The sequence below is a fragment of the Sulfitobacter pontiacus genome (assembly GCF_040790665.1).
GTDB classification, from domain to species: domain Bacteria; phylum Pseudomonadota; class Alphaproteobacteria; order Rhodobacterales; family Rhodobacteraceae; genus Sulfitobacter; species Sulfitobacter pontiacus.
Window position 1 is genome coordinate 172,284 of the sequence record NZ_CP160849.1, and the last position, 57,671, is coordinate 229,954.

The window sequence follows — 57,671 nt, forward strand, 5'->3', positions numbered from 1 at the left end:
GCAAACGGCTGTAGCGGTGGGGCTGGTGGACCGCGATCACGCGCCCTTCGGTGGCCTGACGTGCGGCTTTCAGCACGGCGGTAATCTCGACCGGGTGATGACCGTAGTCGTCGATGATCGTCACGCCATCCACTTCGCCCACTTTGGTAAAGCGACGGTTCACGCCGCCGAACCCGGCAAGAGCGGCACGGATTTCTTCAGTTTTCATGCCAAGGTGGCGCGACACGGCGACCGCCGCCATCGCGTTTGACACGTTGTGATCTCCGGGCATCGGCAGGCTGCAATCCTTGATCGTGATGCCTTCGGTCTGGAACATGATATCGAAATGCGCCACGCCCGCCTTGTAGTGCAGGTTGACTGCGCGCACGTCGGCCTGGGTGTTAAAGCCATAGGTCATGACACGGCGATCGGTGATCTTGCCGACCAAGGCCTGCACCTCGGGGTGGTCGATGCAGCAGACCGCCAGCCCGTAGAAAGGAATGTTCGAGACGAAATCCAGAAACCCTTTGCGCAGGGTATCGAAGTCGCCCCAATGCTCCATATGCTCGGGGTCGATATTGGTCACGATGGCAATGGTCGCGGGCAGACGGTTGAAGGTGCCGTCGGATTCATCCGCCTCGACCACCATCCATTCGCCCTGCCCCATCCGTGCGTTCGACCCGTAAGCATGGATGATCCCGCCGTTCACAACCGTCGGATCTATCCCGCCGTTGACCAGCAGTTCGGCCACCATCGTCGTTGTGGTGGTCTTGCCGTGGGTTCCGGCCACCGCGATGTTGGATTTCAGGCGCATCAGCTCTGCCAGCATCTCGGCGCGGCGCACGATGGGAAGGCCCGCCACCCGTGCGGCATCCAGTTCAGGGTTGCCCGGCTTGATCGCGGAAGAGATCACGACCACCGCGGCCCCTTCGATATTCGCGGCCTCCTGCCCTTCGAACACCGTCGCGCCAAGGTCCACCAGACGGTCGGTGATCTTGGTCGATTTCAGGTCCGACCCCTGCACGCGGTAGCCGTGGTTCAACAACACCTCGGCAATGCCGGACATGCCGATACCGCCAATACCCACGAAATGGATCGGGCCCACATCGGTGGGGAGTTTCGTGGCTGCGTTCATCGTTTTTTTCCTTCGGTTGCCAGGGTTTCCACCATCTGGGCGAGTTCTTCTGCGGCGTCCGGCTTGGCGACCGACAGGGCGGCGCGCGCCATCTGCTGCGCGCCCTCTGCGTGGGTCAGCACCATTTCGATCTGGGCCCGCAGACTGTCGGGGTTGGCCATGTTTTCGGGCACCATGATCGCGGCACCGGCGTCCACCAATCCACGGGCATTGGCCGTCTGATGATCGCCTGTCGCCGCGGCAAAGGGGATCAGGATCGACGGCCGCCCGATGATAGAGATATCGGCAACGCTGGACGCGCCAGCGCGGCTGATCACCAGTTGAGCTTCGGACATGCGCCGCGGCACGTCATGGAAAAACGGTTGCACATCGGCATTGATCCCGTTTTCGGCGTAAAAGGTAGCGACACGTTGGCCATCCTCGTCCCGCGCCTGATGGCTGACACGGATATTGCGCAGCAGTTCCATCGGCAGATCGGCGATGGCGGGGGGGATCACCTCGCTCAAGATGCGCGCGCCCTGGCTGCCGCCCATCACCAACAGCTCCATCGGGTAATCGCCCGGCGCGATATAGCCCGCGCCCGCACGCTCCAGCACCGCGGCACGCACCGGATTGCCGGTGTGCTCGGCGCTGACACCATCGGGCAATGTGGTCGGCCATGTGCCGCAAGCCACGGCATCAACATGTTTGGAAAACAGATCATTGACCCGACCGAGCACGCCATTCTGTTCATGGATCATCCGGGGCTTGCGCAGCACCCAGGCCGCTGTCAGCGCGGGGATCGACGGATACCCGCCAAAGCCGACAACCACATCGGGCTTGTCGCGCAGCATACCAAAGACACCGCCAAGCACACCGCCCAGAATACGAAACGGTGCGATGGCCTTGGCCACCAGACCGCCGCGCGCGAAGGTGGCGCTGCTGACCTGTTGAATCTCGACCGCCTCGGGGAAACCGCCGGTATAGCGCGCACCCCGCGCGTCGGTGGACAGCTTTACCCGCCAGCCCCGCGCCAGCATGACCTCGGCAAGCGCTTGGGCGGGAAACATATGCCCGCCCGTCCCCCCTGCGGCGATGACCAGCAGCGGCGCCGTCATCGGGCACGGCTCCGGCCCAATAGATCAGAGATCTGGCCCTGTGGTCGGGTCCGGGTAAACGCCAGCAACATGCCCACGGCGATGCCAGAGGCAATCACCGACGACCCGCCGTAGCTGACGAAAGGCAGCGTCATACCCTTGGCGGGCAGCAGCCGCACGGCCACGCCCATGTTGATCATCGCCTGCACGCCGAACATGCAGGCCAGACCGGTGCCGGCCAGACGAATAAAGGGATCCCGCTCGCGCACCAGACGCAGCAGCGACCGCACAACGATTACGGCATAAAGCGCGATCACACACATCACGAGGATCAGGCCGTATTCTTCGGCAGCAACGGCGATGATGAAATCGGTATGCGCATCGGGCAGCGACCATTTCACCTGCCCCTCGCCCACGCCGACCCCGAACAGACCGCCTTCGCGGATCGCATCGGTGGCATAGCCAAGCTGCGTGCGCGGATCGATGTCGGGCGACAGGAACCCATCAATCCGGCGGGCAAAGTGTTCAGAGTTGGAATAGGCAAAAGTCCCCGCCAAGACGACCAGCCCGGCCATGCCCACCAGCAGCACCAGCGGCGCACCGGCTACGAAATACATGACCCCCCAGCCGAACAGGACCAGACAGGCCTGACCAAAGTCGGGCTGCAATGCCAGCATCAGGACGATGGAAATACACAGCGCAAAGGACCACGTTTTGCCCGGAGGGCCGTTGATCTCGAGCGCGGCGGCCATCATCCACGCCGCCACAACGACAAAACCGGGCTTGAGGAACTCTGACGGCTGGAAGGACGCAAAGCCCATGGAATACCAGCGCACAGCGCCTTTGCCAAAGTCGGTGCCAAAGAACGGCAGCAAGGCCAGCGCCACAAAGGACACCAGAAAGCCGACGATCGCCAGACGCCGCACCATCACGGGCGTCATCATCGACGTCAGCACCATGGCAATCACGGCAAGCACACCGAAAACAGCCTGTCGCTGCACATAGTGAAAAGAGTCAAAGCCGTTTTTCGCGGCCAACGGCGGAGAGGCCGCCAGCCCCAGCAACATGCCCACGGCAAACAGCAGGAGGATGCAGGACATCGCCCATTTGTCGATCGTACGCCACCATTTGGGAAGAATCGGTTCGCCATCCCGAACGGGAACCGCGCCATAGACCATTTCTGTCATGGGACCTGCCTTACACTGCCTCGTTCCGCCCCTTTTCGGGGTCTAGCTTGCAGTGTAGCGCGAAAGGTCACGCGGGGCTAGTCTGTTTTAACCAGCCCCGCGCAAAGCTGCCTATGCCCCGGCGTGCGTGCCGCGGATCGGATAGTCGTTGTCACGCACAAACTTGATCCCGTTCAGCAGCCCCTCCAGATCAGGCCGCGCGAAGGGCGCGTTCGAGATGTCGAGGATCTGGATATTGCCGTCGCCGTTCACCACGAAGACGCCGGGCTCTGCGAAGGGCTGATCGGTTTCTTGCGGGCTGCGCGGGTCAGAGACATAGAGCCCCAGTTCGCGCATCTGTGCGATGCTCATGTCATAGCCGATGGTCAGGGATAGATCCTGCTCTTGCGCCATCTCGCGCGCCTTGTCTTTCGGATCACCCGATACGGCAACAACGTCCACACCTGCCTTGTTGAAATCCGCGACCAGCCCGTCCAGCGTCGACAGGTATTTCTTGCAGATCGGGCAATGCAGACCGCGATAGACGACCACCAGTTGCCAGTCATTGGCGCCCCGCGGGGTGCCAAGGGTCAACATGCCGCCTTGCAGCTCTGCCACGGTCAGTTTCGGAAATGCGTTGCCTGCGTCCAATACGTTCATCGGGTCTCTCCTTTAGTTGCTTCGTCACTCACGAAATTAGTGTTCATGCGCCGGGTTACCACCCCGCTCACGGCCACTTGACCGGCTTGCGTGGCGGGGGCTATGGCGGGGCCATGCAATATGACACGGTAATTTTAGGCGCAGGGGCCGCAGGCATGATGTGCGCGGCCCACGCGGGCGGATCGGTGCTGGTCGTGGATCACGCCAAAGCACCGGGCGAGAAAATCCGCATTTCGGGCGGCGGGCGCTGCAATTTCACCAATATGCACTGCACGCCTGATGCCTTCATCTGCGCCAACCCCCATTTCGCCAAATCGGCGCTGGCGCGTTATACTCAGTGGGATTTCATCGAACTGGTAGACGCACATGGGATCGCGTGGCACGAAAAGACCCTCGGCCAGCTCTTCTGCGACACCTCCGCCAAAGAGATCGTCGCCATGCTGCGCGGCCTGATGCAAAAAGCCGGTGTTGACCTGCGGTTGCACAGCACGCTGACAGATATCGCCGCGCGTGATGCCGGATATAGCATGACCTTGCACACGCCCGACGGCACCACGCCGATCACCACGCGCAACTTTGTCGTTGCCTCTGGCGGGAAATCCATCCCCAAGATGGGGGCGACGGGGCGCGCCTACGAGATCGCCGCGCAGATGGGCATCCCCGTCACCGACACACGGGCGGGGCTGGTGCCCTTCACCTTTACCGACGCCCGTTTCGCGCCCATATCCGGCACCGCAACGCCCGCGCGGGTGACTGCTCAAGGCCCCGCCTTTGACGAAGCCTTGCTGTTCACCCACCGTGGCCTCTCCGGCCCTGCCGTGCTGCAAGCTTCAAGCTACTGGACCGAAGGCGCGCCGATCACAGTGAACCTGCTGCCCGACAGTGATCTGCTGGCCAAGCTGCGCAGCCAACGCCAGACCTATGGCCGCCGCAACCTGACGACAGAGCTTTCCCACCACCTGCCCGCGCGGCTGGTGGATCATCTGTCGGGGATCATGGACCTTGGCGGCAACCTCGCCGATTGGTCGGATGCAAAACTCGGCACCCTGATCGACAGGCTGTCGCATTGGGTCATGACCCCTTCTGGCACCGAAGGCTACCGCACCGCCGAAGTCACCCTCGGCGGGATCGACACCGACGCACTGTCCTCCAAAACACTAGAGGCCAAGACACGCCCCGGTCTCTACTTCATTGGCGAGGCCGTCGACGTGACCGGATGGCTGGGCGGCTATAACTTCCAATGGGCCTGGTCCTCCGCCATGGCCTGCGCCGCAGATATCGCACAGAAACAGTAATTTCCAAATGGCCCTAAATCCCGGGGGAGCCGCCATAGGCGGCGGGGGCAGCGCCCCTAGCCCGACACCAACGACCCAAAGCTGTCATCGACAGCATGGAAGCGACCCCGCAATGCAGCTTCCCCAATGCAGACATGCGCCACACTATCGGTAAATTCAGAAAGGAAGACCATGCGTGATCCAGAAACCGACAAGGCCAACGTCATCGCCTTTTACGAAATGATGTTCAATGATTGCCGCCCCGCCGACGCCATCGCGCGCTACGCCGGAGCGCAGTACATTCAGCACAATCCCCATGTGGCGGACGGCAAGGCGGCCTTCGTTGACTATTTCGAACGTATGGCCCGCGAACATCCGGGCAAACATGTCGAGGTCAAGCGGTCATTCGTGGACGGCAATCATGTGATCCTGCATTGCCATCAGCTATGGCCCAACGGTCCCGATTATGCAGGGATGGACATTTTCCGTCTCGATGATCAAGGCAAAATCGTCGAGCATTGGGACGTGCTTCAGGAAATGCCTGTACAAAGTAACAACGACAACGGGATGTTTTGATGCAATGAATGCCGTGCGAGCACAGCATTGAAAGGTCAAAGCTATGCGTTGGCATTTTTCCCAAGAACCGAGCCGCAAGCCCTTTAACAGCGTCGACAATCAACGTGCCGCCAACCCCAACAAGCGTCGCAGTTATAAGAACTTGCACATTAGGCATGTTACGTAGGCATGTTACGTTCTTCCTTGAGGTTGGCGGTACGTTGCCAGTTTTTGAGACAGTATTGGCACCGCCCTATACGCGCCGCGCCGCTTGCCAGACCAAGGGCGCAAGCACGATGGCGATGAAGGGGAACATCATGAGATTGATGAGATGCCATCCCGACGCCTGCATCAACGCGCCAGAAAAGAACGAAAGAGCCGCGACTGTGCCGAAAACGGCGAAATCATTCAGCCCTTGGGCACGCCCGCGCTCGGCCTCTGTATGCGCGGCAGCTACCATCGCAGTCGCTCCGATAAAGCCAAAGTTCCACCCGATCCCAAGAAGGATGAGAGAGATGAAGAAATGCCTCAGATCCAAACCGGTCAGCGCAACAGCACCTGAAATGCCGATGATGATCAGGCCAGCGGCGGTGACCTTTTCCTTGCCGAACCGGGCGATCAGCTTGCCCGTCACAAGGCTTGGCGCGAACATCGCCAGCACATGCCACTGAATACCCCATGCCGCATGGTCAATCGAATGCCCGCATCCGACCATCGCCAGCGGTGCGGCCGTCATGACGAATGACATAAGCCCGTAAGACACCACGCCAGCGGCGACCCCAAGCATGTATTTAGGCGACGCCAGAAGTTGGAGCACGGTGCGCCCCCCGTCGTCGGAAGACGTTTGCGCTGTGGCTGCGGGTTGGCGGCCCCTTAATCGGGTCAGAACAAAAAACGCGATGAGCGCCAGCGCCGCTTGGCTCAGGAAACTGCCCGCAAAGGGCACGCCCGGCACAGCGTCGCGCGTGGCAATGACCAGTTGCGGGCCGATAATGGCAGCGATCAGCCCGCCGACCATGACCCATGAAATGGCCCGCCCCCCGTCTGCCCTTTCGCGCCCGTCGGCAGCTGCGAAACGGTAAGACTGTACATAGGACGCATAGAGCCCCGCCAGAAACGTTCCCAAACAGAAGAATATGAACGCCCCAAAGGATATCGCACCAGCGGCGACCAATCCCGAGAACACGCCGATCATCGCGCCCAGAAGATATCCGCTGCGCCGCCCGTATTGTCGCATGATCCAAGCGGCAGGCACCGTTCCAAGGGCAAGCCCGAGATTATAGATGCTGACCGGCAGGGTCGCCAAAGCAGGGTCAGTCGCGAGATCCTGACCAACCAATCCCCCCAGCGAGATTACAATCGGTCCGCTGGCAGCCCCAAGGATTGGGCGAGGATCAGCACCGTCAGGTTGCGCCGGAACCCGGCGGTTTCAGTCGCGTCTATTGTCCGAGTCATCATATATCATCCGTATGGCCACCATGCCCGTTGGATTGGCTTGGCGCGGCGTGTTTTCATTTTTCTATTGGATGCCCAAACCCATGCGGGCGGGTGGTGATCAGGTCTGCATGGGGTCGTGCAGCGCCAGCGTGCTGGCCGCATGTTCGGCCGCCTCTAATGCGCCCTCCAGAAAGCCTCCGAATTCCGGGGCGGTTTCGGTCGACGCAAATATCATCCCGCGTGCCGAAAGGGCACGCAGGTTGGTCGGCAAACCATAGCGGGGATGGCTTCGGACCGGCTGCCGATCCTGTGGCCGCGCGATGTGGGGAATGGTCGCCCAGTCTTGCAAAACAAGGTGCATCGGGTTGGCCATTTCCGGTCCGAACATCGCCGTCAGCTGCGTCACCGCAAGGCGCATCATCTCATCTTTGTGCTGGGCACGCGCATCCGCAGGAACCCCGACAAAACCGAAGAGCGCATAGGGACCGCCCTGCCTTGGCGAAGCATCATGGATTTCGACCATCGGCCCCTGCTGGCTCATGGCGTCGCCGGACAGCCCGGCATGTCGCCAATGAGGCTGATCGTAAACCGCAACGATCTTGGCCTGACCGGCCATCCAAGTTGGCACATCTTGCAATGCCTGCATTTGGCCCGCATCCAGCGCGGGCTCAAAGGAAACGGTATCGGCGATCACCCGAGGCGGCATGGCCATCACGATCCAGTTGGCCGTGATGATCTGCGCTGTGCCGTTTTGATCAACCTGCGCCGAGATGTTGTCTGCCGAATGGTCGATCGACGTCAGCCGCGTGCCGGTCATGATCTTCACCGGATCCAACCCTTTGGCCAAAGCATGCACCACAGAGCCGATCCCACCGGCCAAGCGGTACGACCCCTCCATAGAGGCGTAGCCGCGTCCGCGCTGCACGGCGCCGTTTTGCTCTTGATAGACCAAGTCACCGGTCGAGAACTGCCCAAACACCGGGATCTGAAAGCGTTCCGCGAGGGCCGCCATGCGCGGCTGCCCCGGCCAGAACCACGCAGGCCCAAGGTCGAAGGCACCGCCCGAAAACTCCTGAGTAAGGATACGCCCGCCGAGGCGGTCCTGCGCTTCAACCAGCAAGAAATCGCGGCCTTGGCGGGCCAGATGGTCGGCAAGCGCAAGTCCCGACAGACCACCGCCCACAATCAGAACATCGGTCTGCATCAGAACGCCTCTCCCATCGGCCCGAGGTGCAGCTCATGGGTCCAGGTGGACCGTGGTTGATCCGCCAGCGCCAGATAGGTGCGGGCAATATCGGCTGACTTCATCATCCGTATAGGGTCCATTCTGTGTAGGGCGCGGTTAGCAAGACCGGCACCCGCCCCTCCAATGATTGCAAGTGGATCTGACATCTCAACCTACGGCATTGGGGGCTGTCGGCGTTTCCGAAAGATGGCCGGATTTGACCCAAAGCCGCGCGCCCTCGGGCCCGGAAACGGCGTTCAGCGGCGTGTGGGGCGGTAGGCGCAGCCAGGAATTGACCCCGAAGACCTCATCCCCTTCGATAAAGCTTCCTTCGACCACAAGGGCTTCGAACCCGTTGTGGCCGGCCTGTGTCACTGCCACGTTGGGCTCCCAAAGCTCGATCCGCACCCGTTCGTGCGCATCCTCGAACAGCGGGATTTCTGAAACACCCTCACGCACCGGCTGCGGGGTCTGGGTGGTGGTGTCTATGGTGATCTGCTGACGGTCATCCATGTCGAACTGCCACAGCTTGACGAAGATCGTCGCCCCCTCGGCTGAGCTTGGCGTGTGCGAAGACGTCGGCGGGTTGCGCACGTAGGTGCCGACAGGAAAGTCACCGTGTTCATCCTGAAACACGCCCTCAAGCACCAGAAACTCTTCGCCGCCGGTATGGGTATGGGCCGAAAACGCGCTGCCCGGCGCATAGCGGACGATGGTCGTCGCCCGCGCGACTTCGTCCCCGATCCGATCCAGCATCCGCCGGTCCACGCCCTTCATCGGGGATGCAACCCACGGCTGCCGATCCGAATGTACAACGGCACGTTCATCGAAATTTGCGTTCAGGTTCATGGTACATCCCTCCGGTTCAGCGCGCAGCGGCGCTACATAGCTACCTATCAGTTGATAGGCTATCAGTTAGATATTGCCCTCCTCGCTGTCAACACCTATCTACCACATGATAGACAGGAGCCCCAAATGCCGCAGACAATGAAAGATAAAATCCTTGATGCCGCTGAAAAACGTGTCCGTGGTGCCGGTTTCTCGGCGATGAGCTTTCGCGACCTGGCAAGCGATGTCGGCATCAAGAGCGCAAGCGTTCACTATCACTTCCCGACCAAACCCGATCTGGGCGAAGCTTTGGTGGATCGCTACACCAGCCAGTTCAAAGAGCACCTTGAACAGATCGATACGGCCAGCTTGCAAACGGCGTTGGACAGCTATGTCGCGCTCTATTCTCAGGCGCTTGTCTTGGACGAAACCATCTGTCTTTGCGCAATTATGGGCGCAGAAGCGATCGGGCTGCCCAAGAATGTTAACCAGAAAACAAAGGCATTCTTCAAAATGAACAGGCTGTGGCTGCTTGACCTGTTCCACCGCAATGGCGTCGAAAACCCCGAGGACACGTCCTGCCTCATCGTCGCGGCGCTGGAAGGCGGCATGATCGTTGCGTCATCCTCCGACGATCGTGCGATGTTCGACCAGATCGCCAAGGCCGCGATCCGAAGTATCGCCAAGATTTGACGTCGATATGGCAGCGCTCGGAAAATTCTAGGGCGCTATATTTCTGTTGAATAAGAACGACGGAAAGTTGGCACGTGTCCGTTTAAGGCCTAGCTTCGGCTTAGCAGCGCTTCGACCCGAAGTTGGAAGTAAAGATACCGACATCTCATGGGAGATCAGAAAATCATGTCCAAGAAAACTCTCTATGGGACAGCCGCCGCATCGGTTGTGCTGGCCGCCGCATCCCTAATCTATTCGCCTTCATCGGCTCAGAATGCGCAACAGTCGAATGACACTGCGACGGTCGTCGAAGCGGCAAATTGGGCAGGTCATGTCAAGATCACGGTCGATGCTGACGCAAAGACATTCCGCTTTCAATCCAACGGCATCCCGGACCACGGTTTCGCGGAACAATATCTGATTCCAAGCGATCCAAACGATCAACCTTTTGCCGACAAGCCGCTGGAGTTCTTTGACGTGCAGAACTCTGCCGACTACTTCAAAGAGACCGAGATCGACGCGAAAATCACAACGCAGCCGGTCTATTCGGATACATCAACGGACACCTCGCTGGGGAGAATTGGCGTGGCCTTGAGTGGCGCACAGATTTTCAACGACTATGAGAACCCCGACCGCTCCGTCGTTGCGATTGACGATCAGGTTGTTCATGATCACGTGGCATTTCTGGACAACTGCAACGGGCACACGCTCGTGGACGGGACGAATTACCACTATCATGGCATCCCTGTCTGTATCGCAGAGGCCGCGGCGCAGGCCGGGCAACATTCGCGGATGATCGGTGTTTTGGCCGACGGCTTTCCGGTCTATGGCAACAATGATGTCGGTGGTATTGTCGTGGTGAATGACGATCTGGATGCGTGCAGCGGCCACTCCGGCCCGACACCTGAATTCCCGGAAGGGATTTACCACTACCATCTCACGGCAGATGAAGCGCCCTATATGATCGACTGCTACCATGGTGAGGTCGACGTGGCCGCGAACAATGGCCCCGGTGGCGGTGGTGCCGCACCGGATTTTGCCGCAGTTGCCGATCAACTGGGCATCACAGAGGCTGAATTGGTCGGGGCACTTGGTGACACGCGCCCGCCGGACTTTGCCGCGGCAGCTCTGGCACTTGGCGTCAGCGAAGCCGACCTGCGCGCAGCTATGCCCGCACCCGGCCAGTAAAGACCGGATCTGGTGGAAAAACTCGCCTATGCCATAATCGGGGCGTCGATGGCTGTCGTGGTCATGACGCTTTTTCCGATGTCGCGCGCCCCCATGTCACCTGACATCGGCAAGGCAACGATGGATATGGCTAGCGCGCCCGGCGCGGTGCCAGCGCACCGGCATCCTCCGCGCGACGTCTCTGCCGAACTGCCACAGCCAAGCGTCACGCATCTGGTATTTCCTGACGTGATGGGCGGGTATAATGTTCAGATCCTGCCCGTTCATTTCAAGTTCACACCCGCAGCGATCAATCACGCACCGAAAGACAACGAAGGTCATGCCCATATCTATGTGAATGGCGTGAAAATAGCGCGGGTCTATTCCAACTGGTATCATCTGTCGGGCACCTCACTGGTGCCGGGCGAGAATGAAGTCAGAGTGACATTGAACGCAAATGATCACAGCGCGTGGTCGGTGAACGGCGTTCCAATTTCATCAACCGTCAAGGTTTTCATCCCCGAGGCCACCCCATAGGTCGCCCCTTCAACAAAACGCCGAGCCTCTTGTTGCGCATGCCCGATATTCCGCAGGTAGATCTCGTCGGTTCGCGGCCGCATACGATTAGGATCAAGCCCTTTTTCTTCGATAGCCGGCCTCGAAACCTGCATTCCTGAACAAGCCGTCAATTATCCGATGGCCCCGATCAAACAATCAGTCACGCGCCACAATCTGGACCAGAGCAGACTGAAACACCGCAATCATTACCCATGCGGCGCTCCTTCCCCATAAACGCAGTTACGTGTCCGTCAGATGCTTCTGGACCTGCGCGACAAAATCCTCTCCGCGGCGCTCGAAACTGTCGTATTGGTCAAAGCTCGCCGCCGCAGGGGCCAGCAGAACAACGTCCCCCGCCTCTGCATCCTCGACCGCGCGTGCAACCGCGACGTCCATCGTGCCACAGACCTCGGCCTCGACCCCCAGTTTCATGGCAAACTGCGCCGCCTCGCGCCCGATCACATAGGCTTTGCGCACTGTCTCCAGCGGTTCTGACAAACTGCCCAAACCGCCCTCTTTCTCAAGCCCGCCGCAGATCCAGCGGATGTTCCTGAACGCCGCCAGTGCCTTGACCGCACTGTCTACATTGGTCGCCTTGCTGTCGTTGACGAAGCGCACGCCGCCCGCCTCGCCCACGGTCTGGCTGCGGTGCGGCAGGCCGCCAAAGGAATGGAACGCCGCTTCGATGATCTTGGGCGCGAACCCCAGTGTGCGACAGGCGGCATAGGCGGCACAGGCGTTCTGGTGGTTATGCGCCCCGGGCAAGCCGGTAATGCTGCGCAGATCGATGGACCCGATCTGCTTGCCGCCGCGATATTCCGACAAGAAGCCTTTGCGCGCGAAGACCTGCCAACCAAGACCCGTGAGCTTGCGGTCCACCGACACGCGGATCACCCGGTCGTCGGCCGCCCCTTCGCTGAGCTGTCCCGCCAGAAAACGCCCTTCGGGTTCATCCACGCCAATGACGGCACGATCCGGCCCGCCTTCAGCAAAGAGCCGCCGTTTGGCCGCGAAGTAGCCCCCCATGCCCGCATGACGATCCAGATGATCGGGGCTAAGGTTGGTGAAGACGGCGACATCCGGCGTCAAGTTGCGCGCCAGATCGGTCTGGTAGCTCGACAGCTCCAGCACCACGACCTCGCCGTCAATGGCGGGCTCTATGTCCAGCACACCGCGACCGATGTTTCCCGCCAGCTGCGTCGGACGACCCGCGTGTTTGAGAATGTGATGCACCAACGCCGAGGTGGTGGATTTCCCGTTCGACCCGGTGATCGCGATGATCTTGGGCACCACGTCAAAATTATCCCAGGCCAGCGTCGCGAAGCTTTGAAAGAACAGCCCGATGTCATTGTCCACCGGCACACCTGCGTCCTGCGCGGCGACAATCACCGGGTTCGGTGCCGGATAAAGATGCGGAATGCCGGGCGATACGATCAGCCGCGCGATGTCATCAAAGACGCCGGCCTTGCCCAGATCCACACAATCGAACCCTTCGGCCTGCGCGGCGGCGCGGGCGGCGGGGTTGTCATCCCAACAGATAGGCACAGCACCCCCGGCGGCCAGCGCACGGGCCGCCGACAGCCCCGACCGCCCGAGCCCCAGAATGGCGACCTTTGCGCCGGTCAAACCTTGAACTGGTATCATGCCTGCTCTCCTGTTAGCGATGACCCTGAAACTTTCGGAGCCCCTTATGCCCCCTCTGCCAGAGATTTTAGCCCAGCTCAACGCCGACATGCGCGCCACGGATGACTGGGGAGACGTGGCAGCCTATATCCCGCAGCTGGCCTCTGTCGATCCTGCGCAATTCGGTATCGCGATCACCACCGCGGACGGCGAGGTCTTTACCGCCGGGGATGCCGATACGCCATTTTCCGTGCAATCCATCACCAAGGTCTTCACCCTTGCCATCGCCCTTGGACGGTCAGGCGACCAGCTGTGGAAGCGCGTGGGCCGCGAGCCATCGGGGCGTGCATTCAATTCCATTGTGCAGCTTGAGGCCGAACAGGGCCGCCCGCGCAACCCCTTCATCAACGCCGGTGCCATTGTCACCACGGACGAGGTGCTCACGGGCCGCGAACCGCGCGAGACCTTGGCCGAAATCCTGCAATTCGTGCGCGCCGCCGCCAGTGACGACGACATCCACATCAACGAAACCGTCGCGGCCTCTGAAACCGCCCATGGCCACCGCAACTTTGCCCTGGCGCATTTTCTGGCCTCCTGCGGAAATCTGAACAATCCGCCGGAGAAGACGCTCGGCACGTATTTCCACCACTGCGCCATCGACATGTCCGCGCGGCAACTGGCCATGGCCGGACGGTTCCTGATCGAAACCGACAAGCTGCCCCGCATGATCCTGCCGCCCCGCATCCGGCGTCTCAATGCGCTGATGCTGACCTGCGGGCATTATGACGGGTCGGGCGATTTTGCCTACCGCGTAGGGCTTCCGGCGAAATCCGGTGTGGGCGGCGGTATCCTTGCCATTGTCCCCGGCCGCGCCAGCATCGCCGTCTGGTCGCCGGGTCTGAACCGCTATGGCAACTCGAAAAAAGGCACCCAGGCCATGGCCCGCCTCGCGCGCGAAATGGGCTGGTCGATCTTCTGACGCCACCACCTCTTCCTGCCTCCCCCGCCCTTCATTTTGCCAAATAAACTCCGGGGGACGCGGCCCCTTGGCCGCGCGGGGGCTGGCCCCCGTCCGCCATAAAAAAAGCGCGCCACATCCCTGCAGCGCGCCCTCTTGTTTCTTACCGCCTTGATAAACTGCTCAGCGGACCTTCAGTGTCGCCAGCCCGATCATCGCGAGGATCAAAGAGATGATCCAGAAGCGGATGACGATCTGCGGCTCGGCCCAGCCTTTCTTTTCATAGTGATGGTGGATCGGTGCCATCAGGAAAACACGTTTGCCCGTGCGTTTGAAATAAAGCACCTGAATGATAACCGACAGCGCCTCGACCACAAACAGGCCGCCGACGATGGCCAGCACCAATTCGTGCTTGGTGGCAACCGCGATGGCCCCCAATGCGCCGCCAAGGGCCAGCGATCCGGTGTCGCCCATAAAGACCGCGGCGGGGGGCGCGTTATACCACAAAAAGCCCAGACCACCGCCAAAGATACCAGCGGTAAAGACCAGAATCTCGCCCGTCCCCGGCACATAGTGCACGTCCAGATATTCGGTGAAATCGACGCGGCCGACGGCATAGGCGATCACGCCAAGCGCTCCGGCGGCGATCATCACGGGCATGATCGCCAGCCCGTCCAGCCCGTCCGTCAGGTTCACCGCATTCGCCGCCCCCACGATCACGATGATCGAGAAGGGCACGAACAGATATCCAAGGTTGATCAGCGTGTTCTTGAACACGGGCAGTGCCAGTTGGTTCTGCAACTCTGCAGGGTGGAACTGCGCCGCCCAATAGGCCGCGCTGCCCGCGATGATAAAGCCCAGCAACAGACGCATTCTGCTGGAAACACCAGCGGTCGTCTGCTTGCTGACCTTGGCGTAGTCATCGGCAAACCCGATGGCGGCAAATGCCATTGTCACCAGCAGCACCATCCACACAAACGGGTTGTCCAGCCGCGCCCACAGCAGGGTAGAGGTCAGCAAGGCCCCCACAATCAGCAGCCCACCCATGGTCGGCGTCCCCGCCTTGACGAAATGCCCCTCGGGACCGTCATCCCGGATCGGCTGGCCCTTGCCCTGCCGCTTGCGCAGCACGGCGATCAGCGGCTTGCCGAACAGAAAGCCAAACACCAGCGCTGTCAGGAAGGCCCCACCGGCGCGGAAGGTGATGTAGCGGAAAAGGTTAAAGAAATCGCCGCCATCTGACAGGAGGGTCAACCAATAGAGCATCGTACGCGTCCTAACTCAAAATCTTGTGGGCTTAGCCCTGTCGTTCATTCTGGACCGGATGGCCCATTTTGCGGATCGCGTCAACGATCAGCCCTAGTTTCATGGACAAGGAGCCTTTGGCGAGCACAACATCGCCACTGTCCAGATGCGACGAAAGCGCGGGCAGCAGGTCGGCGGCAGTTTCGGCCCATTCCCCGCGTTGATGCGCCGGCAGCAGGTCATAGAGCGACTTCATCAGCGGGCCAACACAGTGGATCACATCCAGCTTTTTGGTGGCGTCGAGATGCGCGAGCCCTGCGTGCAGGGCGATCTCGTCCGGTCCCAGCTCCTTCATGTCCCCCAGATAGGCGATGCGCCGCCCCTTGCTGACGCGGCCGATATCATGGGTCACCTCGGCGGCGGCCAGCACCTCTAGGGCGGCGGCCATCGACGTGGGGTTCGCGTTATAGCTGTCATCAATCAGGTTCAACGTCAGATGGGTGTCGACCACGTCGAGATGGATAACCTCTCGCACGCCGCGCCCTTTATAGGGTGTCCAGCGTCCCAGCGAGGCCGCAGCCAGCGCCAGATCCGCGCCCATGGCCTGTGCAGACGCCAAGGCTCCTAAGGCGTTCATCGCGAAATGCCGCCCCGGCGTTCCGATCTTGAACAGCAGCGGCGTGCCGTCGGCGTCGGCGCGCACGACGGTGGTATCGCCCTGCACCTGCACGTCCAGCAGTTTGTACTGATAGCCATGCTCGCCAAATTCGACCTCGCGCAGGCGGCGATCCACGGCCTTGGCCATCAGGATCGCGGCGTGTTCGATGTCAGCGTTGATCACCGCTACGCCCCCCGGTTGCAGCCCATCAAAAACGGCGGCTTTCTCGACCGCGATTTCCGCGACATTGGCAAAGGCTTCCAGATGCACGGCGGCGACGGTGGTGACCATCGCGACATCCGGCTTGGCCATCTGCGCCAGCGGAGAAATCTCTCCGGGGTGGTTCATGCCGATCTCGATCACGGCATATTCTGTATCCGCAGGCATCCGCGCCAGCGTCAGCGGCACCCCCCAGTGGTTGTTATAGCTGTCGACCGAGGCATGCGCCCGCCCCTGGTCGGCAAAGATCGCAAGCAGCATTTCCTTGGTCGAGGTCTTGCCGACGCTGCCCGTCACCGCGACGACCTTGGCCTGCGTTCGGGCCCGCGCGGCGGCACCAAGCGCCTCAAGGCCCTTGAGCACATCCTCGACGATCAGCAGCGGTGCATCCTCGGCCACGCCCTCGGGGACATGGGTGACCAGCGCGGCCCCCGCCCCTTTTTCCAGCGCCATGGCGACAAAATCATGCCCGTCGCGCACGTCTTTCAGCGCGACGAACAGATCCCCCGGTGCAAGGGTACGGGTATCAATCGACACGCCGTCACAGGCCCAGTCCCCGATGGCGCGGCCGCCGGTGGCGCTTTCGGCCTCTTTTGCTGTCCACAAGCTCATGCCAATCTCCCATCCAGCGCCGCGACGGCGACGCTGGCCTGTTCCACATCATCAAAGGGTAGCACATCGTCACCGATGGTCTGTCCGGTTTCATGGCCTTTGCCCGCGATCAGCAGCGCGTCGCCCGTGCCGATGGCGTCGATGCCCCGCAGGATCGCCTCGGCACGGTCGCCCACCTCGGTCGCTTCTGGCGCGCCCTCCATGACGGCGGCACGGATGGTCGCCGGATCTTCGGAGCGCGGGTTGTCATCGGTCACGAACACCAGATCCGCATGGGCCGCCGCCGCCTGCCCCATCAGCGGGCGTTTGGCGCGGTCACGGTCGCCGCCTGCGCCCACGATAGCGACCAACCGGCCCATGACATGGGGGCGCATCGCTTGCAGGGCGGTGGCGATGGCGTCGGGGGTATGGGCGTAATCCACAAACACCGCCCCGCCATTGTCCCGCGTGGCGGCAAGCTGCATGCGGCCGCGCACGGTGGTCAGATGAGGCAGCGTGTCGAACACATGGGCGGGGTCCGCCCCGCAGGCAATTACCAGCCCCGCCGCGAGCAACACGTTGTCCGCCTGAAACCCGCCAATGAGGTTCAGGCGTTTCTGGTAGGTCTTGCCACGATAGCTGAACCGCAGGTCCTGCCCCGTCGCATCAAAGCGCTGGCCGGTCAGATGCAGATCGCCCCCGTCGCGCCCTACGGTAATCACCTCGCAGCCACGGGCGCGTGCGATAGCGACCATATCGACCCCCTTGGGATCATCGATATTGATCACCGCCGTGCCGTCCTCGGGCAGCACCCGCGAGAACAGTCCGGCCTTGGCGTCGAAATAGGCGTCGAAGGTCTCGTGGTAGTCGAGATGGTCTTGGGTAAAATTCGTGAACCCCGCCGCCTTGAGCGTCACGCCATCCAGCCGTCGCTGGTCCAGCCCGTGGCTCGACGCTTCCATCGCGGCATGGGTGATACCGTTGGTAGAGGCCTCGGCAAGGGTGCGGTGCAGGGTGATGGGCTCGGGCGTGGTATGAGCCAGCGGTGCGGTCCATGCGCCTTCGACGCCAGTGGTGCCAAGGTTGACAGCCGCCAGCCCCATCTCGATCCAGATTTGCCGCACGAATGTGCTTACAGAGGTTTTGCCATTGGTGCCGGTGACCGCAATCATCGTCTGCGGCTGCGCGCCGTACCACAGGGCTGCCGCGCGCGACAGCGCCTCGCGGGGGGCATCGGTGACGACAAGGGCCACGTCAGCCTGTGCCAACGCGTCAGCCGCCAGCGTGGCCCCCTCGGCGTCGGTCAACACCGCCACCGCGCCCATGCGCAGCGCATATTGGATAAACTCGGCCCCATGGACCTTGCTGCCGGGCATGGCGGCGAAGAGGGTGCCGGGCTGGACCTGACGGCTGTCGACGCTGATACCTGCAATGGGCGGGTTGCCCCCCCCTTTCGCGGTCAGACCAAGGGAGGATAACGGGACGGCCTGTGTGCCCATGGGGACGCTCTTTATATTAGTTGCTGCTGGAGAGCGTTATATCAGCGAGGCTGTCCGGTTCAACAGTCGGTCGCAGACCCAGCAGAGGCGCGACGCGACGGACCATTTCCGCGGCCACGGGCACGGCTGTCCAACCGGCCGTGCGGCGCGGTTTGTCGCCCGAGGTCTCGACAGGTTCGTCCAGCGTGACGATCAGTACGTATTTGGGATCATGCGCCGGGAACATGCTGGCAAAGGTCGCGATGACCTTATCCTCAAGATAGCCACCTCGGGGGCCGGGTTTATCCGCCGTACCGGTCTTGCCGCCGATCTGGTAGCCGGGCACTTCGGCAAAGCTGGCCGTGCCTTCGGTCACCACCGCACGCAGCATTGCGCGGGCATCCGCCGCCGCGCGTTCAGACATCACACGCGGGCCGACCACGGGGCCGGATTGCTTGCGCAACGTCGGGGTGACCTTGTGCCCGCCATTGGCAATGGCAGAATAGCCCGCCGCCAGATGCATCGGGCTGGAGGACAGACCGTGGCCATAAGAGACGGTTACGGTGCTCAACTCTTGCCAGCGCTGCGGCAGCAAGGGCTTGCCGCCAGAGGCTTCGATGATCTCGAAGGGGGTTGGTTCAAAGAACCCGAGGTTTTTCAGGAATTCCTGCTGACGCTCCGCGCCGATCTCAAGCGCAAGCCGCCCTGTCCCGCGGTTGGAGCTGTGCACGATGATCCCCGTCACCGTCTGCTTGCCATAGTTCTTGCCGTGGAATTCGCCGATGCGGAAGCCGCCGACCTTCATCGGGCCAGAGGTGTCGATCACCGTATCCGCGGTGGCAATGCCAAGGTCGATCGCCTGTGCCGCGGTGAAAATCTTGAAGACAGAGCCAAGCTCGTAGACGCCTTGCACCGACCGGTTGAACAGCGGGCTGTCGGACGCATCGCCTGTGACGGCGGCACGGGGCCGGTCGTTAGGGTCGAAAGAGGGCAATGATACGGCGCTGATCACCTCGCCCGTGTGCACATCCATCAGGACCGAGGTCGCCCCCTTGGCGTTCATCAGCTTCATGCCGCCATAAAGAATACGCTCGGACGCGGCCTGTACGGTCATGTCGATCGAGAGTTCCAGCGGCTTGTTCCCATTGGCCGGATCGCGCAGATAGTCGTCAAAGTATTTCTCTGCTCCCGCGACGCCGATCACCTCGGCGGCATGGACACCCTCGCGGCCATAGCTGGCCCCTCCCATGATATGCGCGGCAAGCGACCCGTTGGGGTAAAGACGCATATCACGCGGCGCAAACAGCAAGCCCGGCTCGCCGATATCATGCACGGCCTGCATCTGCTCGGGGCTGATTTTCTTCTTGATCCACAAGAACTTGCGCTTACCGGTAAAGTCGCGCAGCAGGCGTTCCTCGTTCAGGTCGGGGAACACGGCCATCAACTTTTTCACTGCCCCCTGCGGGTCGATCATGTGGTGCGGCTGCGCATAAAGCGCATGTGTCTCAAAGTTGGTCGCCAGCAGATTGCCATTGCGATCCACAATATCGGCGCGGGTGGCCGAGATCACGGAACCGGGGGCCGCCGCGCGCGGCTCTGTCGGGTCGGTGGTCGCCATGACCCCCATACGCGCGCCCACAACGGTGAAGGCGCAGAAGAAGAAGACCCCCAGAACCAGCAAACGCCCCTCGGCGCGCTGCCGAGAGGCGTCGCGCATCTGCTCGTGGCGGATACGCTTGTTCTCGCGCTCGATCGCATCGGGGTTTTCGCCCTTTTGACGGGCTTCAAGAATACGGGCCAGCGGGCGCAGCGGGGTGCGGATCATTCGGGGGCCTCCATCGAGGATACGTCAACGCCGTCGGTGATCTCGAACAGCGGCAGTTCTGGCAGCGGCGGGTAGCTCACCTGATCGATAGATCCGAACTGGTCGGGATGCAGCGGCAAAAGGTTCAGCCGGTCAAAGTTGAGCTCTGCCAGATCGCGCAGACGGTCGGGGCGGTTCTGATAGGCCCATTCCGCCTTGAGCACGGCCAGACGGCTGTAGGCTTCGCGGATTTCATAGCGCAGGTCATCGGCATCACTCAGGGCTTGCTGGGTCGCGTAATTCTCGCGGTAGGCCCAGAAGGCCAGCCCGATCACCGAAAAGGTGGTTAGGATGTAAAGCACGGTTCTCATACGGTTAATCCCCTGACCATAGGCATGCCGAGTGCCTTGGCATCGATGCTGCCCGCAGGCGCATCAGTGCGAATTGCGACGCGCAGCTTGGCCGAGCGGCTGCGCGGGTTCTCTTCCAGCTCTTGCGCATCCGGCCCGATGGCCTTGCGCTTGAGGATCTTGAATTGCGGCGCTTCTGTTTCAATTTCGGGCGCAAAGCGATTGGCGTTGCCCCCTGCCCCCGCACGCGCCGTCAGGAAGCGTTTGACCATACGGTCTTCGACCGAGTGGAAGGTCACAACGGCAAGCTGGCCACCGGGTTTCAACGCACGTTCCGCCGCCATCAACCCGTTGAACAGCTCGCCATATTCATTGTTCACCGCAATGCGCAGCGCCTGAAAGCTGCGGGTCGCGGGATGCGACTGGCCGGGTTTCGAGCGCGGCAAACAGCTTTCGACCAAGCCTGCAAGCGCCAGCGTTGTGGTGATCGGGGCCTCTTCGCGGGCGCGCACGATCGCTTTGGCGATGCGGCGGCTGGCACGTTCTTCACCGTATTGGAACAGGATATTGGCAATCACCTCTTCCTCGGCCTCGTTGACGATATCCGCCGCCGAGGGGCCGTCCTGGCTCATCCGCATATCAAGCGGCCCGTCACGCATGAAAGAGAACCCGCGCTCTGCCAGATCAAGCTGCATGGAGGACACGCCCAGATCTAGCACGATCCCGTCCAGATCCTGTGCATAGTCGTCCATTTTGGAGAACACGCCGCGCTGCATGATGATCCGGTCGCCATAGTCACCGGCCCAAGCCTGCGCCATTTCAAACGCGAGCGGATCACGGTCCACGGCCACCACCTGCGCAGCACCTGCGTCCAGCAGGCCACGGGTATAGCCGCCCGCGCCGAAGGTGCCATCCAGCCAACGCCCCGACACAGGGGCCACCGCCGCCAGCAAGGGGCGCAGCAGAACCGGTGTGTGCGGGGCGGAGGGGGTATCACTGGGTCCGCTCATATCGATCAAGCCTCCGGCTTGCCGTCCAGGAAGGCCATCGGATCAAAGTCTTCTGGCAGATCGTCCAGCCATTCCTCTTCGCGGGCCTTTTCCTCGGTCTCGTAGGTTTCGGGCTTCCAGATCTGGAAGGTATCACCGGCGGCGATAAAGAATGCTTCGTTTTCCAAGTCGATCTTGTTGCGCAGCTTGGCGGGCAGAACCAGGCGGCCCGTTTCATCGACCGATGTGGGAAAAGACTGACCGTGGAACAGGCGCTGCAGCATCTTGCGTTCCATCGACCCGCGCGGCAGCGCGTCGATCTTGTCGTCCACCTCTTCGATGGCCTGCATGGTATAGCATTCAAGATAGCTGCGGCGGCTGTCGCCATAGACGATCACCAGCTCGGGCGTGCCACCGTTTTGCCAATTCGGATCACCGGCTTCCAACACACGACGAAAAGAGGCTGGGATAGACACCCGCCCCTTCGTATCGACCTTGTGTTGGCTTTCGCCTCTGAACCTGCGGCTCACGTGTTTTTCCCTGCCTGCGGCGCTTATGCGCCCTAAAATCATGCCCCCGGCGGTAGATGTAGAAACGGCGGGCTGATCTGCTGCCACTGATCAACCCGCCGCCCGTCCCGCCTTGGCGGGGAAGTCCGACTGCGCGCGCCACCTGGGGGGATGTCTGCTCGCTCGCGCGCCGGATCTCTTGGTCTGATGAAAGCGAGGTGCCTGTATGAACCTGCTAGAGTTTTATTTGGTCGTTGGGGTCGTTTGGTGCCCCGTGTCTCGTTCTCATCCGATGCACTAGGGATGCCATGGGAATTGATGGGCGTCTATAAGTTTTTTGGGAAATACATACCAAATTTGGTTTTGCACAGGGTTGTAAATCAACATGTGGGAAAGAAATATCAGCGATATTTAGCCTATATCGAATAAATGTGAAATTTAGACACAACATATTGAGGTTAAAAACGCGTGCTGAAATTTCCCACAATTTCCCAACAATTTTAGACCACAGAGTTATCCACAACCTGTGTTCGCGGCTTGTTCCCCGATCGCAACACCAATTGCAACTGTTTTATCGCGCAAACTGAGGATTCCGCGCCTCAGACAGCCATTTTCCGCCGAATCACCTTGCCAATCCGGCAGGGTCCAGCCGGCGATCTCCCATGTTTTCCCATGAGGTTTTCCCATGCGATCCCATACGCACGTCCACACGACGCCGATGAACGCGAAACGCCGCGCAGGGGGCTGCGCGGCGTTGAGTACAGATAGGACCGTGAAGGAGGTTGCCCCTTAGGCCATCCCACCCTTGATCAAACCTTCGGCGATGCGGGCATAGGCCTGGGCCATCGGCCCATCCCCCGCTGCCACCGGCGTGCCACCATCGCCGGAAAGCCGGGTATCAAGATCGATGGGCAAACTGCCGAGCAAAGGCACCTCCATCTTCGCGGCTTCGGCTGCAACCCCGCCATGGCCAAAGATTTCATGTTCGGACCCACAATCAGGACAAACAAACAGCGACATATTCTCGATCAATCCCAATACAGGCGTCTTCAACGTATTGAACATATCAATCGCCTTGCGTGCATCGATCAGCGCCACGTCCTGCGGCGTTGACACCACGATCGCGCCAGACAATTCGGATTTGGTACATAGTGTCAGCTGCACATCGCCCGTGCCCGGCGGCAGATCGACAAGCAACACGTCCAGCTCGCCCCACTCTACCTGCCCCAGCATCTGCTGCAGCGCGCCCATCAACATCGGGCCACGCCAGACCACAGCCTTCCCCTCCTCCATCATAAAACCGATGGACATCAGGGTCACACCATGGGCGTGCAGAGGGATGATCGTCTTCCCATCCGGCGAGGCGGGCCGCTTGTTCACCCCCATCATACGCGGCTGACTGGGACCATATATATCGGCATCCAGCAAACCGACCTTGCGACCTGCCCGCGCCAAAGCCACGGCGAGGTTCGAGCTCACGGTCGATTTGCCCACGCCCCCCTTGCCCGACCCAATGGCGAGAATGCGCTGCACGCCAGCCGGTTTCATCGGGCCATCCTGCGCCTTCGGGTGCCCGCCAATCTTTAGGCTTGGGGCCGATTGCTTTGGCGCGGGGCCATGGGCCGTCAGGGCGACTGTTACGCTGGCAACGCCATCAACCTCGCGCACCACGGCCTCTGCCGCGTCGCGCAGCGGGGCCATCTGCGCGGCGACCTGCGCATTGGGGGCTTCTATAACAAAGCGCACCACATCGCCCTCGACCGTCAAAGCGCGGATCAGATCGTGATCAAGGATAGATTTCCCATCCGGCAGCATCACCCGGGCCAGAGCAGATTCGACGTCGGATTTAGAGAGCGGCATGACATATTCCTTTCGAGACTGCTTTTGACATGGCAGTTTCTGGCCAAATCGCAACCCTACGTTCGCATGCCGCACAGCACCAAGGCAAAACGAACATTTAGCGCCCAAAAATTACGCAAAACCCTATGTTTTCGCTGCATGGCAGCAATGCACAATTTGAGAATTGTGCAACCGCAGCAAATAGGTCAAAAAGGTTTCAGGAACGCAGACACTGCGAGCCAAGAATAAGACCAAACTCATCCATCCTCCTCCCGGATGTGTTTGTTTTCGGCGGCGATACCCTCCTCCTCCCTGGTATCGTCGCCATTTTTTTTCATACAACTCCTCCTGACTGCTAAAGCGTTTGCGCTAGGGTTATTTTGTTCCCGATCAAGACGTTACGTCACCTTTTGCCCATGCATTTTCTGCATAGCAGCATTGACGATCTGACTATTGTGCAGATGCAGCATTTTACTACATAACCAACACAAGACGAATGATAACGAACACAGACGAAACAAGACGAGGTATCCGATGGCCTACTTGAACGCTACAACCGCACCGACCCTGGCAGACCGCTTTGCCGCGCTGATGTCCACACTCGAGACTCGCCGCAAGCAACGCCGCGTATACCGCTCCACTTTCAACGAGCTGAGCTCCTTGTCCAACCGCGAGCTGAACGACCTGGGCATGGGCCGCTCGCAAATCCGCGGCATCGCGCTGGAAACAGCACGCAACGCTGCATAAATCATACTGGATCGGGCACACGCACCCTCCCTGTTGTGTGCCTGTAGAAAGCTTCGGGTCTCCTCCTCCTCCCTGAGACCGGCGGCTTTCATAAACGTCCCCTTCCCCCTTTCCTCCCGATTGGATTGGGGACGTAGATAAAGACGGCGGTGCTTTCCTCCCAAAGCACCGCCGTTCTTGCATCTAATTCTTGATATTTCGTAAAACTCATGACGCCAGTTCAGAACGGAACGTCATCCGATGCGCTCAGATAGCGCGACACGACCTTCTTGACCCCGGCCTTGTCAAAGCTGATCTCAAGCTTATCCCCTTCGATTCCAACGACTTCGCCATAGCCAAATTTCTGGTGGAACACCCGCTCCCCCATCGCAAAACTGCTGACGGCGGACATGTCGATCGTCACATTTCGGGCTTCCGAAGGCTGGCTCACGCTGCGCGCTTGGCTGCGCGTCTGCAACCTTCGCCACCCCGGAGAATTATATACATTCGCTTCAGCGGCTTTTTCATGCAGATTCGATTTGGGCATCGCAGCGCCATACCCGCCACCATACAGCCCCGGCGGGGTCAGCACATCCACATGGGCTTCGGGAAGTTCGTCGATAAACCGTGACGGCATCGCGCTTTGCCACTGACCAAACACGCGGCGATTGGCCGCAAAAGAGATCGTGCAAAGCTGCTCGGCCCGGGTGATTCCGACATAGGCAAGCCGCCGCTCTTCCTCCAGCCCCTTCAGGCCGGATTCGTCCATCGATCGCTGCGACGGAAACAGCCCATCCTCCCAGCCGGGAAGAAACACCGCCGGAAACTCAAGCCCCTTGGCCGCGTGCAACGTCATGATCGACACTTTGGCGCCGCCATCGTCGCTTTCATTATCCATGATCAAGCTGACGTGTTCCAGAAAACCTTGAAGATTCTCGAACTGCTCCAACGCTTTAACCAGCTCCTTCAGGTTCTCAAGCCGCCCCGGAGCTTCCGGCGTTTTGTCGTTCTGCCAAAAACCAGTATATCCGCTTTCATCCAAAATAATCTGCGCCAATTCCACATGGCTGACCTCGGGCGGGCCATATTCCTCGTGAAACAGCGGCGCACCTTCGTCGATGACGCTATCGTCATCAACCACAGTCTGTAGGCGCGGGCCCCGGGCCAGTTCGGACCAGCGCTGAATCCCGTCGATAAGCAGACGCAACTGCGCCGCACCACGACCGCCAATCCCGCCATTCGCCAACAGGATCCGCGCCCCCTCCACGAGGTTCACACCGTTTTCCCGCGCGGTTTTCTGTATATTTTGTTGTGCTTTATCGCCTAAACCACGCTTGGGCGTGTTCACGATTCTCTCAAAAGCAAGATCGTCATCAGGCGAGGTAACCACCCTGAAATAGGCCATGGCGTCGCGAATTTCTAACCGTTCATAGAAACGCGGGCCACCGATCACGCGGTACGGTAGGCCAATGGTCAGGAATCGATCTTCAAACGCGCGCATCTGGTGTGATGCCCGTACAAGAATCGCCATATCGTCCAATGTGTATGGATCAAGCTCGCGTGTGCCGCGCTGCAACGCTTCGATTTCGTCGCCGATCCAACGCGCCTCTTCCTCGCCATCCCAATGGCCGATGAGACGCAGCTTTTCACCCTCACGGGATTCCGTCCACAAGGTCTTGCCCAAACGCCCCTCGTTTCCTGCGATCACGCCCGAAGCGGCCGCCAGAATGTGCGGTGTTGACCGGTAGTTCTGTTCCAACCGCACCACATGAGCACCGGGGAAATCTTTTTCGAACCGCAGGATGTTGCCCACCTCGGCCCCTCGCCATCCATAGATCGACTGGTCGTCATCCCCGACACAGCAGATATTCTTGTGGCCAGAGGCCAGCAGACGGAGCCACAAATACTGTGCCACGTTGGTATCCTGATACTCATCCACCAGAATATATTTGAACCACCGCTGATATTGCCCCAGCACGTCTTCATGCTGCTGGAAAATGGTGACCATATGCAGCAGCAAATCACCGAAGTCGCAGGCGTTCAGATCTTTAAGCCGCGCTTGATACTGCGCATAAAGCTCCGCCCCGCGGTGGTTATATGCCCCCGCATCGGCCGTAGGAATTTTCTCGGGCGTCAATGCGCGGTTTTTCCAGCCATCAATAACGCCTGACAGCAAACGCGCGGGCCAACGTTTGTCATCAATCCCTTCCGCTTTGATCAACTGCTTGAGCAGACGCAGCTGGTCATCCGTGTCCAGAATGGTGAAGTTCGACTTTAGCCCGACCAATTCAGCATGGCGGCGCAACAGCTTGACGCAAATCGCATGAAACGTACCCAGCCAAGGCATCCCTTCAATGCTCTGCCCCAGCATATGCCCCACACGGTTTTTCATCTCGCGCGCGGCCTTATTGGTGAAGGTTACCGCGAGAATCTCGTTCGGGCGGGCGCGCCCGGTGTTCATCAGATGCACGATCCGCGCCGTCAGAGCCTTGGTCTTGCCCGTGCCTGCCCCCGCGAGCATCAAGACAGGGCCATCCATCTGCTCCACCGCGGCACGCTGGGCCGGATTCAGCCCATCAAGATAGGGTTGCGGACGCGCAGCCATAGCGCGCGATGATAGGGAAGCGCCCTCAAAGGCGGCCATTTCGTCAAAATCACTCATGCGGCCAATCTATCCTGCGCACGCACCAAATAAAAGACACGTTCGCAAAATGTTCCCGCCGCATTTTCTATAATGCAGCGGCGGTTTGCTAGCCGTCTAGCGTCAAAGCCGCAGGAATTATTGTTATCTGTTTCTCCTTATTACTGATGTCTTTGCATAGTTACGATCGCGCCCTCGACTCGGCGTAGCACCCCATCTCTTTCCAAATGGTTAAAAATCCCCCGCGGAGCGCAAAAAAACTTCTACTTGCACACCGCGTCAAACAGACGCAACAATGCCGCAGCGCAGCGTTAGCGCGTGCTCTAGACGCTTGAAAATTAAGATTTCTCGCCAGCAGGAAGGCCTAGCTATGACCGACTTTAAGAAAATTCTAATCGCAAACCGCGGCGAGATCGCCATTCGAATTATGCGCGCGGCCAACGAGATGGGAAAAAAGACGGTCGCCGTTTTCGCCGAGGAAGATAAGCTGGGCTTACACCGTTTCAAGGCCGATGAAGCCTATCGGATCGGGGCCGGTTTGGGGCCTGTCGCCGCCTATTTGAGCATCGATGAAATCATCCGCGTGGCCAAAGCCTCGGGCGCGGATGCGATCCACCCGGGCTATGGGCTACTGTCAGAAAATCCCGATTTTGTAGATGCTTGCGCGCAGAACGGTATTACTTTTATCGGGCCGCGTGCGGAAACAATGCGCGCCTTGGGCGACAAGGCCAGCGCGCGACGCGTGGCGATGGAGGCCGGCGTGCCGGTCGTCCCCGCCACAGACGTTCTAGGCGATGATATGGAGGTCGTCCGCAAGCAGGCGGCAGAGGTTGGCTACCCGCTGATGCTCAAGGCGTCCTGGGGTGGCGGGGGTCGTGGCATGCGCCCCATCGCGAATGAAGAAGAACTTAAAGAAAAAGTGATGGAAGGCCGGCGCGAGGCAGAAGCGGCCTTTGGCAATGGCGAAGGCTATCTGGAAAAGATGATCCTGAAGGCGCGCCATGTCGAGGTGCAGATTTTGGGCGACAGTCACGGCGAAATCTACCATCTATTTGAAAGAGATTGTTCCGTTCAGCGTCGCAACCAAAAGGTCGTCGAACGCGCGCCTGCCCCCTATCTTACCGAAGAACAACGCGCCGAGATTTGCGAATTGGGCCGCAAAATCTGTGCACATGTTAACTATGAATGTGCCGGTACGGTCGAATTCCTGATGGATATGGACGACGGCAAGTTTTATTTTATCGAGGTAAATCCAAGGGTTCAGGTCGAACACACGGTCACCGAAGAGGTCACCGGCATCGATATCGTCCAGGCGCAAATCTTAATTGCCGAAGGCAAGACCATCGCCGAGGCGACGGGCAAGGCCTCGCAGGCAGATGTGCAGCTGAACGGCCATGCGTTGCAAACTCGGATTACCACCGAAGACCCCCAAAACAACTTCATTCCTGATTATGGCCGCATCACCGCCTTTCGTGAGGCCACCGGCATGGGCATCCGCTTGGACGGCGGTACCGCCTATTCAGGTGGGGTGATCACGCGCTATTATGACAGTCTTTTGGTCAAGGTGACGGCGAAAGCTCAAACGCCCGAGCAAGCGATCGCCCGCATGGACCGCGCCCTGCGCGAGTTCCGCATCCGGGGCGTGTCGACAAACATCGCCTTTGTCGAAAATCTGCTGAAACACCCGACCTTCCTCGATAATAGCTACCACACCAAATTTATCGACCAGACACCCGAGCTTTTTACCTTTGAAAAGCGCCGCGATCGGGCGACCAAAGTATTAACATATATCGCTGATATTACGGTGAACGGGCACCCTGAAACCAAGGGGTTCGAACGCCCTGCGGCGGCCGTCCGCGCGCCGCAGCCGCCCGCCGCCCGAGCCGAGCCGATGATGGGCACCCGTAACTTGCTTGAACAAAAAGGGCCGCAGGCTGTTGCCGATTGGATGGGGCAGCAGCGGCAGCTGTTGATCACCGACACCACCATGCGCGACGGTCACCAGTCATTGCTTGCGACGCGGATGCGCAGCCATGACATGATCAAGGTTGCACCCGCCTATGCCGCTAATCTTCCACAGCTTTTCTCGATGGAGTGCTGGGGCGGTGCGACCTTTGATGTGGCCTACCGGTTCTTGCAAGAATGTCCGTGGCAACGCCTGCGCGACCTACGCGCTGCCCTGCCAAACGTGATGACGCAAATGCTGCTGCGCGGGTCGAATGGCGTGGGCTATACCAATTATTCGGACAATGTGGTGCAAGAATTCGTCCGCGTGGCCGCGACCGAGGGTGTCGATGTTTTCCGCGTGTTTGATAGCCTGAACTGGGTTGAAAACATGCGTGTCGCGATGGATGCGGTGATTGAGAACGGTAAGATTTGCGAAGGTACCGTTTGCTATACCGGCGACATTTTTGATCCGGACCGATCGAAGTACGACCTGAAATACTATGTTGCTATGGGCAAGGAGCTGAAAGCGGCCGGTGCCCATGTTCTGGGCCTGAAAGACATGGCCGGCGTGCTCAAGCCGAATGCAGCCAAAGTATTGATCAAAGCGCTGAAATCCGAAGTCGGCCTGCCGATCCATTTCCACACGCATGATACCGCAGGCACGGCGACCGCGACGATCATGGCAGCCTCCGAGGCAGGCGTGGACGCGGTAGATTGCGCCATGGACGCGCTATCGGGCAACACGTCTCAGGCGACGCTCGGGTCCGTGGTCGAAGCGCTGAAACACACGGATCGCGACACGGGCCTGTCGATGGACGCGGTGCGCGAAATCTCTAACTACTGGGAAGACGTGCGTGGCGAATATGCCGCGTTCGAGACCGGCATGCAGGCCCCTTCCTCCGAAGTCTATCTGCACGAGATGCCCGGCGGGCAGTTCACCAACCTCAAGGCGCAGGCCGCGTCGATGGGGCTGGATGATCGTTGGCCCGAGGTCGCCAAAACCTATGCCGAGGTGAACCAGATGTTTGGTGATATCGTCAAGGTGACGCCGTCGTCCAAAGTGGTCGGCGACATGGCTCTGATGATGGTATCCCAAGGGTTAACCCGCGCGCAGGTCGAAGACCCGAAGGTGGAAATGTCCTTTCCTGACAGCGTGATCGACATGATGCGCGGCAATCTGGGCCAGCCTCCGGGCGGGTTCCCTGACGCAATCGTCGACAAAATCCTCAAAGGCGACAAACCGAACACGGAACGCCCCGGTGCGCATCTGCCCCCTGCCGATCTTGAAGCGACACGCAAAGAATTGCGCGACCTTCTGGAAGGGGCTCAGGTTGAAGACGATGACCTGTCGGGGTACCTCATGTATCCCAAGGTTTTCCTGGATTACATGGGCCGTCACCGGACCTATGGCCCTGTCCGCGTATTGCCGACCCGCACCTTTTTCTACGGGATGGAGCCGGGCGAAGAGATCACCGCGGAAATCGACCCGGGCAAGACGCTGGAAATTCGTCTGCAAGCCTTGAGCGAGACCAATGAAGACGGCGACGTTAAGGTCTTTTTTGAACTGAATGGCCAGCCGCGCGTCGTGCGCGTGCCCAACCGGATGGTCAAAGCGACGACTGCACAGCGTCCCAAGGCCGAGATTGGTAACGTCAATCACATCGGAGCGCCGATGCCGGGTGTTGTTGCCTCGGTCGGGGCGACGGTGGGTCAAAAGGTCAAATCCGGCGACCTGCTTCTGACCATCGAGGCGATGAAAATGGAAACCGGTATCCACGCGGACCGCGATGCTGTCGTCAAAGCGGTGCATGTCACGCCCGGGGGCCAGATCGACGCCAAGGATCTGCTGGTCGAGTTGGAGTGATCCCATGCGCCTTTCTGCCCTGACCTTGATCGTTCCCAGCTACGACGAAGGAATATCCTTTTACTGTGGCACGATGGGGTTCGACCTGACACAGGACGAGGACCAGGGGCATAAACGCTGGGTGCGCGTCACCCCTTCGGGTGGCGGCACCGGCTTTATCCTCGCCGAACCCGGCGACGATGTTCAGCGTGCCGCGATTGGGAACCAAGGTGCGGGGCGTGTCTGGTTGTTTCTAGAGACCGAGGATTTTGCCCGCGACCATGCCCGACTTTTGGCTGGGGGCGTGACATTCGAAGAAGCCCCTCGCCATGAACCCTATGGCACTGTCGCCGTGTTCCGCGACGTTTTCGGCCATCGCTGGGATCTGATTGAACCGCGCACGACCGCGTAAAGACAGCATCGGCCCTGACACTTGGGGCCGGATGCATTCTGCCGCATTGATCAGGCCCGTTCTGCTGCTACGTTCAGGCTTGGCACGACAGATGGACACCTCCCATGCCCTATGAATGGAAAACACGACCCGAGGCCTCGACGCAGGTTCTTTGCCTGCGGCCGCACCAATCCCTGCCGGCAAAGGGATTCGCAAGTTTTATCCTTGTCACGTTTGTCCTAATTCTGATCCCCGTTCTGCCACTGTTGGGGACTGTTCTGCTGTGGGGGCTTCTTCCTTTCATGCTGGCCGCCGTCGCGGCGATGTATTGGGCGCTACAGCGCAACCATAAGGCCAGACAGATTGAAGAAGTGTTTACGCTCGACCACAATACAGCACATTTATCCCATCGCACCGCGCGCGGAGAGGTCAAGGAATGGCAGTGCAACCGGCATTGGGCCGTCGTGACGAAATATGAAAAAGACGGCCCCGTACCCCATTACGTGACCCTCCGCGGCATGGGCCGCGAGGTCGAAATCGGGACCTTCCTGAGCGAAGAGGAACGGATCGCCCTGTATGACGAGCTGAACCGTTCGCTGATGCGCTGAGACCTAGCTCAGCCGCTCTTTCACTTTGGGACCAACCGCGCCAAAATCCATTTGCCCCGTGTACTTACCTTTAAGCAGGCCGATCACCTTGCCCATGTCACGGATCGATGTCGCGCCCACTTCCGCAATGGCGGCATCGACGGCCTTGGCGGTTTCTTCTTCGGTCAGCTGACGGGGCAGAAACTCTTCGATCACGGCGATCTCTTCACGCTCGCGATCCGCAAGATCAAGCCGCCCGCCCTCTTCATAAGCGCGTACGGATTCCATACGTTGTTTCGCCATTTTACCTAAAATCGCGAGCACTTCAGCATCGCCAACACCCGTGTCGCCCTCATCAGCACGCGCCGCGATGTCTTTATCCTTGATCGCCGCATTGATCAGCCGCAGGGTCGACAGCCGGTCCGCCGCCTTGTCTTTCATTGCCTGTTTCAGTGCATCCGAGATGCGAGTGCGCAGTACCATTACCATCGTCCTTTTGACCCTAGGGGGTATTAAGCCGTGCAACATAGAGATATTGCGCGGCGCAGGCAATGCCACAAGCCTCGCGCAACCCATTGAATAACAACGATATTTCATTTTCAACCTACTATTGACCCCGACGAACTGCGGCTTTAGGTTGCCACCGTTTAGCTCCATATACCTGCCGCTGGAGGCCCCCGACATGACCGCGACCACATCACCTCGTCCGACTGCCTGCCTGGCGCTAGCGGACGGATCGATTTTCTACGGCATGGGCTTTGGCGCAACGGGAGAGACCGTGGCCGAGCTTTGCTTTAATACAGCGATGACGGGCTATCAGGAAATCATGACCGACCCGTCCTACGCGGGGCAGATCGTGACCTTTACCTTCCCCCACATCGGTAACACCGGCACGAACCCCGAAGATGACGAAACCGGCGATCCGGTCGCAGCGGGGATGGTTGTCAAATGGATGCCCACCGACCCGAGCAACTGGCGTTCGGTCCAGCCGTTGTCCGAATGGCTGGCTTCGCGCGGGCGCATCGCGATTGGTGGTATTGATACCCGCCGCCTGACCCGCGCCATCCGGCAGCAAGGGGCCCCACACGCGGCATTGGCGCATAATCCTGACGGCGTTTTCGACGTCGAAGCGCTGGTCGCTGCGGCACGAGGTTTCGCGGGCCTGGAAGGCATGGATCTGGCGAAAGATGTCAGCTGCAAACAATCCTATCGCTGGAATGAAATGCGGTGGGCTTGGCCCGACGGCTATACTGCGCAGGAAAACGCACCTCATAAAGTGGTCGCGATCGACTACGGTGCCAAGCGCAACATCCTGCGCTGCCTTGCCTCGGCCGGCTGCGACGTCACGGTGCTGCCCGCCTCTGCCACGTATGAAGATGTGATGGCGCATAATCCTGACGGGGTTTTCTTGTCGAACGGCCCCGGCGATCCGGCGGCGACCGGCGTGTATGCTGTGCCGATGATCAAGGATGTCATCGAAAAGACAGAGCTTCCGGTTTTCGGCATTTGCCTTGGCCACCAGATGCTTGCGCTGGCTCTTGGCGGGCAGACGGTCAAAATGGGTCACGGTCACCACGGCGCGAACCACCCCGTTAAGGACATTGATACCGGCAAGGTCGAAATCACCTCGATGAACCATGGGTTTGCCGTCGATGCGCAAAGCCTGCCAAGCGGAGTGGTTGAAACCCATCAGTCGTTGTTTGACGGCTCCAACTGCGGCATCCGGATGGAGGGGCGGCCCGTCTGGTCCGTTCAGCACCACCCCGAAGCGAGCCCCGGCCCGCAAGACAGTTTCTATCTGTTTGAACGCTTTGCCGCGGCGATGGCAGAGCGGGCCAGCTAAACCTGACAGTTGCGGGCGTTCTCTTCATCCGCAATTAACGCCCCATTAAGGCATCTCTCCCAAGGTGGTCCTATTCCGACAGGAAGGGATTCGCCCGTTGAGCAACCTTGGATTAGAGCTGAAAGCACCCAGTCCCGCGCGTGCGCGCGGGCGCTATCGTCCCTTGGGGCGCATATTGGTCGACGCAGGGTTGATCGATCAGGCCGATCTGGTTCACGCACTTGAAGCGCAGCGCGATCTGGATGCACCGCTTGGGGAAATCCTTGTGGCTCAAGGGCTTGTCTCGCGCAGTGAGGTGACCAAAGCACTGGCGCTGCAACATCAGATCCAGCAGGTCGATCTTGACGCAGACCCGCCCAAACCGATGCTTGCGCGCCATCTGTCTGCCGAAGCCAGCTTGCACCATAAGATTGTGCCGTGGCGGCGGATGGGCCAAACGCTGTTTGTCGCGACCAGCCGGCCGGATACCCTTCATACCCTTACCCGCGACGCCTTCGGCAACAGCGATCGGGACATCGTACCGGTGCTGGCAGAACCCGCGCAGATCAACCGTCAGATCACCGCGCTTTACGGGACCGAACTTGCCAAACGCGCGGCAGAGCGTGTGCCCCCTCATGAAAGCTGCCGAACATGGCGGGTTGCCGGGCCGCGCCGGCGTATTTGGGCCGCCGGTGTCATTTTTGTCGCGAGCATGCTGTTCGCGTTACTCCCCGCGGTGACGTTTACGGCGTTTGTTCTATGGGCGTTGTTCTGCAGTACTATGATCATGACGCTACGATTATCGGCCTTTCTGGCGCGCTGCCTGTGGGGGAACACACCACTGCCTTCAGACCCCACCGCGCCATCGCTCCCGACACGATGGCCAAAGGTATCGGTTCTTGTCCCGCTTCTTCATGAGGAGGAGATTGCCAGCGCCTTGATCGCACGCCTGTCGCAGCTCAGCTATCCCAAGGCGCTGCTGCAGGTCGTGCTGGTGCTGGAGGAAGGCGATCAAATGACCCGCGACACCATCGCGCGAACCGAACTGCCCTTCTGGTTCGACGTGATCGAAGTGCCCCAAGCAGGCAAACTGCGCACCAAACCCCGTGCCCTGAACTACGCGCTGGAATTTTGTAGTGGCAGTATTATCGGCGTGTGGGATGCCGAGGACGCGCCGGAGGCCGAGCAGATCAACCGCGTTGTACAACACTTCGATACGGCGCATAAAAACGTCGCTTGTGTACAGGGCGTTCTGGATTTTTACAATGCGCGCACCAACTGGATCTCGCGCTGTTTCACCCTGGAATATGCGACTTGGTGGCGCGTGATCCTACCCGGTGTCGCGCATCTGGGGCTGATCATTCCCCTTGGGGGCACCACATTATTTTTCCGCCGCGCCGCTTTGGAGAAACTGCGGGGCTGGGATTCCCATAACGTCACCGAAGATGCAGATCTTGGCGTCCGCCTCGCACGGCATGGCTATAAAACCGACCTGCTGCCGACTGTCACTTACGAAGAGGCCAATTTTCGTGCGTGGCCGTGGATCAAACAAAGGTCACGATGGCTGAAAGGCTTCTTGATCACATGGGTCGTGCACAGCCGTGCCCCCCTCCAACTGATCCGTGATGTCGGGCTCATTCGGTTTTTGGGCGTGCAGGTACTGTTCCTCGCGACGTTCTGCCAGTTCATCTTTGCCCCCCTGCTCTGGTCCTTTTGCCTACCGCTGTTCGGCGCGGCGCATCCTGTCCAGACAACACTGGGCGCTGATGTGTTCTACGGGCTTTTCGGATATTTCCTCTTCGCGGAAATCCTCAATATATCTGTCGCGATGACCGCGGTTTCGGGTCCGCAGCATCGCCACCTTATACCCTGGGCAATCACCCTGCCATTTTACTTTATACTCGGCTCTTTCGCTGCCTATAAGGCGCTATACGAATTCGTGGTCACGCCGTTCTATTGGGACAAGACCGAACATGGCGTACCACATAAATCCAGCCCCATCGGTTCTAAGGTGCCACCACTTCGTCCACCCTAGCCTTCGTCTTTGCGCTGTGCCGCTTCTTGCTTGAGCCGCGTCATGAAGGCGACAGAAATATGCGTGCGCAATGCTTCATCCGCACCATCTTCGTCACGCTGTTCGATCATCTGAACAATGCGGTCATGTTCATCCTGCGCGATCGCACCGCGCCCATCCACGGCCAGTGACGATGTCGCCATCAGCGCCATGGACCGGTGTACAAGATCAAGTTGCTGCACCAAATACCGGTTGTGCGACGCGAGATGAATTTGTTTGTGAAATCGGCGGTTCGCACGCGCCAGCGCCGCTGGATTGTCGCGAAAAGCGTCGTCTTCCTCGACCATTTCGCGCAATACACGGACTTCTTCAGCGGTGGCGTGACGGGCGGCAAGCCGCGCGGCCAACCCCTCCAACTCGCCGCGTACGACGTAAAGTTCGGCCACCTGATTGTGGTCCAACGATGCAACGATCAGGCTCCGCCCGTCCCGCGCGAGCAAGGATTGCGTCTCAAGCCGTTGTAATGCTTCACGAACCGGCGTTCTCGAGACACCGAAGCGTTCGGCCAATTCGCTTTCCACCAACCGATCACCGGGGCGATAGGTGCCCACGTCAATCGCGTCCAGGATCATGGAATAGGCGTCTGTGGGTCCGGAGCGTGGCGTCGTCATTGGTTCTCTTTCAAAAGGCTCCGGCACCTTAGCCCCCGCGTCCAATTGCGCAACCCCGTGATCTTGCGCAGATCATCTGGTCAGCGTAGCAAGTCCCCATGCCACACGCCTCTTTCTCTCATGTGAATACGTGGGTCTTTGACCTTGATAACACATTATACCCGCCATCCGCCCGCCTGTTTGACCAGATTGAACAGCGGATGACGCATTGGGTGATGACCGCCTTGAACGTCGATGAGCAGCGCGCGGATTATCTGCGCAGACATTATTGGCACACCTACGGCACCACGCTGGCCGGGCTGATGCGCGAACACGACCTTGATCCCGGCCCCTATCTGCACGAGGTGCACGAGATCTCCTTTGACGCGCTGATCCCGGATCCTTTGCTTGCAGCGCGGATCGCCGCCCTGCCGGGGCGCCGGATCATCTATACCAACGGCACTGCCCCCTACGCCGAAAAAGTCATTGCCGCACGGGGGCTGTCGGGCCTGTTCGATGCTATCTACGGCGTTGAGCACGCGTCATTTTTACCCAAACCCGAACGCGCCGCCTACGACCTGATATTTGCCGCCGACGCATTGACCCCAACCACCGCCGTGATGTTCGAGGACGACCCCCGCAACCTGATCGCCCCGCATGACATGGGGATGGGTACCGTCCATGTGGCCGAACACCCCGCCCCCGCGCCGCATATCCATTTCCACACCGATGATCTTTCGGCTTTTCTTGCACAGATCACGGGCTAACTGACGGGCATGACCATGGCATGTGATATCTTGATTTCGGGCGGCGGCATTGCCGGTTTGACGGCGGCAGCGGCTTTCGGCACCGCGGGTTTCAACGTGGTCTGCGTCGACCCCACGCCCCCCGTCACCGATGGTGCGGCGAAGGGGGCCGACATGCGCTCTACCGCGATGCTGCAACCGGCGCGCCGCGTGCTTGAGGCAGCGGGCATCTGGGCCCATCTGGAAGAACACGCGGCACCGTTGCAGGTGATGCGTATTGTGGATGCGGGCGGTGACGGCGTGGCCCCGCTGACCAGCCGCGCCTTTGATGCTGCCGATATCTCGGACCAACCTTTCGGCTGGAACTTCCCGAACTGGCTGTTAAGGCGCGCGCTTCTGGAGCGGTTAGAGGCTTTGCCGAACGTGGATTTCCGCTCCGGCACCGCAACCACAAGCTTGTTCACCCGCACCACCGGCGCACGCGTAAGCCTCAGCGATGGCACGAAAATTTCGACAAAGCTCGTGATTGCCGCAGACGGGCGCGACAGCCCCATGCGCGACGCCGCCGGCATTGAAGTGACCCGCCAAAGCTATGGCCAAAAGGCGCTTGCCTTTGCCGTGACACACCGGATCCCCCATGAAAACGTGTCGACCGAGGTGCACCGCAGCGGGGGCCCCTTCACCCTTGTACCCCTGCCCGATCGCGACGGTCTGCCCTGCTCTGCCGTGGTGTGGATGGATGACGGCGCGTCCTGCCTTGCGCGGATGGCGCTTGACGCAGGTGCGTTTTCCCAAGCCGCGACCGACCGCAGTGCCCACGTGCTTGGCCCGTTGACGCTGGCCTCCGAACGGGCGATCTGGCCGATCATCAGCCAGCATGCCGCGCGCCTCGCGGCTGAACGCGTCGCCCTGATTGCAGAAGCCGCCCATGTGATGCCCCCCATCGGCGCGCAGGGGTTGAACATGTCGCTGCAAGACATCGCAACGCTGCTGGAACTGGCGCAAAAGCATGACGCTGATCTGGGCAGCCAGCACATGCTGGATGCCTATCACAAGGCGCGTTTTGGCGATATTCAACTGCGCTTGCGCGGCATCGACCTCTTGAACCGCGCCAGTCAGGCGACAACGCCGCTGGCCTGCGATGCCCGCGCCAAAGGGCTCAGCGCGCTATATGCCCTGCCCCCCGTACGGCGCATGTTAATGGAGATGGGCTTGGGCATGCGGCAGGGCTGACCTGCCGCATGCCTTTATTTACAGTACCTTATCGACCACGGCTGCCAACCGCGCAAGCGTGGCATCCACGTCGTAAAGCTTGTCCAATCCGAAGAGCCCCAGACGGAAGGTCTGGAAATCCTCCGGCTCGTCACACATCAAGGGCACACCAGCGGCGATCTGCATCCCTTCGGCAGCAAAGGCCTTGCCGTTTTGCACGGAGGGATCCGCAGTATAGCTCACCACCACCCCCGGCGCGCCAAAACCTTCCGCCGCGACAGAGGTAACGCCCCTCTCCGCCAGCATCTTGCGCACGGAATCCCCCAGACGCCACTGCGCCTCTTTCAGACGGTCAAACCCGTAGGATTTCGTCTCAAGCATGGTATCGCGGAATTGCCGTAGCGCATCGGTCGGCATGGTCGCGTGATAGGCGTGGCCACCATTTTCATAGGCTTTCATAATGCTATGCCACTTGGCCAGATCGATGGCAAAACTGTCCGATGTGGTCTCTCCCATGCGTGCAACAGCGCGCTCCGACATCATGACCAGCCCGGCAGAGGGTGACGCGCTCCAGCCCTTTTGCGGCGCAGAGAGCAATACGTCGACGCCAAGCGCCTTCATATCCACCCATGCGCAGCCCGACGCGATGCAATCCAGCACCACCAGCGCGCCGACGGCATGGGCCGCTTCTGCCATCTGCTTGATATAGTCATCGGGCAGGATCACCCCCGCACTGGTCTCCACATGAGGTGCGAAAACCACCTGCGGCTTATGCGTCTCGATGGCTTTGACAACGTCATCAATCGGGCTTGGGGCGAAGGGCGCGGGCGTGCTGTTGCCCTGCATCTGCGCCTTCATGACGGTGGCATTGCCGGTCAGATCGCCGCTCTCGATGATCTGGCTCCACCGATAGGAAAACCAGCCGTTGCGCACGACCAGCACCTCGGCCCCCCGTGCAAATTGACGGGCGACCGCCTCCATCCCGTAGGTGCCGCCCCCGGGGACGACAGCCACGGCATCGGCCTTGTATACGTCCTTGAGCAAAGCGCTGATGTCGCGCATGACCTCTTGGAACACGGCGCTCATATGGTTCAAGGACCGGTCGGTGAACACGACCGAAAACTCTTCAAGCCCTTCCGGGTCAACTGAATTTAGCAAAGCGGGCATGATATCCTCCTGATGGTTTCGCGCGAACATAGCCGCTTGCGTGGTAAAGTCACAGGCCCAAAGGTCCGGTCAGTCGTTCCTCGCTTAGAAGCACATTTGCCTCGACCGCCCCCGCCCCCGGCAGGGTCATGATCCGCCGCCGCAGTACCCGTTCGAAATCCGCCAGATCCCGCGCAACAACCCGTAAACGGTAGTCATATAGCCCCAGAACATGCTCCACCGTTTGGACCTCGGGGATGGCACTGACGGCGCGTTCGAAATCCTCTAGGCTAACCCGCCCTTTGGTCGCAAGCTTGACGCCGAGAAAGACGGTGACGCCGAACCCCAATGCCTCCCGGTTCAAGCGCAACCTCTTGCCGCGCAAGATGCCTGCCTCCTCCAACCGTTTGATCCGCCGCCAAGTGGCAGGCTGCGACAGCCCCAGATGACGCCCCAGGGCACCGGCGCTTTGAGTGGCATCCCGCGCAAGCGACCGGATCAGCCGGTGATCCACCTCATCGAGCGTAATCATAGCGGTAACGCCTCCTCTGACTTGATCCGCGCCACATGCATCAGCGCCTCGATATCGGCAATATGCGGCAAGGTCAGAATACCCTCCCGGTAAATCTGCTGATAATGCGCCATATCCCGCGCAATTACCGATAGGCGCACATCCACCCGCCCCAGAAAGGTCTGGAACTCGATCACCTCAGGCAGCTGGCGTGCCTCTTCAAGAAAGCGGTCGAAGGCATTGCCCTGCGTCTTGTCCAAGGTGATCCGCAAGGACACTTCGACTGTGTAGCCCAATGCCGCCCAATCGACGACAGCCGCCACCCCCTGCACGATCCCGGTTTCCTGCATGCGCGTGATCCGCCGCGACACCTTACCCGCTGTTAGCCCCGTAAGGTCGGCCAGCTCCGCCGGCGACAACCCCGCATCCGCTTGCCAGTGGCGCAGAAGTCGTCGATCCATATCATCAAGCATGATTTTTCCATTTTTACCGCATACCGCGCATTATCATCTTCATTTTGCCAAATAAACTCACAATTCCGCAATAGCATCTCGCAGCAGCTTCGATATGGTCTCCCTAGATTTCAACGAACCCGAAAGGACGCCCCAATGCGCGTTTATTACGACCGTGACTGCGATGTGAACCTGATCAAGGACAAGAAAGTCGCCATCCTCGGCTACGGCTCCCAGGGCCACGCCCACGCGCTGAACCTGCGTGATTCCGGTGCGAAAAACCTCGTCGTTGCGCTGCGCGAAGGCTCCGCTTCGAAAGCGAAAGCCGAAGGCGAAGGCCTGAAAGTCATGGAAATCGCCGAAGCAGCAGCTTGGGCCGATGTGATCATGTTCACCATGCCCGACGAACTGCAGGCTGAAACCTACAAGAAATACGTGCACGACAACATCCGCGAAGGCGCTGCAATCGCATTCGCCCACGGGTTGAACGTCCACTTCGGCCTGATCGAACCCAAACCCGGCGTTGATGTGATCATGATGGCCCCCAAAGGCCCGGGCCACACTGTGCGCGGCGAATACACCAAAGGCGGCGGCGTGCCTTGCCTGGTTGCGGTAGACACCGACGCCACCGGCAAAGCGCTGGAAATCGGCCTGTCCTATTGCTCCGCCATCGGTGGCGGCCGGTCCGGCATCATCGAAACCAACTTCCGCGAAGAATGTGAAACCGATCTGTTCGGCGAACAGGCTGTTCTGTGCGGCGGTATCGTTGAACTGATCCGCTGCGGCTTTGAAACACTGGTCGAAGCCGGCTACGAGCCCGAAATGGCCTATTTCGAATGTCTGCACGAAACCAAGCTGATCGTTGACCTGATCTATGAAGGCGGCATCGCCAACATGGACTACTCGATCTCGAACACAGCGGAATACGGCCAATATGTCTCCGGCCCGCGCATCCTGCCCTACGACGAGACCAAAGCGCGCATGAAGGCCGTTCTCAGCGACATCCAGTCGGGCAAATTCGTGCGTGACTTCATGCTGGAAAACTCCGTCGGTCAGCCCACGCTGAAATCCTCGCGTCGCGCCAATGACGAGCATCAGATCGAAGTCGTCGGCGGCAAGCTGCGCGAAATGATGCCCTGGATCTCCGCCGGCAAGATGGTCGACAAATCCAAGAACTGATCGCCGATGCAGCGATGTGGAAAGGCCCGGTTTTGCACCGGGCCTTTTCTTTTGCGCAACCGGCTGTCACATCTGGCGGGCCGAGTTTTCCCACAGGATATGTCATGCCGGACGCGCCCCAGATCACCAAATCAAGCTGGCTGATGATCCTGCTGCTTGCCTTCATCTGGGGAGGCACGTTTCTGGTGACCGAAATCGCTTTGACTGAAATGCCACCCTTCTGGATCGCGGCCACACGTGTCGGGTTCGCGGCCACCGTGATGGTGGTAATCTGGGCTCTGCGCGGGTTTCGGCTCTTTACCCAATCCCCCACCCGCGGCGACATCGCGGCCGTGATCTTTATCGGTGCCGCCAGCTCTGCCGTGCCGTTCAGCCTGCTCGCATGGGGTCAGCAATATGTCACCTCGGGCTTCGCGGGGGTGACCATGGCGGCGACGGCGCTGATCATCCTGCCGCTCGCCCATTTCTTCGTTCCGGGCGAAGCGATGAGCCCGCGCAAGGTGATCGGTTTTGCCCTGGGCTTTGTCGGCGTTGTCATCCTGATCGGCACGCAAGCCTTTGAAAGCAGCGGCACCGCGCTTGAAACCCAAGGCCGTCTGGCCTGCCTGGGTGCGGCGGGGTGCTACGCCACCAGCTCGATCATCATGCGCCGCCTGCCCGCGGTGGACGCGATCGGCCTTGCGACCATCCTGCTGATCATTGCCACCTGCATCACCGTTCCCATGGCGATTGTTATCGAAGGTCTACCGCCCCGCCCCTCGCCGTCCATCTTCGCGGCGCTGGCGTTTCTGGGCCTGATCCCCACCGCCGCTGCAAATTTCCTGCGCGTGCTGGTGATCCGCAGCGCAGGCCCGGTGTTTATGTCACTGGTGAACTACCAAGTCCCCCTCTGGTCCGTCTGCCTCGGCGCGCTCTTGTTGAACGAACCGCTGCCGCCATCCCTGCTCTACGCGATGGTGCTGATCCTCTCGGGCGTCGCACTCAGCCAATATGGCGCGTTCCGCCGGCTGTTCACCCGCACGCGCGCCTAGCTTCCAAATGGCTCTAAATCCTCGCCGAAGGCATCCCTCAGCCACCGCAGGCGGCGCGTCCCGCGCGGGTACGGCAGGGCCGCCGCGCAGGACATCCCCGCCAGCAGCCCTGCGATCAGCTTAAGGTGCGACAGCCGCCGTGACCGCATCCACGACGGAATCGACCGCGCGTTCCATCAGCTGCGCGTCTTCATGTTCTGCCATCACACGCACCAGCGGCTCGGTGCCGGATTTGCGGATCAGCAAACGCCCCTGACCGGCCAGATCGGCCTCGGCCTGTGCGATGGCCCCTTGCACCTGCGCGTCTTCCAACGGCACCTGACCGGCAGAAAACCTCACGTTCTTAAGCAGTTGCGGCACGGGTTCAAAGTTATTCAGCAGCTCGGAGGAGGTCTTCTCCGACCGGATCATCTCTGCCAGAAACTGCAGCCCCGCCATCAGACCGTCACCCGTGGTGGCGTGGTCGGTCATGACGATATGGCCCGATTGCTCGCCGCCCAGATTGAACCCGCCTTCGCGCATCCGCTCGACCACATAGCGGTCGCCGACGGACGTCCGCTCAAGCCGTAGCCCCTTGCCCTGCAAGAAGTGTTCAAGGCCAAGGTTGCTCATCACGGTGGCAACTAGGGCGCCATTGGCCAGCCGGTCTTCGGCCGCCCAACGGGACGCCATAAGGGCCATGAATTGATCCCCGTCACCGACCTTGCCGGTTTCGTCAATCAGGATCACGCGGTCCGCGTCGCCATCCAGACATATGCCCACGTGGGCACCGTGCTCTACCACCGCCGCTGCGGCGCGTTCGGGGTGGGTCGAGCCGCAATTCTCGTTGATGTTGAAACCGTTCGGCGACACGCCAATCTCGATCACCTCGGCCCCCAGTTCCCATAGGGTTTCGGGAGCGACGCGGTGTGCGGCCCCATTGGCGCAGTCGATCACGACCTTCAGCCCGTCCAGACGCATTTGGCGCGGGAACGACGACTTCACCCGCTCGACATAGCGGAACCGCCCGTCATCGATCCGCTTGGCACGGCCAATCTTATCGGCGGGGTTCAACTCCACGCCGCCTTCGATCAACGCCTCGATCTCTGCCTCCACAGCGTCGCTCAGCTTGAACCCGTCGGGGCCGAAGAACTTGATGCCATTGTCCGTCGCCGGATTGTGGCTGGCCGAGATCATGACCCCCAGATCAGCCCGCATTGACCGCGTCAGCAGCCCGACCGCAGGCGTGGGCACCGGCCCCAGCAGCAGCACATTCATCCCCGAGGACGTCAGCCCCGCCGTCAGCGCGTTTTCGAACATATAGCCCGACAACCGCGTGTCCTTACCAATCACCACACGGTGCACACCGTCACGACCCGCGCTAAAATAGCGCCCCACAGCCGCCCCGATTTTCAAGGCGACCTCGGCTGTCATCGGGTGCACATTGGCCTTTCCGCGAATACCGTCTGTTCCAAATAATTTTGTCATAAAATGCTCCCAAAATATGCGGCATGCCACAGAGCGACCGCTTGGCGGGTGTCGTCCACGTCATGCACACGGATCATTTGCACACCCTGCCCCAATCCTGCAAGCGCCACGGCGATCGACCCCGGCGCGCGGTCCCGTGCCTGCGGCGCGTTGCCGATCGTTCCGATGAACCGTTTGCGCGACACGCCCAGCAGGATAGGCGTCCCCAAAGCGTGAAACAGGCTCAGCCGCGCCAGCAGAGCCAGATTGTGATCCTGCGTCTTGCCAAACCCGATGCCCGGGTCCGCCAGAATGGCCCCCCGCGGGATGCCTGATGCCTCCAGCATGCTGATCTGCCGCTCCAGCGCGTCAAAAACATCAAGCAGCACGTTATCATACTGTGGGTCCAGATGCATGGTCGCGGGATCGCCTTGGGCATGCATAACGCAGACTGGAAGCGCCATTTTTTGACACAGGGGCCCGAGGGCGGGATCAAAGGTGAAGCCCGACACGTCGTTTACCAGATTGGCACCAGCGCTCACCGCGGCCTCGGCCACGGCGGCCTTGCGGGTATCGATAGAGATCGGCGTTTGCAGCCCCGCCCCCCGCAACGCGGCAATGACGGGAGCGGTGCGCGTGATCTCTTCGGAGACGGGCACAAAATCCGCGCCGGGGCGCGTGGACTCACCGCCAATGTCCAGAATATCCGCGCCGGCGGCCACCATCTTTTGTGCGACGCGCAGCGCATCGGGCACGGCATTATGCTGCCCCCCGTCCGAGAAACTATCGGGCGTCGTGTTCAAAATGCCCATGATGCGCGGGCGGTCCAGCGTCAGCCCTGCCATCGCGGGTCTGGGCGCGGTCAGCCGTGCCATCACGCTTGCCGGGATATCGGCCGCGGGCACAACACGGGGCGGCGTGCTGCGCGACAAGACCTCGGCATGGGTGAACCAGCCCCACCCCCCCGCGAGAGGCAGCGCAGTATCAGGCCGCGCGGGGCCGATCTGGACGAGAGGTCGGAAATAATCGGTCATGTCTCACAGACTGCCTTGGTCTACCGCTACGGCGCGCAGCGGAACAGAGGCGTCAGCCGGCAGGTCCGCCCCGATCACCAACATCTCTGTCGCGTCGAAGCTGGCGGCGAACCACGCGGCCAAGGCCACTGCATCGCGCGGCTGCGCCGAGGGCGTATCCACGCTATCAAGCACGATCTTCGACGGGGCCCAAACGCTCGTCTGACCGTTCTTCATTGCCCAATCCAGCTCTGTCCGCGTCGCCACCACAACACAGCGATCATCCTTTGCGGCCAGCACCCAGGCGTTCTGTTCAATCGCCAGCAGATCAATGCGGCGCTGCGCCATTTTATGCCCGACCTGCGGCGCGGCGGTGTCCGAAGCGCCGACACATAGGATCAGGGGCCGCCCCATCTGGTGCAACTGGTCCAGCCACCCCGCCAGATGCGGCGAGGCGATGGCATCATTGCTCAGATAGACCAGCTCGGGGTGTGGCACCTCGCGCGCCTCGGCCTGACTGTCGGGGGTATCATCGCGGGCGCGCACGATCTCGACACCCAAAGCACCGGGGCCACGGTCCAGCTTTTCGATGCGCACAAACACCCGCATCGCTTGCCGTTCCAGCAGGATACGATCCGCGACCCGTTCGGCCAGCGTCTCGAGCAGGTTCAGCCGTTCGTCCGACAGCTCGTAGGCGATCGCTTCGGTCACGCGGTCGTAGGACAGGATACGGTCCACATCGTCGTCCACGGGGCCGGTCAGCGGCTGCACCTCGACGACGACATTGAAACAGATGCGCTGCGTTACGCCACGTTCGGCCTGAAAGGCACCGATCTCGACCTCAACGATATGATCGCGTAGGGAAATCCGGTCCAGAGGTTCAGGCCCCGCCGTCGCAGCAGCGCGTTCGGACGGGTGCGCAAAGGCAAGCCGCGTGTCACTTGTCATGGGTTTGGGCCTTTGCTTGTCTCACTCGCAAACGATCCTAGACCGTTTGCGCGGATGTACCAAAGCCAGACACGGCTGGCCAGCCGTCAAAGACGACAGAAATGCCGCTTAGTTCGACGCAGTCTGAACGCCGTCACGATAGAACATGTGCACGCCGATCTTGGTGGTGCGGGTAAAGACGCGCGACCAACGGGGGCTCACGGCGGTGGTATGATAATACGTCGCCCCCCCTGTCAGCGATGGTGCCTTGCCGTCCAGCACCGCCCGCGCGACCTTGCCGACCTGCGCATAGGCGCGCGGCTCTGATATCACTTCGGCATTGCCATCGCAGGTGTAGGTGAACTGGCACTGATATTTACGACCCGTTCCCTGATTGATCACGCTGCACAAAGACCCGGGAAACTGCGCGGATTTCACACGGTTCATGATCACTTCGGCCACAGCGAACTGGCCCTTCACCGTCTCGCCGCGCGCTTCAAAGTACAGCGCCTCTGCCAGACAGCGCCATTGTTCGCCGCCCGATGCTTTCGGCTGTTCGGCCAGCCATGCGCGGGTGAACTCCACCTCGCTTGCGTTGTTCGATGCGATCATGCTTTCCAGACGTTCCGACCCGACAGAGCGCAGCCCTTTGGCTTCGATGTCAGCCAGTGCTTTGGCCTGTTGCGGGCTGGCGGACGCCACGGCAGGAGCAAGCAAAGACAGCGCCAGCAGGGCGCAGGACGAGAATTTCTGAAAAGAACGCATTGAGCGCCTCGCAACTAGTTTCGGACAGCGCCCCCTACCCAAACTGGCACCAAGCGTAAACCCTGCCGAAACCGCCTGCGCGGGAACCCGCACAGGAAGACAACATCTAGGCGATCAGCCGCGCAAAACTACCCTATCTTGTCCGCGATTGCGAGTTGAGCCGCCGCCAATCTGGCTACCGGGACACGGAAAGGTGAGCAAGAAACGTAGTCGAAACCCGCGTCACGGCAAAAAGCAATCGATTCGGGGTTGCCGCCGTGCTCTCCGCAGATCGACAAGGTAATCCCAGGTTGTGCTTCCCGCCCCCGCGCGGCACCAAGCTGAAGCAGCTCTCCGACGCCATCACGGTCCAGCATATGGAACGGATCTTCGGGGAAAACGCCCTGCTGCACGTAGGTCGACATGAACCGTCCCGCGTCATCTCGGCTCAACCCATAGGTCATCTGCGTCAGGTCGTTTGTCCCGAAACTGAGGAAGGAACAATGGGGCGAAATCTCTCCGGCGCGCAGGGCGGCACGGGGCGTTTCGACCATCACGCCCAAACGGTAGGTAAAGCTCGCGCCGCGTTCGGATTTCACCGCCGTTGCGATCTTGTCGACGCTGGCCTTGATCAGCTCCACCTCGCGTTTGGCCGAAACAAGCGGGATCATGATCTCGGGCACCACGGGGTCGCCATCGCGGCTGGCTTCGATCGTGGCCTCGAAGATCGCGCGGGCCTGCATCTCGTAGATTTCGGGCACCGTCACGCCAAGACGCACGCCGCGCAGGCCGAGCATCGGGTTATATTCGGTCATAGCCTCGATCCGCCGGGTCACGTTGGACAGCGGCAAATCCAGCGCCTCGGCCAGATCGCGTTGACCGGTGCGGGTCGAAGGCAGGAATTCGTGCAAGGGCGGATCGAACAGACGGATGCACACCGGCTGACCCTGCATGATGCGGAAAAGCTGAATGAAATCATCGCGTTGCATGGGCAGCAACCGCTCCAGCACGGCGCGGCGGCCTTCGCTGGTATCGGCAAAGATCATCTCGCGCATCACGGTCAGGCGGCTGGGGTCAAAGAACATATGCTCTGTCCGGCACAGCCCGATCCCCTGCGCGTCGAAATTGCGCGCGGTTTGCGCGTCGGCCGGGGTGTCAGCGTTGGCACGTATCCCGATGTCGGCAGCGTCTTCGGCCCAGGACATGAGCTTTTGGAAGGTCGCGTCCAGCAGCGGCTCAAGCATATCCGCGGCCCCGCACAGCACCTCTCCCGAGGTGCCGTCGAGGGTGATTTCATCGCCTGCCTTGAACATCCGCCCGTCGGGGGCCGTGATCACCCCCTTGACCAGATCGAACCGCATCGACGAGGCACCGACGACGCAGGGCAAGCCCATGCCCCGCCCGATCACCGCGGCGTGGCTGGTGATCCCACCGCGTTCGGTCAGCACGGCTTGGGCGGCATGCATCCCGCGAATATCCTCGGGCGAGGTTTCGCGGCGCACCAGAATACATTTCTCGCCCCGTGCGGCACTGGCTTGCGCGTCATTCGCGTTGAACACGATCCGGCCGGTGGCGGCACCGGGGCTGGCGGCAATGCCGCGCCCGATCACATCGCGTTTCACCCGTGGGTCAACCTGCCGGTGCAACAGCTCTGTCAGGGTGCGGGGCTGGACACGCATCAGCGCCTCTTCGCGGGGGATGATCCCTTCGTCCGCCAGCGCCACCGCGATCCGCACCGCCGCCCGCGAGGACCGCGACACGCGCACGCCATCAAGGATAAACAACTCTCCGTCAGAGATGACGAATTCCACCTGCATCTCGGCGCGCAGCCGCACCCGCATCAGCGCCGCGTGCTGTTTGAGCATCTCGAAAGCTTCGGGGGCGTGTTCCTCAAGCGACGGGCCGCGCGGATCGCGCGTCAGGTAAAGCGCATCGGCGGTGTCCTGCAAGGCGTCGCGCCCCTGCGACTGGCTCAGGTACCGCCCGGTGATCTGTGGCAAGCCGGTGGTGCTGTCCACCAGTTGCAACACGCCCGAGCCGCAAATGCCCGTGCCCACACCGAACACCATCTGCTGCACGATCAGGCCCAGCCCCGCATCCGCAGGTGCCCCCTTGGCCTGCCGCAACAGCCGCGCCGAGGTACCCTCCCACGCCCGCGCCATGGAACTGAGCACGGCGGTCAACTGGGTCACACGGTCCTGGGGGAAGCTTTCTTCGGTCTCAAGCTCGTAGGCCCGCAGGGATTGCAGCAGCGCCTCGCGCCCGTCGCCTTCGACGTCGTCGAACATATCGGGGTCCAGCCGCGCCACATTGACGGCATAGGATTGCACGAAACGGGTATAAAGCGCCGATGCGGGTCCCTCGCCCATGCGTTCGCAATAGTCGGCATAGCGGTCATCGTTCATGCCGATGTTCATCACCGCCCCCGGCCCGCCCCAATCCGGGTCCTGGCTAGAGGGGCGCACGCACAGCAGCGCGTCTTGGGGGAATTCATCAGCGACCGCTTGCAGATCGGGGATCTGTCCCTGCGCAATCTCGAGCACGACATCAAAGGGCAGCGCCACGGTGCGCGGCACCGGCAGATCAAGACGGACCAGACGTTGCAGACATTTCGCACGCCCCCCATGCGTATCATTCGCGATGGGGGCGGTTTGGGTCACAAGGGTTGTCATGGCGGTTTTCTGCACTGCGGCACCTTTTGGTTCCTGCGCAGCATAGGCTTTCGCCGTGGTGTGGCAAGGCGTGATCGCCTTGCCCACGTGTCGGGTCTGCTGCGTTACCCGTCGATTTTCGTCAGATCCGCGACCGAGCTACAGATCGTGCGGATACGGCTGAGCAGGTTCAACCGGTTGCGCCGGACCGTCGCATTGTCCGCGTTCACCTGCACCGCATCAAAGAAGGCATCAATCGGGCCGCGCAAGGACGCCATCGCGGACATGGCCGTGCCGAAATCCTGTGCCTCCATCGCCGGTTTGATCTGCGCCTCTGCGGTATCAAGGGCGGCAAACAGGGCGCGCTCTTCTTCGGTCTCGGCAAACTTGATGTCCGCCCCGAAGGAGTATTCCACCCCATCCGCATCCTCGGCCTGGCTGAGAATATTGTTGGCGCGCTTGAACCCCTGGATCAGGTTTTCCCCATCGTCGGTTTTCAACGTCTCGCTCAGCGCCTTGGCGCGTTTGACCAGCAGGGTCAGGTCGTCGTTCTGCGGCATGGCGATGCAAGCGTCGATGATGTCATGACGGACGCCTTGGTCCTTGAGGTACACTTTGAGACGGTCGTGGAGGAAGGAGAGAAGGTTTTCAGAAACAAAACCATGAGTCTGGTATTCAACTTGCGATGCTCTGGAGAAGTAGGTTTCCGCCAAATCTCTCGCTTGTTCGGAAGTTATTTCGTTCTGGGCCTGAAGTTCTTCACTACGTTCCAGTATGTCGTAAAGGTGTTTTGGTTCTTTAGACTTGGTTGCTTCCAACTCAGCAAGTACACTTCCGACCTCAGAAAAATTCTCTGTTAGCTCCACTGCCAGCTTCGACACCCTACTTTCGATATCTTGATCAACTCTATTTGAAAGGCCATCAACTAGGGCGCGCTGTACAGGCAAACTCAAATCATTCTCAACCAAAATCCGAATAACGCCCAAGGCCGCCCTACGCAGCGCAAACGGATCTTTGCTCCCGGTCGGCTTTTCATCAATCGCCCAGAAGCCGGTCAGCTTGTCGATTTTCTCTGCCAGCGCCACGGCGATAGACACGGGCGCGGTTGGCACGTCGTCGGATGGACCCAGCGGCGCATAGTGGTCTTGGGCGGCGGCGGCGATGGCCTCGGACTTGCCGGCGGCTTTGGCATAGTAGCTGCCCATAAGGCCCTGAAGTTCGGGGAATTCATAGACTATTTCGGACGACAGATCGGCCTTGGCGAAACGGGCGGCGGCGCGGGCCTCGTCTGCGTCGGCCCCGACCATCGGGGCGAGCTCACCAGCCAGTGCTTCCATGCGCGAGATCAGCTCTGCCTGTGTGCCCAGCTTGTTGTGGAAGGTCACGTTGGACAGACGGTCCACCCAGGTCTGCATTCCGGCCTCCGATTGCGCGATGCGCAGATCGTTTTCCCAGAAGAATTTGGCGTCCGACAGACGTGCAGAGAGCACTTTTTCATTGCCTGCCAGAATGGTCGCGCCATCGTCGGCGGTGGTGCGGTTGGCGACGGTGACAAAGCGTTCGATGCGGCCCGACTTGGGGTTGCGCACGGAAAAGAACTTCTGGTGCTCTTTCATCGAGGTTTGCAGCACCTCGGGCGGCAGACCAAGGAAATCATCGCCAATCTGCCCCATCAGCACGACGGGATATTCCACCAGCCCTGCGACCTCGGCCAGCAGCCCCGCATCCTCGACCACCTCAAGCCCGTTGGCAAAGGCCATATTGGTCGCGTCGTTCCAGATCGTATCGCGCCGCTCTGCCGGGTCGAGCACGACAAAGGCGCGTTTCAGCTTGGCGCTGTAGTCGTCAAAGCTGCTGACGGTGATTGTATCGGGGGCCAGAAAGCGGTGCCCGCGCGTGGTGTCGCCTGCGGTGATCCCGTCGATGGTCAAGGGCACAGTCTGCGCGCCATCTTCAGCCGACAGGATACACAGGATCGAATGCAACGGGCGCACCCACCGCAAGCTGCCACTGCCCCACCGCATGGATTTGGGCCATGGGAAGTTGCGAATGGTGGTTTCCAGCACCTCGGCCACGATCTCGGCTGCGGGACGGCCCGGCTTGTTGATCATGGCAAACAGGATCTTGCCCTTGGGCGTGTCGCGCTCTTCCAGCTGGTCGCGGGTCAGCCCTGCGCCGCGCAGAAACCCTTCGATGGCTTTTTCCGGCGCGTCGGCCTTGGGGCCTTTGCGTTCCTCGACCAGCGACGGGCTGGCGTCCAGCATCCCTTCGACGGTCAGGGTCAGGCGACGCGGCGTCGAAAAGGCCGCGGCAGAGGCATAGGTCAGCCCCGCATCCACCAGACCGTTCGTCACCAGTTTCTTTAGATCATCCGCCGCGCGCGCCTGCATGCGGGCGGGAATTTCTTCCGAGAAAAGCTCTATCAGGAGGTCGGGCATGGGTTCGTACCTTTCGGGGCCGCGTGTCGCTTGGGTGCGGTTAAATATGTGTCGCGCAAACAGCGCTTATGTCAAAGGGCCGGTCGATCCGGGTCGGATCAGTCGGCGGGGCGTTCCGGGCAAGCTTCGCCCACCACGGTGCCATCATAGGCTTTGTCGCCACAATCGTTCAGCTCGTGCCAGACATAGCCGCGCCCGTCCGAAGTGATCGCAACGATACGGTCTACGCCGAAATGCACGTTCTTCTGGCCCAGAAAGGTCAGCGCCGTGCCTGCCTCGATCTCTTCTGCGATGGCCTTGGCGTCGAAACAGTCGAACCAGCCCGGTGCATTGCGCGGCGTGACCTCGTCGCTGACGACATAGGTTTCGGACAGCATGGCGAGGCTGAGCGAGGTGTCGAAACATGCGCGGTAGCGGATGGGCGAGCTGTCGGCGTCGATGGCGCGGAAATTGTCGGTCAGGATCGGCTCGGACGCATTGCTGGAGATCGACACCAGCGAGACGCCCTCATCCGGTGCCGCTGCCTCGTGATAATAGCCGTAGACCTGGAGATAATAAAGCGCGAGACCCGCAATGGCTGCTGCAACCAAGATGACGCCTCCTACAATTTTACCGTTCATGCCGCGTTTTCCGACCAACCGCCGGCCCGTGTCTGAACAAAGGCGTCAGCGCAGGCTTTGGCAAGGGTGCGCACCCGCCCGATATAGGCCTGACGCTCTGTCACCGAGATGACACCGCGTGCGTCCAGCAGGTTGAAGATGTGGCTCGCCTTGATGCATTGGTCATAGGCGGGGTGCGCCATCACGATGCGCTTGCCTGTTTTGGGGTCCACGGCATCTTGTGCAAGGATCGCCTTGCACTCGTTCTCGGCCTCGACAAAATGGTCCAGCAGCACGTCGGTATTGGCGACATCAAAGTTCCAGCGGGCGTATTCTTCCTCGGTCTGTTTGAACACATCACCATAGGTGAGCGGGATCGGCGCGTCGGGGCTGTTAAAGGGCATGTCCATCACGTGATCGACGCCCAGAACATACATCGCCAAACGCTCGAGCCCGTAGGTCAGCTCGCCCGATACAGGATGGCAATCATGGCCGCCGACCTGCTGGAAATAGGTGAACTGCGACACTTCCATGCCATCACACCAGACTTCCCAGCCCAGTCCCCATGCGCCCAAAGTGGGGCTTTCCCAATCATCCTCGACAAAGCGGATGTCATGCAGCGCCATATCGATCCCGATCGCCTCAAGCGATCCGAGGTAGAGCTCTTGCAGGTTGGGCGGGCTGGGTTTGATCAGTGCCTGAAACTGGTAGTAATGCTGCAAACGGTTGGGGTTTTCCCCATAGCGCCCGTCGGTCGGGCGGCGCGAGGGCTGCACATAGGCGGCGGCCCAAGGGTTGGTGCCAAGCGCGCGCAGGGTCGTTGCCGGGTGGAACGTACCCGCGCCGACTTCCATGTCGTAGGGCTGCAGGACCGCACAGCCCTGACGTGCCCAATAGGACTGTAGGGCGAGGATGATTTCCTGAAATGAACGGGGGCGCTGGACCGGGTCGGACATAAGATTTTGCCTTTGCTGCTGCGCGCCTTTCCTAAGGTGCTGTCGCGGTAGGGTCAATTGGCAGCTTTGTGATGATTTGCGCTGTCTCAAGCATGGTATTTTGCACAGGTTCCTGCTTATCTACTGCAAGTTTAAATCCTTGAGAGTACCCATACCTATGACGCGACTGTTTGCGGCCCTGATCGCCGCCTTGTTTATTGCCCCGTTTGCCTTTGCACAGTCTGCCGATGATGTGGTTTGGATACAGGTCGAAGCCCAGCCCAATCTGGCCGCGGCGACCGATCGCGCACGTGCCTATAGCGCCAATCTTGAGGATGTGAACGGCTTTGCCTTGGGCGGCAGCTGGTATGGAATCGCGGTCGGCCCCTATCGCCGTGATGACGCAGAGCTGTTGTTGCGCCGCTACCGCCGGGACGGGGTGATTCCGCGCGACAGCTTTATCCAGCTTTCTGAACGGTTCCAGCAGCAGTTCTGGCCCGTAGGCGCGAACGTCCTGAACATTCCGCTGATCGCACCGGTTGACCCTGCATCCCCCACCGATACCCAGACAGACAGTGAGATCACGCAAACCACCCTGCCCCCCGCCAGCGAAGCGCTGGAGCAAGAGAACACCGCCACCGTAGAGGCAGAAACCACGCAAGTCCCCGTCCTGCCAGAACCACCACGTGACGAAACCCTGGCCGAAGCGCGCGCCAGCGAACGGGATCTTGACCGCGAAGCGCGCGAACAGCTGCAGGTCGCGCTGAAGTGGGCCGGGTTTTACAATGCCGCGATCGACGGTGCCTTCGGGCGGGGTACGCGGGGGTCTATGGCCGATTGGCAAGGGGCCAACGGCTATGACGCCACCGGCGTGCTGACAACGCTGCAACGCGCCGCCCTTCTGAAACAATATAACGCCGTGCTCGAAGGTCTGGGCCTGCAGGTCGTGCGCAACGCCGACGCGGGGATCGAGATGGTGATGCCGACCAAGATCGTGGGGTTTGACCGGTTCGAGCCCCCCTTCGCTCATTACAATGGCACCGGCGACATCGACGCGCGGGTTCTGCTGATCAGTCAGGCGGGCGATCAGGATACGCTCTTTGGCCTGTATGACATCATGCAGACCCTTGAAATCGTCCCCGAAGAAGGCCCGCGCGAGCGGAAGTCCGACAGTTTCGAGCTGATCGGCGAGAACGGCCGCATCGTCAGCCAGACGCAGGTGTCGCTGCAGAATGGCGAGATCAAGGGCTTCACCCTCATCTGGCCCGCCGGGGACGAAGACCGCCGCCGCCGCGTGATTGCCGAGATGACGAAATCCTTCACCCGCCTGCCCGGTACGCTGGATGCCGCAGCCGGGGGTGGCGACCGTCAGGCTGTCGATCTGGTGTCGGGTCTGCAAATCCGGTCGCCGAAAATCTCGCGCTCGGGCTTCTTCATTGATGGGCGCGGTACTGTTGCCACCACATCCGAGGCGGTGCAAAGCTGTGGTCGTCTGACGCTGGACGACGAGACAGAGCTTGATGTGGTTGTTGACGACGCGGCCAGCGGGATCAGCCTGCTGAAACCCCGCGCAGCACTTTCGCCCTTGGATGTGGCGGCGTTCAACACCGTGCCCCCCCGTTTGCAGTCCGAAATCGCGGTTGCGGGTTTCCCCTATGAAGGCGTGCTTGGATCTGCGACGGTGACCTATGGCACGCTGGCCGATGTGCGTGGGCTGCAAGGCGAAGAGAACATCGCCCGCCTCGCGCTAGAAGCCCGCAGCGGGGACGCGGGCGGTCCGATTCTGGATCGTGACGGGCGGGTCTTGGGCATGTTGCTGCCCCGTGCCAATGGCGCACGCGAATTGCCCGAAGATGTCGCCTTTGCGGTTGAATCCAAGGTCATCGCAGAGCTTGCGCAAAAGGCCGGTGTCACCGTGGATACCACGGCCAGCAGCACCACGATCAAGCCGCAGGACCTGCGTGAAAAAGCCAAGGGCATGACCGTACTGGTCAGCTGTTGGGAATAAAAAAAACCCGATCCCCCGTTTAACGGGGGATCGGGGTTAGTCGTTTGAACCGCCTCGGGCCGCGCCCTTGATCAGACTGCGGTCTGGGGCGTCAGATAGATCAACGTCGGGCGGTCGGCCTTAAAGGCTTGCGCCAGGACCTCTGGCAGCTCCTCCAGCGATTTCGGTGCCGCAGCATAGGCTCCATAAGCTTCGGCCAGTTTGCAAAAATCGGGATTATGGGCGATGACCGCGTTTGGCGCGATCTGCGCGCGGGTCATGCTGTCTTCGATTTCGCCTAGTTTGCCATTGTCCCACAGGATGATCGGCAAGGGCAGCCCCAGCTCTACCGCAGCCCCCAGTTCCTGCACCGTGTACTGAAAGCCATAATCCCCGATGATCGCCATGGTCGGCAGTCCGGGGCGGCCAATGGCCCCACCAATCGCAGCAGGTGTTGCGTAGCCAAGCGTGCCGAACCCGTAAGGATGATGCCAATTTCCGGGGCGGTCCATCTCCCAGACCTCGGTTGCGGCATAGGCAAATTGGGTCATGTCCGAGTAGATCATCGTGCCTTCGGGCGTCGCAGCCTTGACCGCGTCCACCACGGCAAGGATGCCCGGACGCTCCATATCCACTTCTGACCGCCAGCGCTTGCGCCAGCCTGCCACCTCGGCTGCATTCCAACCCGCTGCTGTGCGTTCGTCCGGCAAGGCAGCGTCAAGCGCGGTCATTACCTGTACCGCATCCCCAAGGATGGCAAACGGTGCTGCCTGCGGGTCCGCCAGAACCGACGGATCAATATCAACGCGCACCAGCTCGCCTGAATGGCCCAGATGATCGCGCCAGAGGTCCACCTCTGCCAGCTCGGTTCCGACGGCGATCACAAGATCCGCCTGCGCGATCACATCCACGCTGCTTTCCCGCGCGAGATAGGCGCCTAAATGCAGCGGCGCTCCGGGCGAGACGATGCCACGTCCGGCATAGGTCGTCAGGCTCGCTGCCTGCCAGCGGGCCAGCAGGGCGTCAACGTTCTGAACGCCAACGGCACCACCGCCAAAGATGAACAGCGGCTTTTGCGCTGCGGCCAGCTTTTGCGCCAGAAGGTCGATCTGCGCAGAGGGCACCGCCGGCAAGGTCGCGCTGACGGCAAGGGCGTGCGCGGGGGCGGCCTCCGCCTCTAGCAGGTGAATGGGAACAGAAATGTGCTTGGACCGCGGGCGGCTGGTGGCAAATTCGGTCAGGGCGCGGTCAATCAGCTGGTAGGCCGCCGGTGCCGTCAGCGCCATTTCGGACCAGTCGCACACGGTTTCCGCCGCCGCGCGCTGATCGTTCATCTGGTGCAGCTGCCCCTTCCGCGCCGCCGTTTCATCCAGACAGGAGGACAACACCAGCACCGGCACGGAATCGCTGTAGGCCTGTCCCATCGGCGTCATCACATTGCACAGCCCCGGGCCGGTGATCACATAGGCAACCCCCGGCTTGCCTGTGGCCCGGGCATAGCCATCTGCCATAAAGCCCGCCCCCTGTTCGTGCCGCGCCAGCACATGGGTCAGCCCTGCTTCCTCGATCCCGCGGTACATCTCTTGGTTATGCACGCCGGGGATGCCAAAGATCACCTCTACCCCGCGAGACTTGAGCATATGAGAAATCTGTGCCCCCAAAGGACGGGTTTGTACTGCGCTCATTATGCTCTCCAGAATTTGAATGTCAGAATGACGTATACCGCCATAAGCTCCAGCCGCCCGACCAGCATCGCGGCGGTCAGGATCCATTTGGCTGTGTCGTTAAGGGTGCTGAAATTGCCCGCCGGCCCGATGATCTTGCCCAAACCCGGCCCGATGTTCCCCAAGGCCGCCCCCGCCCCCGAGATCGAGGTCACGAAATCCAGCCCTGTCATGCTGAGCGCCACGGCCACCAGCCCTAGTGTCAGCGTGAAGAACATGAAAAACGACATGACCGAGATCATGACATCGCCGCTGATCGGGCGACCGTCATAGCGCGGGGTAAAGATGCCGTGGGGTGACCGGATTCGCTGCAA

Annotated in this window: 49 protein-coding genes (2 of these 49 cut by a window edge); 17 read left to right on the forward strand and 32 right to left on the reverse strand. The window is 60.6% G+C overall.

Going from position 1 to position 57,671, the window contains the following annotated elements:
* The 4 genes from murC to AB1495_RS00815 form a co-directional block, all read right to left on the reverse strand.
* Positions 1–1,114, reverse strand: the 5' portion of a protein-coding gene (murC, locus tag AB1495_RS00800; protein WP_074634492.1) for a UDP-N-acetylmuramate--L-alanine ligase. It extends 302 nt beyond the left edge of the window; the window shows 1,114 of its 1,416 coding nt (coding positions 1–1,114); its start codon is at positions 1,112–1,114; its stop codon lies beyond the left edge, outside the window.
* Positions 1,111–2,211, reverse strand: coding sequence for a glycosyltransferase (locus AB1495_RS00805; RefSeq protein WP_074634493.1), 1,101 nt, complete (start codon positions 2,209–2,211; stop codon positions 1,111–1,113). Before AB1495_RS00805 ends, murC begins: the two co-directional genes overlap by 4 nt.
* On the reverse strand, positions 2,208–3,377 hold the full coding sequence (gene ftsW, locus AB1495_RS00810) for a putative lipid II flippase FtsW (RefSeq protein WP_005854131.1): 1,170 nt from the start codon (positions 3,375–3,377) through the stop codon (positions 2,208–2,210). Before ftsW ends, AB1495_RS00805 begins: the two co-directional genes overlap by 4 nt.
* 111 nt (positions 3,378–3,488) lie before the next feature.
* On the reverse strand, positions 3,489–4,016 hold the full coding sequence (locus tag AB1495_RS00815) for a redoxin domain-containing protein (protein WP_074634494.1): 528 nt from the start codon (positions 4,014–4,016) through the stop codon (positions 3,489–3,491).
* A 113-nt stretch (positions 4,017–4,129) separates the two neighbouring features.
* Between AB1495_RS00815 and AB1495_RS00820 the strand changes: the two genes are divergently transcribed.
* Together AB1495_RS00820 and AB1495_RS00825 are read left to right on the forward strand one after the other, a co-directional pair.
* Positions 4,130–5,311 (forward strand): NAD(P)/FAD-dependent oxidoreductase, encoded by a 1,182-nt coding sequence (locus tag AB1495_RS00820; protein WP_074634495.1) that lies wholly within the window; start codon positions 4,130–4,132, stop codon positions 5,309–5,311.
* Positions 5,312–5,482: 171 nt separating this feature from the next.
* Positions 5,483–5,866, forward strand: a complete 384-nt coding sequence (locus tag AB1495_RS00825) for a nuclear transport factor 2 family protein (protein WP_037964042.1) — start codon at positions 5,483–5,485, stop codon at positions 5,864–5,866.
* A gap of 232 nt (positions 5,867–6,098) precedes the next feature.
* On the opposite strand, the gene AB1495_RS00830 is transcribed toward AB1495_RS00825, so the two are convergent.
* From AB1495_RS00830 to AB1495_RS00840, 3 genes are all read right to left on the reverse strand, one after another.
* Positions 6,099–7,151, reverse strand: coding sequence for an MFS transporter (locus AB1495_RS00830; RefSeq protein WP_342005348.1), 1,053 nt, complete (start codon positions 7,149–7,151; stop codon positions 6,099–6,101).
* Positions 7,152–7,400: 249 nt separating this feature from the next.
* A complete protein-coding gene (locus AB1495_RS00835) occupies positions 7,401–8,486 on the reverse strand; it encodes an FAD-dependent oxidoreductase (protein ID WP_074634496.1) in 1,086 nt (361 codons plus the stop codon).
* Between the two features lie 189 nt (positions 8,487–8,675).
* On the reverse strand, positions 8,676–9,356 hold the full coding sequence (locus AB1495_RS00840; RefSeq protein ID WP_074634497.1) for a cupin domain-containing protein: 681 nt from the start codon (positions 9,354–9,356) through the stop codon (positions 8,676–8,678).
* A gap of 126 nt (positions 9,357–9,482) precedes the next feature.
* On the opposite strand from AB1495_RS00840, the gene AB1495_RS00845 reads away from it, so the two are divergent.
* The 3 genes from AB1495_RS00845 to AB1495_RS00855 all read left to right on the forward strand — a co-directional run bounded on the left by AB1495_RS00845 (position 9,483) and on the right by AB1495_RS00855 (position 11,711).
* Positions 9,483–10,028, forward strand: a complete 546-nt coding sequence (locus AB1495_RS00845) for a TetR/AcrR family transcriptional regulator (RefSeq protein WP_009824931.1) — start codon at positions 9,483–9,485, stop codon at positions 10,026–10,028.
* Positions 10,029–10,175: 147 nt separating this feature from the next.
* Positions 10,176–11,195, forward strand: a complete 1,020-nt coding sequence (locus AB1495_RS00850) for a YHYH protein (RefSeq protein WP_074634498.1) — start codon at positions 10,176–10,178, stop codon at positions 11,193–11,195.
* 12 nt (positions 11,196–11,207) lie between these two features.
* On the forward strand, positions 11,208–11,711 hold the full coding sequence (locus tag AB1495_RS00855; RefSeq protein ID WP_074634499.1) for a hypothetical protein: 504 nt from the start codon (positions 11,208–11,210) through the stop codon (positions 11,709–11,711).
* Between the two features lie 261 nt (positions 11,712–11,972).
* On the opposite strand, the gene murD is transcribed toward AB1495_RS00855, so the two are convergent.
* On the reverse strand, positions 11,973–13,376 hold the full coding sequence (gene murD / locus AB1495_RS00860; RefSeq protein ID WP_074634500.1) for a UDP-N-acetylmuramoyl-L-alanine--D-glutamate ligase: 1,404 nt from the start codon (positions 13,374–13,376) through the stop codon (positions 11,973–11,975).
* Positions 13,377–13,422: 46 nt separating this feature from the next.
* Between murD and AB1495_RS00865 the strand changes: the two genes are divergently transcribed.
* On the forward strand, positions 13,423–14,334 hold the full coding sequence (locus AB1495_RS00865) for a glutaminase (protein WP_235183792.1): 912 nt from the start codon (positions 13,423–13,425) through the stop codon (positions 14,332–14,334).
* 162 nt (positions 14,335–14,496) lie between these two features.
* Here AB1495_RS00865 and mraY read toward each other — a convergent pair whose 3' ends face one another.
* From mraY to AB1495_RS00905, 8 genes are all read right to left on the reverse strand, one after another.
* Entirely contained in the window at positions 14,497–15,579 is a 1,083-nt protein-coding gene (gene mraY / locus AB1495_RS00870) for a phospho-N-acetylmuramoyl-pentapeptide-transferase (protein ID WP_005854153.1), read from the reverse strand.
* Positions 15,580–15,610: 31 nt separating this feature from the next.
* Complete coding sequence (murF, locus tag AB1495_RS00875) at positions 15,611–17,047, reverse strand: UDP-N-acetylmuramoyl-tripeptide--D-alanyl-D-alanine ligase (RefSeq protein WP_074634501.1); 1,437 nt, start codon at positions 17,045–17,047, stop codon at positions 15,611–15,613.
* Complete coding sequence (locus AB1495_RS00880) at positions 17,044–18,525, reverse strand: UDP-N-acetylmuramoyl-L-alanyl-D-glutamate--2,6-diaminopimelate ligase (protein ID WP_074634502.1); 1,482 nt, start codon at positions 18,523–18,525, stop codon at positions 17,044–17,046. The genes murF and AB1495_RS00880 overlap by 4 nt, the downstream gene beginning before the upstream one ends.
* Before the next feature lie 16 nt (positions 18,526–18,541).
* The gene (locus AB1495_RS00885) at positions 18,542–20,329 is read right to left on the reverse strand and encodes a penicillin-binding protein 2 (protein WP_074634503.1); all 1,788 of its coding nucleotides are present in this window, start codon (positions 20,327–20,329) and stop codon (positions 18,542–18,544) included.
* Positions 20,326–20,679, reverse strand: a complete 354-nt coding sequence (locus tag AB1495_RS00890; RefSeq protein WP_005854161.1) for a hypothetical protein — start codon at positions 20,677–20,679, stop codon at positions 20,326–20,328. Before AB1495_RS00890 ends, AB1495_RS00885 begins: the two co-directional genes overlap by 4 nt.
* The gene (rsmH, locus tag AB1495_RS00895) at positions 20,676–21,668 is read right to left on the reverse strand and encodes a 16S rRNA (cytosine(1402)-N(4))-methyltransferase RsmH (protein ID WP_074634782.1); all 993 of its coding nucleotides are present in this window, start codon (positions 21,666–21,668) and stop codon (positions 20,676–20,678) included. The genes AB1495_RS00890 and rsmH overlap by 4 nt, the downstream gene beginning before the upstream one ends.
* Before the next feature lie 5 nt (positions 21,669–21,673).
* Positions 21,674–22,177 (reverse strand): division/cell wall cluster transcriptional repressor MraZ, encoded by a 504-nt coding sequence (gene mraZ, locus AB1495_RS00900; protein WP_081781250.1) that lies wholly within the window; start codon positions 22,175–22,177, stop codon positions 21,674–21,676.
* Between the two features lie 768 nt (positions 22,178–22,945).
* On the reverse strand, positions 22,946–24,016 hold the full coding sequence (locus AB1495_RS00905) for an Mrp/NBP35 family ATP-binding protein (protein ID WP_009824939.1): 1,071 nt from the start codon (positions 24,014–24,016) through the stop codon (positions 22,946–22,948).
* Between the two features lie 513 nt (positions 24,017–24,529).
* Here AB1495_RS00905 and AB1495_RS00910 point away from each other — a divergent pair.
* On the forward strand, positions 24,530–24,742 hold the full coding sequence (locus AB1495_RS00910) for a DUF1127 domain-containing protein (protein ID WP_005854169.1): 213 nt from the start codon (positions 24,530–24,532) through the stop codon (positions 24,740–24,742).
* A gap of 220 nt (positions 24,743–24,962) precedes the next feature.
* On the opposite strand, the gene AB1495_RS00915 is transcribed toward AB1495_RS00910, so the two are convergent.
* On the reverse strand, positions 24,963–27,383 hold the full coding sequence (locus AB1495_RS00915; protein ID WP_074634505.1) for an ATP-dependent helicase: 2,421 nt from the start codon (positions 27,381–27,383) through the stop codon (positions 24,963–24,965).
* A gap of 349 nt (positions 27,384–27,732) precedes the next feature.
* On the opposite strand from AB1495_RS00915, the gene AB1495_RS00920 reads away from it, so the two are divergent.
* From AB1495_RS00920 to AB1495_RS00930, 3 genes are all read left to right on the forward strand, one after another.
* Positions 27,733–31,173, forward strand: a complete 3,441-nt coding sequence (locus tag AB1495_RS00920) for a pyruvate carboxylase (protein ID WP_074634506.1) — start codon at positions 27,733–27,735, stop codon at positions 31,171–31,173.
* A gap of 4 nt (positions 31,174–31,177) precedes the next feature.
* On the forward strand, positions 31,178–31,564 hold the full coding sequence (locus tag AB1495_RS00925; protein ID WP_074634507.1) for a VOC family protein: 387 nt from the start codon (positions 31,178–31,180) through the stop codon (positions 31,562–31,564).
* 104 nt (positions 31,565–31,668) lie between these two features.
* On the forward strand, positions 31,669–32,151 hold the full coding sequence (locus AB1495_RS00930) for a DUF2244 domain-containing protein (protein WP_074634508.1): 483 nt from the start codon (positions 31,669–31,671) through the stop codon (positions 32,149–32,151).
* Positions 32,152–32,154: 3 nt separating this feature from the next.
* Here the strand turns inward: AB1495_RS00930 and AB1495_RS00935 are convergent, their stop codons facing one another.
* Positions 32,155–32,613: a GatB/YqeY domain-containing protein gene (locus AB1495_RS00935; protein ID WP_005854179.1), complete on the reverse strand. Its 459-nt coding sequence runs from the start codon at positions 32,611–32,613 to the stop codon at positions 32,155–32,157.
* A 199-nt stretch (positions 32,614–32,812) separates the two neighbouring features.
* Between AB1495_RS00935 and carA the strand changes: the two genes are divergently transcribed.
* Positions 32,813–33,973 carry a glutamine-hydrolyzing carbamoyl-phosphate synthase small subunit gene (gene carA, locus AB1495_RS00940; RefSeq protein WP_005854180.1) on the forward strand — a complete coding sequence of 387 codons (1,161 nt, stop codon included), beginning with the start codon at positions 32,813–32,815 and terminating at the stop codon, positions 33,971–33,973.
* 97 nt (positions 33,974–34,070) lie between these two features.
* Entirely contained in the window at positions 34,071–35,987 is a 1,917-nt protein-coding gene (locus AB1495_RS00945) for a glycosyltransferase family 2 protein (RefSeq protein WP_074634509.1), read from the forward strand.
* On the opposite strand, the gene AB1495_RS00950 is transcribed toward AB1495_RS00945, so the two are convergent.
* Positions 35,984–36,637 carry a GntR family transcriptional regulator gene (locus AB1495_RS00950; RefSeq protein ID WP_005854182.1) on the reverse strand — a complete coding sequence of 218 codons (654 nt, stop codon included), beginning with the start codon at positions 36,635–36,637 and terminating at the stop codon, positions 35,984–35,986. The genes AB1495_RS00945 and AB1495_RS00950 overlap by 4 nt on opposite strands.
* 98 nt (positions 36,638–36,735) lie before the next feature.
* Here AB1495_RS00950 and AB1495_RS00955 point away from each other — a divergent pair, with 98 nt between their 5' ends.
* Both AB1495_RS00955 and AB1495_RS00960 read left to right on the forward strand, forming a co-directional pair.
* Complete coding sequence (locus AB1495_RS00955; protein ID WP_005854183.1) at positions 36,736–37,383, forward strand: pyrimidine 5'-nucleotidase; 648 nt, start codon at positions 36,736–36,738, stop codon at positions 37,381–37,383.
* Positions 37,384–37,392: 9 nt separating this feature from the next.
* Positions 37,393–38,595: a UbiH/UbiF family hydroxylase gene (locus tag AB1495_RS00960; protein WP_074634510.1), complete on the forward strand. Its 1,203-nt coding sequence runs from the start codon at positions 37,393–37,395 to the stop codon at positions 38,593–38,595.
* An 18-nt stretch (positions 38,596–38,613) separates the two neighbouring features.
* Here the strand turns inward: AB1495_RS00960 and AB1495_RS00965 are convergent, their stop codons facing one another.
* From AB1495_RS00965 to AB1495_RS00975, 3 genes are read right to left on the reverse strand one after another with little or no spacing between them, the layout of a single operon-like run.
* On the reverse strand, positions 38,614–39,741 hold the full coding sequence (locus AB1495_RS00965) for an aminotransferase class V-fold PLP-dependent enzyme (protein ID WP_074634783.1): 1,128 nt from the start codon (positions 39,739–39,741) through the stop codon (positions 38,614–38,616).
* Between the two features lie 49 nt (positions 39,742–39,790).
* Positions 39,791–40,252, reverse strand: coding sequence for an Lrp/AsnC family transcriptional regulator (locus AB1495_RS00970; protein WP_005854186.1), 462 nt, complete (start codon positions 40,250–40,252; stop codon positions 39,791–39,793).
* Positions 40,249–40,704 (reverse strand): Lrp/AsnC family transcriptional regulator, encoded by a 456-nt coding sequence (locus AB1495_RS00975; RefSeq protein WP_074634511.1) that lies wholly within the window; start codon positions 40,702–40,704, stop codon positions 40,249–40,251. Before AB1495_RS00975 ends, AB1495_RS00970 begins: the two co-directional genes overlap by 4 nt.
* Before the next feature lie 135 nt (positions 40,705–40,839).
* Here AB1495_RS00975 and ilvC point away from each other — a divergent pair, with 135 nt between their 5' ends.
* A complete protein-coding gene (gene ilvC, locus AB1495_RS00980; RefSeq protein WP_009824953.1) occupies positions 40,840–41,862 on the forward strand; it encodes a ketol-acid reductoisomerase in 1,023 nt (340 codons plus the stop codon).
* Between the two features lie 104 nt (positions 41,863–41,966).
* Positions 41,967–42,893 carry a DMT family transporter gene (locus tag AB1495_RS00985; RefSeq protein WP_074634512.1) on the forward strand — a complete coding sequence of 309 codons (927 nt, stop codon included), beginning with the start codon at positions 41,967–41,969 and terminating at the stop codon, positions 42,891–42,893.
* Between the two features lie 120 nt (positions 42,894–43,013).
* Here the strand turns inward: AB1495_RS00985 and glmM are convergent, their stop codons facing one another.
* From glmM to AB1495_RS01025, 8 genes are all read right to left on the reverse strand, one after another.
* Entirely contained in the window at positions 43,014–44,360 is a 1,347-nt protein-coding gene (gene glmM / locus AB1495_RS00990) for a phosphoglucosamine mutase (protein ID WP_037944541.1), read from the reverse strand.
* On the reverse strand, positions 44,357–45,373 hold the full coding sequence (folP, locus tag AB1495_RS00995) for a dihydropteroate synthase (protein WP_074634513.1): 1,017 nt from the start codon (positions 45,371–45,373) through the stop codon (positions 44,357–44,359). Before folP ends, glmM begins: the two co-directional genes overlap by 4 nt.
* Positions 45,374–45,376: 3 nt before the next feature.
* On the reverse strand, positions 45,377–46,300 hold the full coding sequence (locus AB1495_RS01000) for a dihydroneopterin aldolase (RefSeq protein WP_037963988.1): 924 nt from the start codon (positions 46,298–46,300) through the stop codon (positions 45,377–45,379).
* Between the two features lie 108 nt (positions 46,301–46,408).
* Entirely contained in the window at positions 46,409–47,044 is a 636-nt protein-coding gene (locus AB1495_RS01005; RefSeq protein ID WP_005854193.1) for a cell wall hydrolase, read from the reverse strand.
* Between the two features lie 128 nt (positions 47,045–47,172).
* Entirely contained in the window at positions 47,173–49,695 is a 2,523-nt protein-coding gene (locus tag AB1495_RS01010) for a putative PEP-binding protein (RefSeq protein WP_197145734.1), read from the reverse strand.
* Positions 49,696–49,799: 104 nt separating this feature from the next.
* Entirely contained in the window at positions 49,800–52,112 is a 2,313-nt protein-coding gene (gene glyS, locus AB1495_RS01015) for a glycine--tRNA ligase subunit beta (protein ID WP_074634514.1), read from the reverse strand.
* 98 nt (positions 52,113–52,210) lie between these two features.
* A complete protein-coding gene (locus AB1495_RS01020) occupies positions 52,211–52,732 on the reverse strand; it encodes a DUF6446 family protein (RefSeq protein WP_074634515.1) in 522 nt (173 codons plus the stop codon).
* Positions 52,729–53,667, reverse strand: coding sequence for a glycine--tRNA ligase subunit alpha (locus AB1495_RS01025; protein WP_005854198.1), 939 nt, complete (start codon positions 53,665–53,667; stop codon positions 52,729–52,731). Before AB1495_RS01025 ends, AB1495_RS01020 begins: the two co-directional genes overlap by 4 nt.
* A gap of 157 nt (positions 53,668–53,824) precedes the next feature.
* Between AB1495_RS01025 and AB1495_RS01030 the strand changes: the two genes are divergently transcribed.
* On the forward strand, positions 53,825–55,654 hold the full coding sequence (locus AB1495_RS01030) for a serine protease (protein WP_074634516.1): 1,830 nt from the start codon (positions 53,825–53,827) through the stop codon (positions 55,652–55,654).
* 71 nt (positions 55,655–55,725) lie between these two features.
* Here AB1495_RS01030 and AB1495_RS01035 read toward each other — a convergent pair whose 3' ends face one another.
* Together AB1495_RS01035 and AB1495_RS01040 are read right to left on the reverse strand one after the other, a co-directional pair.
* Positions 55,726–57,318: a 5-guanidino-2-oxopentanoate decarboxylase gene (locus AB1495_RS01035; RefSeq protein ID WP_074634517.1), complete on the reverse strand. Its 1,593-nt coding sequence runs from the start codon at positions 57,316–57,318 to the stop codon at positions 55,726–55,728.
* Positions 57,318–57,671, reverse strand: partial view of a TrkH family potassium uptake protein gene (locus AB1495_RS01040; protein ID WP_037945061.1) — the 3' portion only. The gene runs 1,095 nt beyond the window's last position; 354 of the gene's 1,449 nt are visible here — the last part of the coding sequence; the start codon falls outside the window, past its right edge; the stop codon is at positions 57,318–57,320. Before AB1495_RS01040 ends, AB1495_RS01035 begins: the two co-directional genes overlap by 1 nt.

Excerpts from the sequence above, each read along its gene's own strand:
- AB1495_RS00805 (WP_074634493.1), bottom strand. The coding sequence starts at position 2,211 with ATGACGGCGCCGCTGCTGGTCATCGCCGCAGGGGGGACGGGCGGGCAT.
- ftsW (WP_005854131.1), bottom strand. The coding sequence starts at position 3,377 with ATGACAGAAATGGTCTATGGCGCGGTTCCCGTTCGGGATGGCGAACCG.
- AB1495_RS00815 (WP_074634494.1), bottom strand. The coding sequence starts at position 4,016 with ATGAACGTATTGGACGCAGGCAACGCATTTCCGAAACTGACCGTGGCA.
- AB1495_RS00820 (WP_074634495.1), top strand. The coding sequence starts at position 4,130 with ATGCAATATGACACGGTAATTTTAGGCGCAGGGGCCGCAGGCATGATG.
- AB1495_RS00825 (WP_037964042.1), top strand. The coding sequence starts at position 5,483 with ATGCGTGATCCAGAAACCGACAAGGCCAACGTCATCGCCTTTTACGAA.
- AB1495_RS00835 (WP_074634496.1), bottom strand. The coding sequence starts at position 8,486 with ATGCAGACCGATGTTCTGATTGTGGGCGGTGGTCTGTCGGGACTTGCG.
- AB1495_RS00840 (WP_074634497.1), bottom strand. The coding sequence starts at position 9,356 with ATGAACCTGAACGCAAATTTCGATGAACGTGCCGTTGTACATTCGGAT.
- AB1495_RS00845 (WP_009824931.1), top strand. The coding sequence starts at position 9,483 with ATGCCGCAGACAATGAAAGATAAAATCCTTGATGCCGCTGAAAAACGT.
- AB1495_RS00850 (WP_074634498.1), top strand. The coding sequence starts at position 10,176 with ATGGGAGATCAGAAAATCATGTCCAAGAAAACTCTCTATGGGACAGCC.
- murD (WP_074634500.1), bottom strand. The coding sequence starts at position 13,376 with ATGATACCAGTTCAAGGTTTGACCGGCGCAAAGGTCGCCATTCTGGGG.
- AB1495_RS00865 (WP_235183792.1), top strand. The coding sequence starts at position 13,423 with ATGCCCCCTCTGCCAGAGATTTTAGCCCAGCTCAACGCCGACATGCGC.
- mraY (WP_005854153.1), bottom strand. The coding sequence starts at position 15,579 with ATGCTCTATTGGTTGACCCTCCTGTCAGATGGCGGCGATTTCTTTAAC.
- murF (WP_074634501.1), bottom strand. The coding sequence starts at position 17,047 with ATGAGCTTGTGGACAGCAAAAGAGGCCGAAAGCGCCACCGGCGGCCGC.
- AB1495_RS00880 (WP_074634502.1), bottom strand. The coding sequence starts at position 18,525 with ATGGGCACACAGGCCGTCCCGTTATCCTCCCTTGGTCTGACCGCGAAA.
- AB1495_RS00885 (WP_074634503.1), bottom strand. The coding sequence starts at position 20,329 with ATGATCCGCACCCCGCTGCGCCCGCTGGCCCGTATTCTTGAAGCCCGT.
- AB1495_RS00890 (WP_005854161.1), bottom strand. The coding sequence starts at position 20,679 with ATGAGAACCGTGCTTTACATCCTAACCACCTTTTCGGTGATCGGGCTG.
- rsmH (WP_074634782.1), bottom strand. The coding sequence starts at position 21,668 with ATGAGCGGACCCAGTGATACCCCCTCCGCCCCGCACACACCGGTTCTG.
- AB1495_RS00905 (WP_009824939.1), bottom strand. The coding sequence starts at position 24,016 with ATGCCGCTCTCTAAATCCGACGTCGAATCTGCTCTGGCCCGGGTGATG.
- AB1495_RS00910 (WP_005854169.1), top strand. The coding sequence starts at position 24,530 with ATGGCCTACTTGAACGCTACAACCGCACCGACCCTGGCAGACCGCTTT.
- AB1495_RS00915 (WP_074634505.1), bottom strand. The coding sequence starts at position 27,383 with ATGAGTGATTTTGACGAAATGGCCGCCTTTGAGGGCGCTTCCCTATCA.
- AB1495_RS00920 (WP_074634506.1), top strand. The coding sequence starts at position 27,733 with ATGACCGACTTTAAGAAAATTCTAATCGCAAACCGCGGCGAGATCGCC.
- AB1495_RS00925 (WP_074634507.1), top strand. The coding sequence starts at position 31,178 with ATGCGCCTTTCTGCCCTGACCTTGATCGTTCCCAGCTACGACGAAGGA.
- AB1495_RS00930 (WP_074634508.1), top strand. The coding sequence starts at position 31,669 with ATGCCCTATGAATGGAAAACACGACCCGAGGCCTCGACGCAGGTTCTT.
- AB1495_RS00935 (WP_005854179.1), bottom strand. The coding sequence starts at position 32,613 with ATGGTACTGCGCACTCGCATCTCGGATGCACTGAAACAGGCAATGAAA.
- carA (WP_005854180.1), top strand. The coding sequence starts at position 32,813 with ATGACCGCGACCACATCACCTCGTCCGACTGCCTGCCTGGCGCTAGCG.
- AB1495_RS00950 (WP_005854182.1), bottom strand. The coding sequence starts at position 36,637 with ATGACGACGCCACGCTCCGGACCCACAGACGCCTATTCCATGATCCTG.
- AB1495_RS00955 (WP_005854183.1), top strand. The coding sequence starts at position 36,736 with ATGCCACACGCCTCTTTCTCTCATGTGAATACGTGGGTCTTTGACCTT.
- AB1495_RS00960 (WP_074634510.1), top strand. The coding sequence starts at position 37,393 with ATGACCATGGCATGTGATATCTTGATTTCGGGCGGCGGCATTGCCGGT.
- AB1495_RS00965 (WP_074634783.1), bottom strand. The coding sequence starts at position 39,741 with ATGCCCGCTTTGCTAAATTCAGTTGACCCGGAAGGGCTTGAAGAGTTT.
- AB1495_RS00970 (WP_005854186.1), bottom strand. The coding sequence starts at position 40,252 with ATGATTACGCTCGATGAGGTGGATCACCGGCTGATCCGGTCGCTTGCG.
- AB1495_RS00975 (WP_074634511.1), bottom strand. The coding sequence starts at position 40,704 with ATGCTTGATGATATGGATCGACGACTTCTGCGCCACTGGCAAGCGGAT.
- ilvC (WP_009824953.1), top strand. The coding sequence starts at position 40,840 with ATGCGCGTTTATTACGACCGTGACTGCGATGTGAACCTGATCAAGGAC.
- AB1495_RS00985 (WP_074634512.1), top strand. The coding sequence starts at position 41,967 with ATGCCGGACGCGCCCCAGATCACCAAATCAAGCTGGCTGATGATCCTG.
- glmM (WP_037944541.1), bottom strand. The coding sequence starts at position 44,360 with ATGACAAAATTATTTGGAACAGACGGTATTCGCGGAAAGGCCAATGTG.
- folP (WP_074634513.1), bottom strand. The coding sequence starts at position 45,373 with ATGACCGATTATTTCCGACCTCTCGTCCAGATCGGCCCCGCGCGGCCT.
- AB1495_RS01000 (WP_037963988.1), bottom strand. The coding sequence starts at position 46,300 with ATGACAAGTGACACGCGGCTTGCCTTTGCGCACCCGTCCGAACGCGCT.
- AB1495_RS01005 (WP_005854193.1), bottom strand. The coding sequence starts at position 47,044 with ATGCGTTCTTTTCAGAAATTCTCGTCCTGCGCCCTGCTGGCGCTGTCT.
- AB1495_RS01010 (WP_197145734.1), bottom strand. The coding sequence starts at position 49,695 with ATGACAACCCTTGTGACCCAAACCGCCCCCATCGCGAATGATACGCAT.
- glyS (WP_074634514.1), bottom strand. The coding sequence starts at position 52,112 with ATGCCCGACCTCCTGATAGAGCTTTTCTCGGAAGAAATTCCCGCCCGC.
- AB1495_RS01020 (WP_074634515.1), bottom strand. The coding sequence starts at position 52,732 with ATGAACGGTAAAATTGTAGGAGGCGTCATCTTGGTTGCAGCAGCCATT.
- AB1495_RS01025 (WP_005854198.1), bottom strand. The coding sequence starts at position 53,667 with ATGTCCGACCCGGTCCAGCGCCCCCGTTCATTTCAGGAAATCATCCTC.
- AB1495_RS01030 (WP_074634516.1), top strand. The coding sequence starts at position 53,825 with ATGACGCGACTGTTTGCGGCCCTGATCGCCGCCTTGTTTATTGCCCCG.
- AB1495_RS01035 (WP_074634517.1), bottom strand. The coding sequence starts at position 57,318 with ATGAGCGCAGTACAAACCCGTCCTTTGGGGGCACAGATTTCTCATATG.